48 protein-coding genes, 1 tRNA gene and 2 pseudogenes (2 of these 51 cut by a window edge) are annotated in these 57671 nt (G+C 67.3%); 28 read left to right on the plus strand and 23 right to left on the minus strand.

The window, feature by feature from the left end; all coding sequences use genetic code 11:
- The 5 genes from ACFVIV_RS02030 to ACFVIV_RS02050 form a co-directional block, all read left to right on the plus strand.
- A protein-coding gene (locus tag ACFVIV_RS02030; protein ID WP_379192893.1) for an acyl-CoA dehydrogenase family protein crosses the window boundary here: on the plus strand, positions 1-1137 show its 3' portion. 24 nt of this gene lie to the left of the window's left edge; the window shows 1137 of its 1161 coding nt (coding positions 25-1161); its start codon lies beyond the left edge, outside the window; the stop codon is at positions 1135-1137.
- Positions 1138-1230: 93 nt separating this feature from the next.
- The gene (locus tag ACFVIV_RS02035) at positions 1231-2445 is read left to right on the plus strand and encodes an acetyl-CoA C-acetyltransferase (protein WP_379192894.1); all 1215 of its coding nucleotides are present in this window, start codon (positions 1231-1233) and stop codon (positions 2443-2445) included.
- A gap of 6 nt (positions 2446-2451) precedes the next feature.
- A complete protein-coding gene (locus tag ACFVIV_RS02040) occupies positions 2452-4608 on the plus strand; it encodes a 3-hydroxyacyl-CoA dehydrogenase NAD-binding domain-containing protein (protein WP_379192895.1) in 2157 nt (718 codons plus the stop codon).
- A 98-nt stretch (positions 4609-4706) separates the two neighbouring features.
- Positions 4707-6488, plus strand: a complete 1782-nt coding sequence (locus ACFVIV_RS02045) for an AMP-dependent synthetase/ligase (RefSeq protein ID WP_379192896.1) — start codon at positions 4707-4709, stop codon at positions 6486-6488.
- A 45-nt stretch (positions 6489-6533) separates the two neighbouring features.
- Positions 6534-7568, plus strand: coding sequence for an alpha/beta fold hydrolase (locus ACFVIV_RS02050; protein WP_379192897.1), 1035 nt, complete (start codon positions 6534-6536; stop codon positions 7566-7568).
- Positions 7569-7607: 39 nt separating this feature from the next.
- On the opposite strand, the gene ACFVIV_RS02055 is transcribed toward ACFVIV_RS02050, so the two are convergent.
- A complete protein-coding gene (locus tag ACFVIV_RS02055) occupies positions 7608-7955 on the minus strand; it encodes a YbaB/EbfC family nucleoid-associated protein (RefSeq protein ID WP_379192898.1) in 348 nt (115 codons plus the stop codon).
- Positions 7956-8134: 179 nt separating this feature from the next.
- Here ACFVIV_RS02055 and ACFVIV_RS02060 point away from each other — a divergent pair, with 179 nt between their 5' ends.
- The 3 genes from ACFVIV_RS02060 (at position 8135) to ACFVIV_RS02070 (ending at position 10170) form a co-directional block, all read left to right on the plus strand.
- Positions 8135-8428: a hypothetical protein gene (locus ACFVIV_RS02060; protein WP_379192899.1), complete on the plus strand. Its 294-nt coding sequence runs from the start codon at positions 8135-8137 to the stop codon at positions 8426-8428.
- A complete protein-coding gene (locus ACFVIV_RS02065) occupies positions 8425-9522 on the plus strand; it encodes a DUF6973 domain-containing protein (RefSeq protein WP_379192900.1) in 1098 nt (365 codons plus the stop codon). The genes ACFVIV_RS02060 and ACFVIV_RS02065 overlap by 4 nt, the downstream gene beginning before the upstream one ends.
- A gap of 141 nt (positions 9523-9663) precedes the next feature.
- Positions 9664-10170 carry a hypothetical protein gene (locus ACFVIV_RS02070; protein ID WP_379192901.1) on the plus strand — a complete coding sequence of 169 codons (507 nt, stop codon included), beginning with the start codon at positions 9664-9666 and terminating at the stop codon, positions 10168-10170.
- 100 nt (positions 10171-10270) lie between these two features.
- Here ACFVIV_RS02070 and ACFVIV_RS02075 read toward each other — a convergent pair whose 3' ends face one another.
- A complete protein-coding gene (locus ACFVIV_RS02075; RefSeq protein ID WP_379192902.1) occupies positions 10271-11314 on the minus strand; it encodes an AraC family transcriptional regulator ligand-binding domain-containing protein in 1044 nt (347 codons plus the stop codon).
- Positions 11315-11557: 243 nt separating this feature from the next.
- Here ACFVIV_RS02075 and ACFVIV_RS02080 point away from each other — a divergent pair, with 243 nt between their 5' ends.
- Positions 11558-12103 carry a carboxymuconolactone decarboxylase family protein gene (locus tag ACFVIV_RS02080; protein ID WP_379192903.1) on the plus strand — a complete coding sequence of 182 codons (546 nt, stop codon included), beginning with the start codon at positions 11558-11560 and terminating at the stop codon, positions 12101-12103.
- A gap of 89 nt (positions 12104-12192) precedes the next feature.
- On the opposite strand, the gene ACFVIV_RS02085 is transcribed toward ACFVIV_RS02080, so the two are convergent.
- On the minus strand, positions 12193-13029 hold the full coding sequence (locus ACFVIV_RS02085) for an NAD(P)H-binding protein (RefSeq protein ID WP_379192904.1): 837 nt from the start codon (positions 13027-13029) through the stop codon (positions 12193-12195).
- A gap of 174 nt (positions 13030-13203) precedes the next feature.
- Between ACFVIV_RS02085 and ACFVIV_RS02090 the strand changes: the two genes are divergently transcribed.
- The gene (locus ACFVIV_RS02090) at positions 13204-14667 is read left to right on the plus strand and encodes an MFS transporter (RefSeq protein WP_379192905.1); all 1464 of its coding nucleotides are present in this window, start codon (positions 13204-13206) and stop codon (positions 14665-14667) included.
- Between the two features lie 72 nt (positions 14668-14739).
- Here ACFVIV_RS02090 and ACFVIV_RS02095 read toward each other — a convergent pair whose 3' ends face one another.
- The 5 genes from ACFVIV_RS02095 to ACFVIV_RS02115 all read right to left on the minus strand — a co-directional run bounded on the left by ACFVIV_RS02095 (position 14740) and on the right by ACFVIV_RS02115 (position 18909).
- The gene (locus ACFVIV_RS02095) at positions 14740-15126 is read right to left on the minus strand and encodes a VOC family protein (protein WP_379192906.1); all 387 of its coding nucleotides are present in this window, start codon (positions 15124-15126) and stop codon (positions 14740-14742) included.
- Between the two features lie 222 nt (positions 15127-15348).
- On the minus strand, positions 15349-16251 hold the full coding sequence (locus ACFVIV_RS02100; RefSeq protein WP_379192907.1) for a VOC family protein: 903 nt from the start codon (positions 16249-16251) through the stop codon (positions 15349-15351).
- 81 nt (positions 16252-16332) lie between these two features.
- Positions 16333-16716 (minus strand): VOC family protein, encoded by a 384-nt coding sequence (locus ACFVIV_RS02105; RefSeq protein WP_379192908.1) that lies wholly within the window; start codon positions 16714-16716, stop codon positions 16333-16335.
- 145 nt (positions 16717-16861) lie between these two features.
- A complete protein-coding gene (locus ACFVIV_RS02110; RefSeq protein WP_379192909.1) occupies positions 16862-17449 on the minus strand; it encodes a TetR/AcrR family transcriptional regulator in 588 nt (195 codons plus the stop codon).
- Between the two features lie 89 nt (positions 17450-17538).
- A complete protein-coding gene (locus tag ACFVIV_RS02115; protein WP_379192910.1) occupies positions 17539-18909 on the minus strand; it encodes a lipase family protein in 1371 nt (456 codons plus the stop codon).
- A gap of 157 nt (positions 18910-19066) precedes the next feature.
- Between ACFVIV_RS02115 and ACFVIV_RS02120 the strand changes: the two genes are divergently transcribed.
- Both ACFVIV_RS02120 and ACFVIV_RS02125 read left to right on the plus strand, forming a co-directional pair.
- Positions 19067-20077, plus strand: a complete 1011-nt coding sequence (locus tag ACFVIV_RS02120; protein WP_379192911.1) for an AraC family transcriptional regulator ligand-binding domain-containing protein — start codon at positions 19067-19069, stop codon at positions 20075-20077.
- Positions 20074-20211 (plus strand): annotated as a pseudogene (locus ACFVIV_RS02125) (MlaD family protein); the annotation flags it as partial. The gene ACFVIV_RS02120 and the pseudogene ACFVIV_RS02125, both read left to right, overlap by 4 nt.
- Before the next feature lie 60 nt (positions 20212-20271).
- Here the strand turns inward: ACFVIV_RS02125 and ACFVIV_RS02130 are convergent.
- Positions 20272-21273 (minus strand): helix-turn-helix transcriptional regulator, encoded by a 1002-nt coding sequence (locus ACFVIV_RS02130; protein WP_379192912.1) that lies wholly within the window; start codon positions 21271-21273, stop codon positions 20272-20274.
- Between the two features lie 97 nt (positions 21274-21370).
- Between ACFVIV_RS02130 and ACFVIV_RS02135 the strand changes: the two genes are divergently transcribed.
- Both ACFVIV_RS02135 and ACFVIV_RS02140 read left to right on the plus strand, forming a co-directional pair.
- The gene (locus ACFVIV_RS02135) at positions 21371-21730 is read left to right on the plus strand and encodes a TfoX/Sxy family protein (RefSeq protein WP_379192913.1); all 360 of its coding nucleotides are present in this window, start codon (positions 21371-21373) and stop codon (positions 21728-21730) included.
- Positions 21731-21767: 37 nt separating this feature from the next.
- A complete protein-coding gene (locus ACFVIV_RS02140; RefSeq protein WP_379192914.1) occupies positions 21768-22178 on the plus strand; it encodes a VOC family protein in 411 nt (136 codons plus the stop codon).
- 155 nt (positions 22179-22333) lie between these two features.
- On the opposite strand, the gene ACFVIV_RS02145 is transcribed toward ACFVIV_RS02140, so the two are convergent.
- Positions 22334-23224, minus strand: a complete 891-nt coding sequence (locus ACFVIV_RS02145; protein ID WP_379192915.1) for a LysR family transcriptional regulator — start codon at positions 23222-23224, stop codon at positions 22334-22336.
- Positions 23225-23349: 125 nt separating this feature from the next.
- Between ACFVIV_RS02145 and ACFVIV_RS02150 the strand changes: the two genes are divergently transcribed.
- The 6 genes from ACFVIV_RS02150 to ACFVIV_RS02175 all read left to right on the plus strand — a co-directional run bounded on the left by ACFVIV_RS02150 (position 23350) and on the right by ACFVIV_RS02175 (position 28833).
- Positions 23350-24537 carry an NAD(P)/FAD-dependent oxidoreductase gene (locus tag ACFVIV_RS02150; protein WP_379192916.1) on the plus strand — a complete coding sequence of 396 codons (1188 nt, stop codon included), beginning with the start codon at positions 23350-23352 and terminating at the stop codon, positions 24535-24537.
- A 23-nt stretch (positions 24538-24560) separates the two neighbouring features.
- Positions 24561-25478, plus strand: coding sequence for an RNA polymerase sigma factor SigJ (gene sigJ / locus ACFVIV_RS02155; RefSeq protein WP_379192917.1), 918 nt, complete (start codon positions 24561-24563; stop codon positions 25476-25478).
- A gap of 154 nt (positions 25479-25632) precedes the next feature.
- Positions 25633-26814 (plus strand): NAD(P)/FAD-dependent oxidoreductase, encoded by a 1182-nt coding sequence (locus tag ACFVIV_RS02160; RefSeq protein ID WP_379192918.1) that lies wholly within the window; start codon positions 25633-25635, stop codon positions 26812-26814.
- Positions 26815-26904: 90 nt separating this feature from the next.
- Positions 26905-27906 carry a hypothetical protein gene (locus ACFVIV_RS02165; RefSeq protein ID WP_379192919.1) on the plus strand — a complete coding sequence of 334 codons (1002 nt, stop codon included), beginning with the start codon at positions 26905-26907 and terminating at the stop codon, positions 27904-27906.
- 14 nt (positions 27907-27920) lie between these two features.
- Complete coding sequence (locus ACFVIV_RS02170; protein WP_379192920.1) at positions 27921-28079, plus strand: hypothetical protein; 159 nt, start codon at positions 27921-27923, stop codon at positions 28077-28079.
- 208 nt (positions 28080-28287) lie between these two features.
- A complete protein-coding gene (locus ACFVIV_RS02175; RefSeq protein WP_379192921.1) occupies positions 28288-28833 on the plus strand; it encodes a carboxymuconolactone decarboxylase family protein in 546 nt (181 codons plus the stop codon).
- A gap of 221 nt (positions 28834-29054) precedes the next feature.
- Here the strand turns inward: ACFVIV_RS02175 and ACFVIV_RS02180 are convergent, their stop codons facing one another.
- The 7 genes from ACFVIV_RS02180 to ACFVIV_RS02210 all read right to left on the minus strand — a co-directional run bounded on the left by ACFVIV_RS02180 (position 29055) and on the right by ACFVIV_RS02210 (position 37640).
- Entirely contained in the window at positions 29055-30452 is a 1398-nt protein-coding gene (locus tag ACFVIV_RS02180; RefSeq protein WP_379192922.1) for a PQQ-binding-like beta-propeller repeat protein, read from the minus strand.
- Positions 30449-31771, minus strand: coding sequence for a hypothetical protein (locus ACFVIV_RS02185; RefSeq protein ID WP_379192923.1), 1323 nt, complete (start codon positions 31769-31771; stop codon positions 30449-30451). The genes ACFVIV_RS02180 and ACFVIV_RS02185 overlap by 4 nt, the downstream gene beginning before the upstream one ends.
- Positions 31772-32275: 504 nt before the next feature.
- Entirely contained in the window at positions 32276-32647 is a 372-nt protein-coding gene (locus ACFVIV_RS02190) for a hypothetical protein (protein WP_379192924.1), read from the minus strand.
- 287 nt (positions 32648-32934) lie between these two features.
- Positions 32935-34566, minus strand: coding sequence for a hypothetical protein (locus ACFVIV_RS02195; RefSeq protein WP_379192925.1), 1632 nt, complete (start codon positions 34564-34566; stop codon positions 32935-32937).
- Positions 34567-35033: 467 nt separating this feature from the next.
- Positions 35034-35106: transfer RNA gene (locus ACFVIV_RS02200), tRNA-Arg, on the minus strand.
- 101 nt (positions 35107-35207) lie between these two features.
- Positions 35208-36041 (minus strand): SAM-dependent methyltransferase, encoded by an 834-nt coding sequence (locus ACFVIV_RS02205; RefSeq protein WP_379192926.1) that lies wholly within the window; start codon positions 36039-36041, stop codon positions 35208-35210.
- A 132-nt stretch (positions 36042-36173) separates the two neighbouring features.
- Entirely contained in the window at positions 36174-37640 is a 1467-nt protein-coding gene (locus tag ACFVIV_RS02210; protein ID WP_379192927.1) for a flavin-containing monooxygenase, read from the minus strand.
- A gap of 460 nt (positions 37641-38100) precedes the next feature.
- Here ACFVIV_RS02210 and ACFVIV_RS02215 point away from each other — a divergent pair, with 460 nt between their 5' ends.
- From ACFVIV_RS02215 to ACFVIV_RS02225, 3 genes are all read left to right on the plus strand, one after another.
- The gene (locus tag ACFVIV_RS02215) at positions 38101-39738 is read left to right on the plus strand and encodes a long-chain fatty acid--CoA ligase (RefSeq protein WP_379192928.1); all 1638 of its coding nucleotides are present in this window, start codon (positions 38101-38103) and stop codon (positions 39736-39738) included.
- A gap of 135 nt (positions 39739-39873) precedes the next feature.
- The gene (locus ACFVIV_RS02220; protein ID WP_379192929.1) at positions 39874-41496 is read left to right on the plus strand and encodes an acyl-CoA synthetase; all 1623 of its coding nucleotides are present in this window, start codon (positions 39874-39876) and stop codon (positions 41494-41496) included.
- A gap of 64 nt (positions 41497-41560) precedes the next feature.
- A complete protein-coding gene (locus ACFVIV_RS02225) occupies positions 41561-42208 on the plus strand; it encodes a GNAT family N-acetyltransferase (protein ID WP_379192930.1) in 648 nt (215 codons plus the stop codon).
- A 9-nt stretch (positions 42209-42217) separates the two neighbouring features.
- Here ACFVIV_RS02225 and ACFVIV_RS02230 read toward each other — a convergent pair whose 3' ends face one another.
- From ACFVIV_RS02230 to ACFVIV_RS02240, 3 genes are read right to left on the minus strand one after another with little or no spacing between them, the layout of a single operon-like run.
- The gene (locus ACFVIV_RS02230; protein ID WP_379192931.1) at positions 42218-42634 is read right to left on the minus strand and encodes a Dabb family protein; all 417 of its coding nucleotides are present in this window, start codon (positions 42632-42634) and stop codon (positions 42218-42220) included.
- Complete coding sequence (locus tag ACFVIV_RS02235; protein ID WP_379192932.1) at positions 42631-43197, minus strand: MFS transporter; 567 nt, start codon at positions 43195-43197, stop codon at positions 42631-42633. The genes ACFVIV_RS02230 and ACFVIV_RS02235 overlap by 4 nt, the downstream gene beginning before the upstream one ends.
- Positions 43194-43640, minus strand: coding sequence for an SRPBCC family protein (locus tag ACFVIV_RS02240; RefSeq protein ID WP_379192933.1), 447 nt, complete (start codon positions 43638-43640; stop codon positions 43194-43196). Before ACFVIV_RS02240 ends, ACFVIV_RS02235 begins: the two co-directional genes overlap by 4 nt.
- A gap of 108 nt (positions 43641-43748) precedes the next feature.
- On the opposite strand from ACFVIV_RS02240, the gene ACFVIV_RS02245 reads away from it, so the two are divergent.
- The gene (locus tag ACFVIV_RS02245; RefSeq protein WP_379192934.1) at positions 43749-44963 is read left to right on the plus strand and encodes an AAA family ATPase; all 1215 of its coding nucleotides are present in this window, start codon (positions 43749-43751) and stop codon (positions 44961-44963) included.
- Between the two features lie 931 nt (positions 44964-45894).
- Entirely contained in the window at positions 45895-46083 is a 189-nt protein-coding gene (locus ACFVIV_RS02250) for a helix-turn-helix transcriptional regulator (protein WP_379193109.1), read from the plus strand.
- A 5-nt stretch (positions 46084-46088) separates the two neighbouring features.
- On the opposite strand, the gene ACFVIV_RS02255 is transcribed toward ACFVIV_RS02250, so the two are convergent.
- From ACFVIV_RS02255 to ACFVIV_RS02265, 3 genes are all read right to left on the minus strand, one after another.
- Positions 46089-46511 (minus strand): EF-hand domain-containing protein, encoded by a 423-nt coding sequence (locus ACFVIV_RS02255; RefSeq protein ID WP_379192935.1) that lies wholly within the window; start codon positions 46509-46511, stop codon positions 46089-46091.
- 135 nt (positions 46512-46646) lie between these two features.
- Complete coding sequence (locus ACFVIV_RS02260; protein WP_379192936.1) at positions 46647-47039, minus strand: SCO5389 family protein; 393 nt, start codon at positions 47037-47039, stop codon at positions 46647-46649.
- 57 nt (positions 47040-47096) lie between these two features.
- On the minus strand, positions 47097-48140 hold the full coding sequence (locus tag ACFVIV_RS02265; protein WP_379192937.1) for an NAD(P)H-dependent flavin oxidoreductase: 1044 nt from the start codon (positions 48138-48140) through the stop codon (positions 47097-47099).
- Between the two features lie 206 nt (positions 48141-48346).
- Between ACFVIV_RS02265 and ACFVIV_RS02270 the strand changes: the two genes are divergently transcribed.
- The 3 genes and pseudogenes from ACFVIV_RS02270 to ACFVIV_RS02280 all read left to right on the plus strand — a co-directional run.
- A complete protein-coding gene (locus tag ACFVIV_RS02270; protein ID WP_379192938.1) occupies positions 48347-49186 on the plus strand; it encodes a M23 family metallopeptidase in 840 nt (279 codons plus the stop codon).
- Between the two features lie 59 nt (positions 49187-49245).
- Positions 49246-50226, plus strand: coding sequence for a LuxR C-terminal-related transcriptional regulator (locus ACFVIV_RS02275; protein WP_379192939.1), 981 nt, complete (start codon positions 49246-49248; stop codon positions 50224-50226).
- 309 nt (positions 50227-50535) lie between these two features.
- A pseudogene (locus ACFVIV_RS02280) lies at positions 50536-57671 on the plus strand (non-ribosomal peptide synthase/polyketide synthase); its annotated part runs 13465 nt beyond the window's last position; the annotation flags it as partial.

Here is a 57671-nt window from a genome sequence, read left to right on the forward strand (position 1 = left end):
CGCCCCACCTGGGAGACCGAGCAGCATCGCGAGCTGCGCAGACACGCCGCCGAATTCTTCAAGAAGGAAGCCGTGCCCAATCGCGAGCGCTGGACCCACGCGCACCAGGTGGACCGCGAGTTCTGGAACAAGGCCGGCGACGCGGGCCTGCTCGGCCTGGATCTGCCCGAGGAATTCGGCGGCGCCGGAGGCGATTTCGGCATGCAGGCGGTCGTGCAGGAAGAGCTGGTCTACGCGCACGACAATGGTTTCGGGTTCTCCGTGCACTCGCCGATCGTGTCGCACTACGTGTACAACTACGGCAATGCCGAGCAGCGCGAGAAGTGGCTGCCGGGCATTATCAGCGGTGAGCTGGTGCTGGCCATCGCCATGACGGAGCCGGGCACCGGATCGGATCTGCAATCGGTGCGCACCACCGCCGTTCGCGAGGGCGACCATTACGTCATCAACGGCTCGAAGACGTTCATCTCCAATGGAACCCACTGCGATCTGCTGGTGATCGTCGCGAAGACCGATCCGAGCAAGGGCGCCGCCGGGGTCTCGCTCATCGTGGCCGAGACCAAGGATCTGCCCGGGTTCGAGCGCGGGCGGGTGCTGGAGAAGATGGGGCAGCATGCGCAGGACACCCGCGAGCTGTTCTTCTCGGACATGCGGGTGCCGGTGGCGAATCTGCTCGGCGAGCAGGAGGGGCTGGGCTTCTACCAGCTCATGGAACAGCTGGCCCGCGAGCGGCTGATCATTGCGAGCCTGTGCTCGGCGCTGGCGGAAGCCGCCGTGCTGGAGGCGCTGCGGTACTCGCGCGAGCGCGAGGCGTTCGGCCGGCCGATCGGCAAGTTCCAGCACAATGCCTTCACCCTCGCCGAGGTCAAGACCGAGGCGCTGGCCATCAAAACCCTTGTCGACCATGCGATCCAGCAGTACATCGACGGCAAGAACGACCCGTCGACGGCCTCGATGGCCAAGCTGTTCGCCGCCGAGACCTGCGACAAGGTCGTGGACAAGTGCCTGCAGCTGTTCGGCGGCTACGGCTACATGATGGAGTACCCGATCGCGAACATGTACACGGGCTCCCGGGTGAACCGCATCTACGGCGGCACCAGCGAAATCATGAAGGAAATCATCTCGCGCTCGCTGTGAGCGGAACCAACTCTCGGGACTCTCAGGTGCTTCGCCCCGAACCCCCTCGTACGAGGCGCGGCGCGGGCTCCTATCCCAGAAGGGATTCTCGGAATGACAACCGAGGCATACATTTTCGAGGCTATCCGGACGCCGCGCGGTAAGGGCAAGAAGACCGGTGCGCTGCACGGGGTGAAGCCGATCTCGCTGGTGGTGGGGCTCATCGAGGAACTGCGGGTGCGGTTTCCGGATCTGGACGAGGACCGCATCTCGGATGTGGTGCTGGGCTGCGTGACCCCGGTGGGGGATCAGGGCATGGATATCGCCCGGACGGCAGTGAATCTGGCGGGGCTGCCGGACACGGTGGGCGGGGTGCAGATCAACCGGTTCTGCGGTTCCGGGCTGTCGGCGGTCGGCATGGCCGCATCCAGTGTGCGCGGCGGGTTCGAGGAACTCGTCATCGCGGGTGGCGTGGAGTCCATGTCGCGCGTCGAAATGGGCAGTGACGGTGGGGCGATGGCCTACGACGCGGCCACGGCCTACGACAACTACTTCATCCCCCAGGGTGTCGCGTGCGACCTGCTCGCCACGATCGAGGGGTACACCCGGGAGGATGCGGACGCCTACGCGGTGCGCTCACAGCAGCGCGCGGCGGCGGCGTGGGACGGCGGCTACTTCGCCAAATCCGTTGTGCCGGTGAAGGATGTCAATGGCGTCACGATCCTCGACCATGACGAGCACATTCGGCGGAACACCGGCGTCGCGGATCTGGGCAAGCTGCAGCCGGCGTTCGCCATGGTCGGCGAGTTCGGCGGTTTCGACGCCGTCGCCACGCAGAAGTACACCTTCGTGGAGAAGGTGAATCACGTGCACACCGGCGGCAACAGCTCCGGGATCGTGGACGGCGCGGCCCTGGTCCTCGTCGGCAGCAGGGAGGCCGGCGAGGCCAGCGGCCTGGTGCCGCGGGCACGCATCGTCTCCTGCGCCACCAGCGGCTCGGATCCGGTGCTCATGTTCGAGGGGCCGATTCCGGCCGTGGACAAGGCTTTGGCGCTCGCGGGTCTGACCGTCGACCGGATCGACGTGTTCGAGATGAGTGAGGCGTTCGCCGCCGTCGCGCTGAAAGTCCAGGCGCACTTCGGGATTCCCGACGAGAAGTACAACGTGAACGGCGGCGCCATCGCCATGGGGCATCCGCTCGGGGCGACCGGCTCGATTCTGGTCGGCACCGTGCTCGACGAGCTCGAGCGCACCGGCGGCCGCTACGGGCTGATCACGCTCTGCGTCGCAGGCGGCATGGGCGTCGCCGCCATCATCGAGAGGGTCTAAAACGCAATGACCGACAACACTATTCGCTGGGACCGCGACGCCGACGGCATTGTCACGCTGACGCTGGACGATCCGAACCAGTCCGCCAACACCATTACCGAGGCGTTCCAGGCGTCGCTGACCGCCGTGCTGGATCGCATCGAGGCCGAGCGGGACGAGATCACCGGAGTCGTCCTCACCTCGGCCAAGAAGACCTTCTTTGCGGGCATGGACCTGAATGTGCTGCTGGAACAGCTGGTTCCGGCGGCGTCGGAGGAGATCCTCGCGGTCACCACTGCCTTCAATGCGCAGCTGCGCCGCCTGGAGACCATCGGCAAGCCCGTCGTGGCCGCCATCAACGGCGCCGCGCTGGGCGGGGGTCTCGAGCTCGCGTTCGCCACCCATCACCGCATTGCCGCCGATGTGCGCGGCGCCCAGATCGGCCTGCCCGAAGTGCTGCTCGGCGTGCTGCCGGGCGGTGGCGGCATCGGTCGCGCGGTGCGGCTGATCGGCATCCAGGGCGCGCTCATGCAGGTGCTGCTCACCGGCGCCCGGATGAGCCCGGCCAAGGCGCTGAAGGTCGGCGTCATCGATGAAATCGTGGGCAGCGTCGAGGAATTGGTGCCCGCCGCCAAGGCGTGGATCAAGGCCAATCCGGACAAGAACGCCCAGCCGTGGGATGTACAGGGTTACAAGATCCCCGGCGGCTCGCCGTCCACCCCGGCCTTCGCGGCCAATCTGCCCGCCTTCCCGGCGAACCTGCACAAGCAGCTCAAAGGCAATGACCACATGCCCGCGCCGCGCGCCATCATGGCCGCCGCGCTGGAGGGCGCGCAGGTCGATTTCGACACCGCGCAGCAGATCGAGGCGCGCTACTTCGTGTCCCTGGTCAAGAGCCAGGTGGCGCGCAACATGATCCAGGCGTTCTTCTTCGACCTCCAGCAGGTCGAGGGCGGCGCGGCGCGGCCCGAGGGCATCGAGAAGAAGCCGATCAAGAAGGTCGGCATTCTGGGCGCGGGAATGATGGGCGCGGGCATCGCCTACGTCACCGCCAAGGCGGGCATCGATGTTGTGCTGAAGGACATTTCGCTCGAGAGCGCACAGAAGGGCAAGGCGTACTCGGAGAACCTCGAGGCCAGGGCCCTCGCGAAGGGCCGCACCACCGAGGAGAAGTCCAAGGCGCTGCTGGACCGCATCCATCCGACCGCCGACCCAGCCGATTTCGCGGGCGTGGACTTCGTCATCGAGGCCGTCTTCGAGAACACCGAGTTGAAGAACAAGGTCTTCCAGGAGATCGAGGGTCTCGTCGAGCCTGGCGCGGTGCTCGGCTCCAACACCTCCTCGCTGCCCATCACCGGGCTGGCGCAGGGTGTGCGGCAGCCGCAGGACTTCATCGGCATCCACTTCTTCTCGCCCGTCGAGGCCATGCAGCCCATCGAAATCATCAGGGGCGAAAAGACTTCGGACGAGACCCTGGCCCGGGTCATCGACTACACCCTCGCCATCAAGAAATACCCGATCGTCGTCAATGACGGCCGCGGCTTCTACACCACCCGCGTGTTCTCCCTGTGGCTGCTGGAAGCCATGACCATGCTCACCGAGGGCATCGACCCGGCCACCATCGAACAGGCGGGCTTCCAGGCCGGATACCCCGCCGCGCCGCTGCAGGTCGCCGACGAGCTGTCCTTCGGGACCATCCGCAAGATCATGGACGAGACCATCGCGGCCGCGGAGACCGAGGGAGTCCAACTCGCGGAATCGATTCCGGTCGCGCACGAGGTGGTCGTGACCCTTATGGACCGCTTCGACCGCACCGGCAAGCTCGGCGGCGCGGGCTTCTACGAGTACGCCGACGGCAAGCGCGCCGGTCTCTGGGACATCCTGCGCGAGGAGTACAAGACCAGCCGTGAATCGGCAGTTCCCTTCGAGGACTTGCAGGACCGCCTGATGTTCATCCAGGTCCTCGAAACCCAGAAGTGCTTCGACGAAGGCGTCATCGCTTCGGACGCCGACGCCAATATCGGCTCCATCTTCGGCATCGGATTCCCGGCCTGGACGGGCGGCGTGCGCCAGTTCATCGCCGGATATCCGGGCGGCCGCGCGGCCTTCCTGGCCCGCGCCGAGGAACTGGCCGAGCGCTACGGCGCGCGCTTCCGCGTGCCCGCGAGCCTGCGCGCCGAGTAGGGCGCAGCGGTGGCGGGCAGCCGTGACCACGCGCCGCGTCGCGGCTCCCCGCTTTTACTCCGGCCTCCCGCGAGGCCGCACGAAAGGTCTGCGAAACCATGAATCGACCCGGATCCGAGCCCGAAACCCTGTGCGCGGCATTCCAGAAGACCGTGGCGGCCCACGCCTCCGAGGTCGCATTGCGCACCGTCGGCGACGGTGTGGTCATCACATGGGGTGAGTACGGGGACCGGGTTCGGTCCATCGCCTCCGGGCTGGCGCGGTTGGGCGTCCGCCCGGGGGACACCGTGGCCTTGATGATGACGAATCGTCCCGAGTTCCATCTGTGCGACACCGCGGTCCTGCACACGGGCGCCACGCCGTTCTCGGTCTACAACACCAATCCGCCGGAGGTGCTCGGCTACCAGTTCGACAATGCCGATGCCAAGATCGTCATCTGCGAGGAGCAGTTTCTGCCGCAGGTGCGCGCGGGTATGGAGCTCGGCGGCAAGGTCGAGCAGATCATCTGCATCGGCGACGCGCCCGGGGTGCTCACCCTCGCCGACGTGCAGGCCGCTCCCGCACCGGAATTCGACTTCGAGGCCAGCTGGCGTGCGGTGCGCCCGGAGGATCTGCTGACCATCGTCTACACCTCCGGCACCACCGGCATGCCCAAGGGCGTGGAGATCACGCACGCCAATCAATGGGCCAGCGCCAAGCTCATCGATGAACTCATGGCGGCGGTGGGGGGATTGAGCGCCGAGGACGGCGTGATCTCCTACCTGCCGGACGCACACATGGCCAATCGCTGGGTGGCGCACTACAACTCGTTGAAGACCGGCGTCCGCATCACCACCGTGGCCGACCCGAAGCAGGTCATCACGGCGCTCACCGAGGTGCGTCCCGCGCTGTTCCTGGGTGTTCCACGGATCTGGGTGAAGGTCAAAGCCGGTCTCGAAGCCAAGATCGCCGCAGAAGAGGCGCCCAAGCGCGCACTACTGGAGTGGGCATTGGCGTCGGGTCGCCGAATCGCGCACGCCAACACCGAGGGCCGCGGCCCCGGACTGCTCGACCGGCTCCAATATCGCGCCGCCTCTCCGATTCTCGCGAAGGTGCGCGAGCAGCTCGGCGTGGACAATCTTCGGATCGCGGTGTCGGCCGCGGCGCCGATTCCGGTGGAGGTCCTCGAATTCATGGTCGGGCTGGGTATTCCCGTCTGTGAAGCGTGGGGCCTGACCGAGGGCACCTGTGCGCTGACCATCAACCGCCCCGATGCCACCCGTATCGGCACCGTCGGCACTCCGGTGCCCGATGCCGAGATCGCGCTGGGCGAGGACGGTGAAGTCCTGGCCCGCGGACCCATGATCATGCGCGGCTACCGCAAATTCTCCGAGAAGACCACCGAGGCAATCGATTCCGATGGCTGGCTGCACACCGGCGATATCGGTGAGATCGACGCGGCCGGCTACCTGCGGATCGTCGACCGCAAGAAGGAACTCATCATCAACGCGGCGGGGAAGAACATGTCCCCGGCCAATATCGAGAACGCGCTGACCGCCAACCTCCCCTTCGCGGGACCCGTGGTTGTGATCGGCGACGCGCGGCAATACAACACCGCGCTGATCACCCTCGACCCGGAAGCGGTCCTGAAATTCGCCGAGCAGCACGGTATTTCGGGTTCGATGGCCGACCTCGCGGCGAATCCGGCCGTGCACGCGGCGGTCCAGTCCGGCGTCGACGCCGCCAACAAGACGCTGTCGCGAGTCGAACAAATCAAGAAGTTCACGATCCTCCCCGATACCTGGGAACCAGGCGGCGACTATCTCACCCCCACAACGAAATTGAAGCGCAAGCCGATCGCGGCCGGATACGCCGACCGCATCGACGAAATGTACGTGTAGCGCAGTTCACCGCCGGTGACGAGATACGCAAAGGAGCGTAATCCCATGATCTGGACCCAACTCGGAGCCCAGTTCGGAGTAGACGGCCGCCCCGCCCGCTATCTCCGCGCCTTCCGCCCCCCGAACACCGGCACGGACGAAGTCTTCGCCCCCGGCGAAACGGCCCCCGGGCTCCTGCGCAACCCGAGGATCCCCTACGACATCACGACCGTCGAAACCCCCGACGGCGCCCGCATCCACGTCCGCGAATACGGCCCGCGCACCGCCCCCCGCATCCTGCTCATCCACGGCTACGCCTGCCGAATCGAATACTGGAACCCGCAAATCAACCAACTAGCCGACCGCTACCGCGTCATGGTCTACGACCAGCGCGGCTTCGCCCGCAGCACCCAAGGCCACCGCCCATTCAGCGTCGACGCCCTCGGCGACGACCTGTCCCAGCTCCTCGCGGCCCTGTTGTCCCCAGGCGAGCAGGTGACCATCGCCGGCCACAGCCTCGGCGGCATCGCCATCATGTCCTGGGCGGCCCGCCATCCTCAGGAAGTCACCCGCTACGCCCGCTCGGTCCTGCTCATCGACACCATCGCCGACCGCTTCGCGGCCCACACCCTGATCCTGCCTTTCCCCGGCCTCGACCGCCCCCACCGCGAGCGCCTCCTGGCCTACGCCCTCGGCAAATTCCCGGTCCCGAACCCGGCCCTGCTGGGCGCGTTCTTCCGCCTCACGGTCCTCACCACCCGCACGAAGCCCGCCGAAACCGCCTTCACCGAAGCCTTGATCACCTCCTGCCCCAACCCCTTCCGCACCCGAGCCCCCCGAGTCCTGGCCGACCTCGACGTCACCCCCGGCCTCCCGCACCTGACCATCCCCACCACAATCCTGGTCGGCTCCGCCGACCGCCTGACCCCACCCACCGCCTCCCGCCGCATCGCAGACCTGCTGCGCGCCAACGGATCCACCCCCCGCTACCGCGAACTCCCCGGCCTAGGCCACTGCACCACCCTCGAAGACCCCGCCACGGTCACCGCCGAAATCGAACGCGCCCTCCAGCCGGACGCCCAGGGCCGAGCCGCCGGCTAGCCGCCGAGGCAGGATCCGCTACCCCCGATGCTCGGTTCCTCACCGCGGGTTGGCCCACAACTTGACCGGCTGCACATCGTCCTGATCGGCCCATTCAGGTCGCGGCGCTGCCACTGCGGCGTCCCTCTTCTCGTCCCGAATGAACTGCTCATATACCTTGTGCGCCTGCGCTTCCGCGTCGGCCCGCGCCGCCTTGTACTGCTCGATTATGGTCCGTTCGAGCTGTTGGGTTCCCTCGGCGACGGCGTGCGGCGACAGCCTGATCTGGGTGATCTGCCCGTAGGCATCCACCTCGATCGCCATGGTGCGGTCATCGGCGCGAGCCTGGGCTCGCACCTCCCCGATGACCCTGTCGATCTTTTCGGCCCGCGCGCGACGCTGGTCCACCTGCTTCGCTCCCCTTCATCCGGATCGTCCATGCCGGGTCGTCTCCCCCCGACTGCTCGACACTGTAGCGAAGATCTGCGTCGGGTTGTTCACTGTTCATACCGGCCGCTACTATCCAGCAGCATTGTGGTCGGTGATGGGGGACTCGTGAAACGAAAACTATTGGTGGGGTTGTCGACATGGTTGCATTTGATCCCGAAAAGATTCGTGCGCTTGCGACCGATACGCGTACCCATTGCGGTGCGATCGGCAAACTGGCCCCGATCGGGGTGGCCGACCGTAACGCCGCTCTTCCTGCGATGCCATTCTCGGCCTTCGCGGACCGCATCAAGGAGGTGCTCGAGGCGATGGACCGGGTGGTCACCCTCCATCAAGGCAGGCTTACCCAGTTCGCGGACCAAACCGATGCTGCGGCGGGCGCTGTCGATGTGATGGAAGAGACGAATGTAGCCGGATTCCAGGGGATAAAGTGAGTGACGAGAAGATCACAATCTCCACGGTACTCGGGTGGAAGCTCGATTCGGCGCGCTTCGCCGGTGCGCAGGCGATGAACGCCGGCATTACCCTAGAGGCTGAATCCATCAATGCTGACAAGGCTATTCAGGGGTCCGAATCCTACTTCGGTGAGGCCGCCGGTGCTGCCGCCCGCACCATGTCGACCAAGTTGAAGAACGAGGCGGTTACGTCCGGTGATGTCCTCGATGCCATTCATCGGCAGATCGACACCACGGCCACCGATTTGCAATCCGATATCGAGAGTTTGCAGTCGGTTGTCGACGAGATCAAAGAATCGGAGTGGAATCTCTTCTACGATGACGAGAACGGTGACGTGCAGTCATACGACTCGAACTGGGAGACAATAAAAAACAATTGGGGGAACCCGGCTTCTGTTGCCTGGAAGACCGCTGAGTGCCTCCGATTGAGTGCGGATCTCAAACAGGCGTTCTGGGATGTGCAGGAAACCGACAAGATCGGTGCGCGCAACCTGGCCACGCAGCTCGAGAACGTATCCCAGGATGTCAAGCTGGTGCTGGCCGGCATACCGGACAATGCCGCACTCAAGGATATTCTCCTGAACTACCAGGTGGATACGACGAAGTCCGAGATCGTTGTCTGGCCCGACTCGACTCTGCTGGAACTGATCAGGTTGAAGTATCCTGACATTCAGGCGGTGGAGATGACGGTCGAAGAAAAGGCCGCGATGGATGAACTCTGTAACCCACTCTACGGCGGCAATCCGCTCAACTATCAGACGTTCAACGAAATCAAGAACGAAGCAGAGGCGTTCGGAAAGACCAACAAGTACACCGCAGTATTTGACGGCTCGAAGGATGACGGTCATGCGGACGCGGCTCGGCACGCCTACTGGAATGCGCGTATGACTCAGGAGTTCGGCGCCGAATGGGCAGAGCAGTACGCCAGCGCCCATGAAATGGTCGGCGGAAACGGTCCGCAACGTGAGGCGATGGACCTCAAGAACAATGAGGTTGGCCGCCAGATCGGCCTTGGCGAATATGAACGCATCACCGGAAGATCTGCAATCAGCGGTCATCGCTGCGGTCGATAGGGGCGACACTATCGTCATCCACAGACCCAATGGGTCCGACGCTCCCGCTCAGATTGCCTTCAGTAATACCGTTGGTTGGGACCAGACCAGAAGTCCTGCGGGCGTGGATATCCCACTTCCCGGAAAGTGAGTGTGAGGTAAGTGAAAGTAGCCACGATCGTTGTCGGCGTCCTGATGGTGCCGCTGCTGGCCGGATGTGCGGCCAAACACGAAAAGCCTGCCGCGAAAACGTGTCTATCCGAAATCCGCCTCGATAGCGAGCCGCAGCCGCTCGGTTCGAGCCAGGCGCTGACGGCGGCGATCAAAACCGCCGGGCGCGGGCAGCAACCCGTCAGTCTCGGTGAGGTAACGCGCGCCGCCGGTTGGTCCGATGAATGGGACACGGTGATCGACGCTTCTGCGGCTAGGGACGATGAGCGGATGAACGCGAGCGCCCAGATCCCGACGGGTACTTGCTGGAAGGGGCTACCACCCCGGATCGGTTCCGACCCGGTGCCTTCCGGGTACTACGTCTTCCTCAAAGACCGGCAGGTGGTGCAGTCCGTGATGTGGGATACCGGCCATGAATTCCTGGTGTTCGGTTCCGTTGAACGCCTGACTCACGAATCCATGCTGAATCCCAAAGGCGGAGAACTCAGAACATACTGAGTTGGGTGGGTCAACAGGCGGCGTGCAGGCGCGAAACCTATTGTGGCCGTGACAGCCTCAACAGCGATCAGTTCCCCGTCCGCGCTGCTGTGCAGCGCGATCACCCCTCGCAATGCCGGTCGGCATCAGCATTGCGGAAGTGCTCGGTGGCTTCCCGGCGGTAGGCGTCGGGGGTCTGTCCGGTCCAGCGGTGGAAGGCGCGGCGCAGCGCGCGGGCGTCGGTGTAGCCAAGGCGGGCGGCGACCGATCGCACGGGAAGTTCGGTGCCGCGCAACAGATCCAGGGCCTGCTGGTGGCGCATGTCGTCGACTTCCGCGCGCCAGGTGGTGCCCTGTTCGCGCAGTCGGCGCTGCAGGGTGCGCGAGCTGATCGCCAGTCGGCACGCGAGTGTGTCCAGGTCCAGCTCGCCGCGCGCCGCCGCCTCGGCCATCGCCGACCGGAGCCTGTCGCGCCAGCTCGGTGCGGGCCGGCCCGAGGCGAGGATGAGTTCGGCGTAATGGTGGACCACCGCACCCAGGTGCGGATCGGTCCCGGTCGGCAGCGGGCCGGCGTCGAGGAAGGTGATCTCCGAGCGCGGTGCACCGAAATAGATTCGGGTGGTGTCGAATTCGTCGTACAGGACCGAGGATCGGCGCGTGGCGCGATGAGTGAAGGCGACCCGGACGGGAGTGATGCGCTGCCGGGTGGCCGCGCGGATTCGGCGCAGCAGACTCGCGAGCACGAATTCCTCGACCGGTGCCAGAACCCGGTCGGGTTCCAAGGGCATGGTGCGGATGGTGAGCAGGCGGCCGTCCTCCACCAGCTCCCAGTCGCCGGTGGGGTCGGTGGCCACCGCCCGCAGTTCGATCACGGTGCGCAGGCTCTCGGCGAGGGTGGCCCGGCAGAAGAACAGGTAGTCCCATGCGCGCAGGTCGCCGTGGTCCGCGGCGTCGGCGGCGCACAACCCGGATCCCGGTCCGGCGAGGTCGTCGATCAGTTCCCATATGCGCCAAACCGATTCGGTGGGCACGCGCAGCAGGGCGTCATCGAGTGCGGCCGGGGCCAGGCCCGCGATGGTGTGCAGGTGCGCGGGGGGCACTCCCACGCGTACGGCGGCCGTCCGGATTACGGCGGCGGTGCGTGCGGGGATGGTGCCGTCGATCATCGGCGCAGCATAACGGCCAAAGAATCCTTCCGACCGGTCCATTTGGCGTATGAAGTCCTCCTACCGGCACTTCGAGTCCCCGAGTCGCCGTCCTCGCCGACCCTAGATTCGAAGACGCACACCGGGCAGCGGACCGGCGACATCGCGAGTTCGCTGCCATCGCGACCGAGTCGGTCGCGCCGTGTGGCACTGTTCGCGGGGCGCTCGCCGCTCCGAACACTCTGCACCAGAAGAGGTTTCATCATGTCCCGCCTGCCCCTGATCCAGCCCGACGCCGCCACCGGCAAGGCCGCCGACCTGCTCGCCGGTGTCCAGAAGGCCCTGGGCGTCACTCCGAATATGACCAAGGCCATGGTCAACAGCCCCGCCGTACTCGAGGCCTACCTCGGGTTCTCCGGCGCACTTGCCGGCGGTGCGCTGTCGGCCGCCACCCGCGAGCGGATCGCGCTGCTGGTCGCCGAGGAAAACGGGTGCGACTACTGCCTGTCCGCGCACTCCTACATTGGTGCGAACATCGCCGAACTCGACGCCGCCGAGATCGAGGCCAACCGCCACGCTCGCTCGGCCGACCCGAAGGCCGAGGCCGTCCTGACCTTCGCTGCCGCCGTGGTCCGCTCGCGCGGTGGCGTCGCCGAAACCGAGGTGAAGGCCGCTCGAGCTGCCGGCCTGTCCGACGGCGAGATCGTCGAGACCATCGCCGGTGTCGCACTCAATGTGTTCACCAACTACCTGAACAAGGCCGTCGAGACCGACATCGACTGGCCCGTTGTCCGCCACCACCAGCACTGACAATTCGTTCGTGATCGGGTCCGGACTCCACCCGCAGCGATGGGGTCCCGGGCCCGGCCACGGATATCGGTACTGAATCTCCCGCTCGCTCAGGAGAAGTCGGCGAGGTGGTCGCGGACCCATTCGGTGTAGGTCCGGGGCGCGTGTCCGGTGAGTGCTTCGACCACGGTGTTGACCTCGGCGGGCTTGCCGACGGTCGCGGCCATCAGGTCGAAGAGCGCGTTGATGAACGCCGGGTCCATGAACTGTGCCATCTGCGCCCGCACCGGGGCATCGTCGAGCTCCTCGAAGGTGAGCGGGCGATTCAGCGCCGCGCCCAGGATCTCGACCTGTTCCACCTGGGTCAGCGATTGCGGGCCGGTGAGGTCGTAGATCTTCCCGGCGTGCCCGCCCGCCAGCACCGCCGCGGCCACGTCGGCCACGTCGTTCTCGTGCACGACGGAGGCGGCGGCCTGCCCGTACGCGGCGCGGATGACATCGCCGCCGGCCAGCTGCATGGCGAAGGTCAGCGAGTTGATGGCCGGGAACAGCAGACGCAGGAACGTCCATTCGATCCCGGAGGCTTCGACCGCCGCTTCCACCTCGCGGTGGTACTGCGCGATCACATCGGGCTGAGTCTCCGCGCCGTCGACCACCGCGCCCGAGGACAGGAAGACGATGCGCTTCACCTCGGCGCGCCGGGCCGCGGCCAGCAGCGGTGCGACCTCCATGCCGTAGGGCAGCACCAGGAAGATGGCTTCGACGCCCGAAACCGCCTCGGCCAGCGCGGTTTCGGAGGTGAGGTCCCCCGCGGCGACCTGCACGCCGGCCGGGAATCCAGCGGTTTCGGGGCGGCGGGTCAGGGCGCGTACCGGCTGGTCCGCGGCGAGCAGGGCATCCACGGTCTGACGGCCGAAGTGAGCGGTGGCGCCGACGACGAGGTACATGGTTACTTCCCTTCGAATCAGCGACCCTGGTCGGTCGCATGCTTCGAACCGTATCAGAACGGAATGATCTATTCCAAATCAGATTTCCGGGTTGACCGGAATGATTCATTCTGTTTCACTAAAAGGGAACAAAGCATTCCGTTCTGGTTCGCCAGCCGGCCTCAGGAGACAGCAGTGACCATCGCAGTCGAACATCCGACGATCGAAACCCCAGCCACCACAACAGAGTCCACCGGGCCGCTGCCGCGACGCTGGTGGGGGCTGGCCGCGATTCTGGCCGCGACCCTGCTGAACCTGCTCGACGCCACCATCGTGAACGTGGCCGCGCCGGCCATTCGCGGTGAGCTGGGCGGGTCGGTGGCGACCGTGCAGTGGCTCAGTGCCGGATACACCCTGGCCATGGCCATCGGGCTGCTGACCGGCGGGCGGCTCGGCGATATGTACGGCCGCAAGCGGGTGCTCATGATCGGGCTCACCGGATTCCTCATCGCGTCGCTGCTGTGCGGAGCGGCCGGGTCCATCGAGCTGCTGCTGGCCGGGCGCGTGGTGCAGGGGCTGTTCGCGGCGATCATGGTGCCGCAGTGCTTCGGGCTCATCCGCGATCTGTTCGGGCGCGAATTCGGTAAGGCCTACGCCGCTTTCGGCCCGCTGATCGGCGTCGCCACCATTGCCGGGCCGATCGTGGCCGGGCTGCTCATCGACGCCGACCTGCTCGGCAGCGGCTGGCGCTCCATCTTCCTGATGAACCTGCCGCTGGGCGTTGTGGCGCTGGCACTGGGCGCGTGGATTCTGCCCGCCGCCGCGCCGCTGCCGGGTCTGAGCCTGGATCTGCGCGGCGCGGTCGTCGCCGGAGCCGGGCTGGGAATGCTGCTGTACCCGCTGGTCGAGGGCCGGGAAGCCGGGTGGCCGAGCTGGATGATCGCCATGCTGATCGCCTCGATTCCGGTGCTCGGGCTGTTCACCCGCGATCAGGTGCGGCGGTCCCGGACCGGGCGAGTCGCGCTCATCGAGACCAGCATGTTCGCCAAGCGCTCGTACACCTCCGGCATCGGCTTCGTCACCGTGTTCTTCGGCGGGGTCGGCGGGTTCTCGCTGGCGGTCGGGCTGTTCCTGCAGCTGGGTCTGGGTTACGGCGCGCTGCGGGCCAGCCTGACCATGGCGCCCTGGGCGATCGGCGCGTTCCTCGGTTCCGGGGTGAGCGCGGGCCTGGCACCCAAACTCGGCCGCAAGGTGCTGCACCTCGGGCTGGCGGGCATGCTGCTCGGCCTGATCGCGCTGTTCTTCCAGTTCGGCGGATCGACCGCGCCCGGGCCGCTCGCCTTGGCCCCGGCCTTGCTGGGATACGGGCTCGGCATGGGCATGATCTTCGTACCACTGTTCGGAATCATCGTCGGTGAGCTCGACAACCACGAAATCGGTTCGGCCTCAGGGCTGTTGGAGTCGTTCCAGCAGGGCGCGGCGGCACTCGGCGTGGCCGTTCTGGGCACGGTGTTCTTCAGTGGTTTCGCACTCGGCGACGGCCCGGCTGTCGCATTGAACGCCATGCGGACCGTCACCGGGGTGGCGATCGCACTGACTGTGGCCTCTTTCGCGGTGGTGTACGGACTGCCGAAACAGAGTGCTGCACAACCGCACTGACCATGACCCACATCCAGGTCCGCCCCGGCCCAATCCGGCCGGGGCGGACCTGCGCGGCATGGCATCGGATCGTCACTGGGTTCGGGGGTTGAGGCAGATGGGTGTGCCCTCAGGGTCGAGGACGATGGTCCAGGGTTGGTGGCCTTGCCAGTCGGGATTGGCGCCGGGCTGGTGTTCGGGCAGGGTGGCGCCCAGTTCGACCGCGCGTGCGGTCGCGGTGGCGACATCGTCGACGGTGAGGTCGAGGTGGACGCGTTTGGGGTGGTCGGGATCGTCCGGCCAGCGCGGTGGGGTGTGCGCGGCGACGGCGCCGAAGCACAGCGTGGTGTGACCGTCGCCGACGAGGGCGTAGTCGGCGCTGGTTTCGTAGATCTGCCAGCCCAGGAGTTGGCTGTAGAAGGTGGCCAGTGTGGGCGGGTGTGCGGCGTCGATGGTGACGCAGGCGAAGTCGATGGCCATGAATGCTCCTATCAATTTGGTCGCCCGGCGTATCCGAGGGCGATGCCGACACCCAGACCGCGAGATGATCGCCGTCGCGCGCGACCCAGATCGGAATGCCGACGGGCGTACCGTCTTTGCGGAAGTGGGTGAGATAGATATAGGGACCTTCGCCGAGTTGGAGGAATTCATCGCACAAGACCGTCTCCTCGACGTTGTGACGGCGGGTGTGGTCCACCCGGTTCACGGGCGTTCCAGCAGGCCGAGTGTGTTGCCGCTGGGATCGGTGAAAAACGCGTACGCGCCGCCGGAGGGGAGGGGAACCTCGGTCTGGAAGGTGGTGCCGCCGGTTCGGTCGATTGTCGCCAGCGTGGTGCCGATGTCGGGGGTTTGCAGCAAGGCCACCGGTTGGCCGACTCGGTAGAGCGGTTCGGCAGGCCCGGCGGCGGGGTCGTCGGCACGTGCGATGCCGATGTCGGGTCCGGCGCCGCTGGTGAGGATGGGGTAGCCGGGTGACTGCTCCTTCAGGTGCAGTCCGAACAGCTGCTCGTAGAACGCGCGGGTCGCGGGCACGTCGGGAGTCGAAATGGCAACCAGCGTCACGGGATTGGGGGTGGACGCGGTCGGCGGTACCGAGGTTTGCTCGGCAGGTTCGGTCAATCCGATCGTATTGCCGACCGGGTCGGTGATCATCGCGAACGACCCTCCGGCCGAGATGGGCGTCAACGGTTGTGTCACCTTGCCGCCCAAGGCTTCCGCACGCCGCAGCGTCGCCGGGATATCCGGGATGGCGAAGAATACGATGAGCTTGCCGATCCGGTACAACGGTTCCAGCGCACCGGCTTCGGGATTGCCGAGCATCGCGATGCCGATATCGGGACCTTCTCCGGCGGCCAGGATCGGGTAGTTCGGGTAGTCGGCTTTCAGTGTCCAGCCGAGGGATTGCTCGTAGAAGGCGCGGTCGCGTGGGATGTCGGCGGAGGTGATGTCGATCAAGCTCACGTGGGCCGGCACCGAGGCTGCGGGATCGGCGCACCCGTCCCGGCGGTCGGGCAGCACGAAGAGCAGTGTCGCGGCCAGCGCGGTCACGACCGTCACGGCGACGATGACAGGTCGCGCGGACCAGCGGAATGCGGTGCGGTTCATGGAATCCTCCTGACATCGCGACCCTGGCGCGCCGGGCTCGTCCGCAACGGGATCGGCCCGGCGCGCCGATGTGGTCGAAGGTCAGCTCAGTGGCTGGATCTGGTTGACGCCGATGGTGTAGCCGTTGAGGTCTTTGAAGTACAGGACCCGGCCGAATTCGAACTTCTCGTCCTTGACGACCTCGACGCGGTCGATGATCGAGTCGATGAAGGCGGCGGCGTCGTCGAGGTTGAGATAGAACCAGCCCGACATGGTGCCGATCGGGACATCGGATTTGGCGGGCATGAACGCATACGCTTCTCCCGCGCCCATGACCTGCGCGAACCCCTCGCCGTCCTTGACCAGCAGATGCAGATCATCGGGTGCGATATCGCGCACCACATCGAATCCGCGCTCGGCATACCAATCCAGGGTGGCGGCGGCATCGGGCACGATCATCAGCGGACAGACTCGACGCATTTCCATGACGTTCTCCTTGGTCGCAGGGTGAAGCATCCGGACAACAAAACCATTTGCTGATCGATTGCCAAGTTACAGTACATATGTACAAGTACACAAGTACAAAATCTTGAAGAAGAGAAGATGCCGAGGTGGCGAGGGGTGAATCGGGTTACGCGGAGTCCGGCAATGCCGGGTTTGGGGTGATGACGCGGCGGAGGATGGCGACGATCTCGGGGCGGGTCAGGGGGGTGCTGCGGGCTACGCCTTGCAGGCTGATGCCGCTCATCGCGGCGGCCGCCGCGGCGGCGGTGTCCGCGTCGACGTAGTGGCGCAGGGTGTCGTAGCTGACCGCGGTGTAGCGGTCGGCGAGCGGCCGCAGTGCCGGGCGGCGCAGGGCGGCGAGGTAAAGCTCGGATTCCAGCACGTACTGGTCGTGCTCGTCGTCGATGCTGTGCAGCAGGGAGTCTGCGAGGCGTTCGATCAGTTCCTCGGCATCCATGCGCGGGTGGGCGGCGCGCCAATCCTTGAGGTACTGCGCGAACCGGTCGACCGCTCGCTTCAGGGCTGCCGCGATCAGATCGTCCTTGGTGGCGAAGTGGTATGTCGTTGCGCCGAGCGGCATTCCGGCTTCGTTGGCGACCGCGCGATGGGTGAGCCCTTCGACCCCTTTGGTTGCGATGACCCGCTCGGTCGCCGCGGCCAGCGCCTCGATACGCGCCGCGGGATCACGCCGTCGCCGTGCGGGCTTGTCGGTCATCTCCGCTCCTGTCCATCCGTACCGCCGACACCCTACAGTACGAATGTACAAATACTCGGGAGTGCGGCCCGCCGGCATCGAGGCCCGCATTATCGGTCGGCGCCGATGGCCTGCCCGATGACCGCTCGGAGCGCGACGGGTACCAGTTCGAGCACCGCCTCCAGCATCTGCGGTTCGGTCAGCACGCTGACGGGGTTGCTGATCGAGCAGCCGGGCGTGGCGGGGATTCCGTCCAGCCGGTCCCGCACCCAGTAGAAAATGCCCGGAATCGAGGTGATCGCTCCGGAGATGTGCTCGGCGACCAGCTCGCGGACGTAGGTGACGCTCGGCGCGTTCTGCTCTCGGTACCACTGCACGACGCGATCGGTTCCCACGTTCGGGATGATCTCGTCGTACTGGGCGTGACAGAGGTAGACGGGCATGGACGGAACCTGTTGTCCCAGAGCGACATCGGCCAGCACGCGCTGAATATCGGGGTGCTGGAGGGGATCGCCGCGGAAGTGGGCGAGGTAGTCGAAGAACGGCAGGATCACCGTGTTGACCGACTGGCAGAAAAGCTTCTTGGTGCCGAGCATCACTCGGCCGAGCGGATCGAGGTTCTCCTCGAGAACCCTGCGCACCTCGGGATATTCGTTGGCGAGCCCTTCGATGGCGGCGGTGATGAGGCCGGAGTAGACCCCGCCGTTGTTGTGCCGCAAGCCTTCCGGCAGGCTGCCACCGGCCACACCCCCGGCGGCCACCCCGACGATGTTCAGTTCGGGCGCATAGCTGCCGGCGATCTCGGCGGCGAAGGCGGTGGGCACCGTGCCGCCGGAGTATCCCCACAACGCGGTCGGCGTCTGCGGACCGGAAAGCTGTGCGGGCGCGAAGCTTTCGACCGCGCGTATGCCGTCGAGGGTGGCCTGGGCATTGAGCCGTGCGGCGGCGAACGCGGAGTTGGGACCCTGGTAGTCCGGCAGGGCCACCGTCCAGCCCTGCCCGACTCCCGCGGCGAGCGGAATGAACGCTTCGATACCGCCCACATAGTTCGCGGGCAGCGCGCCGGACTGCATGAGATAGGACGGGGCGCAGTACTGCGGCAGGCTGTCCTGCGCGATCTGATACGACAGCAGGTTGCGGCCGCCCTCGGGGGCGGCGCCGCGCGGCACCAGCACGGTGGTGACGGTCGCGACCGGCCGGCCGTGACTGTCGGTGGTGCGGTAGAGCAGTTGCCACGCATCGATATTCAGGTGCACGAACCCGAACAGCGCCGGTGCGATGGAGCGGATGCGCAGCACCTGACCGGGTTCGGCGGCGGCCACCACTCCGGCGGCGGGCCGGTAGAAGTCGTCGAATTCCGGCGGCACGGTGAGCGTGGGTACCGGTTCGATCGGGACGGCCGGTTGCGCCGATACGGTGGCGAAGGGCAGGACCGCGATCGCTGCGGCGACCGCGCACGCGCTCAGGTGAGGTCTCGTCATCGACTGTGCTCCCCGGGTTCGATCTGTGCACTGTGTACAGGCGATCACGCTAGGTGCCTGCGGAAACGGATTCGATGACCAAACAAATCGGATTCCTTGACCGAGGCGATCACCGCGCCGCTACCTTCTGGTGCGGCAGGTTCCCGGAGGTGATGGCATGCACGACAATCAGATCCCCACGGCACTCGCTGAGGCGTGTCTCGCGCTCGCGTCGCGCAAGGGCTGGCCGCTGCCGGATATCCCCGACCCTGCCCGGTCATCGCGGCACGACGTCTGCGATACGCATCGGACCACGCTGCTGTTCCGCCACCTGTGGCAGGTGACCGGTGACGAAATGTTCGGTCTCGGATCGCATCCGGTGCCGCGCGGGGCATTCCGGGTGCTCTGCCTGGCGGTGAGTTCGGCGCCCGATCTCGGGTCGGCCATGCTTCGCTTCGCCGAGGCCGCGACGGTCTTTCCTGGGCTGCCGAGGTTTTCGGTGGAAACCGGACCGGCGGAGACCCGGTGGGTGGCGGATGTCCGGCTGGTGGACGATGTCGAGCATCTCATCGCCGATGCCGCCGTGGTGTTCGCGCACCGGCTGTTCGGTTGGATGACCGGTAGCCCGCTGCGGCCGCGGCGTGTCGAATTCTGCTATCCGCAGCCCGAAGGCTCCGGGGCATACGAACGAAACTTCCAGGCCCCGTTGATGTTCGGTTGCGATACCGCGGCGCTGGTCATGGACAGCTCACAGCTGGGCACGCCGATCGTGCAGACCGAGCAAACCCTCGCCGCCCTGCTGGGTGCCGCGCCCACGGGCTTCCTGGGCGCGAGCGATCACGCTGTCCCGCTCGGCGATCGAGTCCGTCACATGCTCAGCGCCGGGGGAGCGGACCCCTGGCAGACGGTCGACGAGCTCGCTCGGCGCCTGAGCATGAGCGCCCCGACCCTGCGCCGGAAACTGCGCGCCGAGCACACGACGGTGTCCGGGCTGCGGGAGGAAGTGCTGCGCGAGACCGCCATCGCGGGCCTGGCTCACGGACGGGAGACAATCGCCGAACTGGCCGAGCGCCTGGGATTTTCGGAGCCGAGCGCGTTCACCCGAGCATTTCGCCGCTGGACCGGCAGCACTCCGCACGACTACCGCACAGCCATCCGGCAAGGGGAGATGATCACCACCGTCGCATGACCACGGTCATCTGGAATACCCTGGCCCGCACCGTGGAAGGCTCCACCAACACCTACTCGGCCACCTTCTCCGATGTGCCCGGCCTGCGTGAGGGCGATGGCGTCCGCATGGCCGGCGTGCGCGTCGGCAAGGTCGCGCTCTACGGTGTCCTCTTCCCGCGCGGTCTGTTCAGTCGGATCGGCGGCACCGCGCACTCAGTCGTCTGCCGACCCTGAAGGGTCGGTTGCGGCGAGGGCGTGGGCGGCGTGCAGCAGGAATGTGCCGAGTCGTTCGAAATGCGGTGCGAGATCCGGGGATCCGGTGATGGCGGCGTCGGGGGCGAGGCCGAGAAGTTGGGCGGCGAGGTCGCGGGGGTTGTCGGAGGACAGGTCGAGGCGGGTGGTGTGGGCGTCGATGGGGTGGGCGCGGTCGGGGAGGGCGAAGGCGCGGGCGGTGGCGGTGGCGGCGTCGAGTGGGACCGTGGCCTGGAGCTGGTAGCGGGTGGGGCTCGCGGACAGGCGTTCGGCGACATAGGCGGCCGGGTCGGCCGCGGGGAGTTCCCGTGGGGTGATGCGGTGGCCGGTGGGGGTGGGGTGGGTGATGCGGTCGGCGCGGTAGACGCGCCAGTCGCCGTGGTGGGTGTCGAAGCCGAGCAGGTACCAGAGGTTGGTCACGAACACCACGCCGTAGGGTTCGGCGCGCCGCCGGTGCGTCGACCCGCCGCGGGTGCGGTAGTCGAAGCCGATGATCTCGTGGTCCCGGCTGGCGGCGGCCAGCGTCGCGAGCACCGTGGGATCGGTGCGAGGGCCCGGGGTCCAGGGCAGCGGACCCAGGGGTGCGGTGGCGGCGAGTGCGGTCACCCGGTGCTTCAAGCGCGCGGGCAGGACCTGCTCGAGTTTGGCCAATGTGCGCAGTGCGGTCTCCTCCATGCCGGCCACACCGCCGGACGCGGTGCGCAACGCGAGCACCAGGGCGACGGCCTCCTCGTCGTCGAGCAGCAGCGGCGGCATATCGGTGCCGGAGGCGAGCCGGTAGCCGCCCGCGTGGCCGGTGGTGGCTTGGACCGGATAGCCCATCTCGCGCAGGCGCTCTATGTCGCGGCGCACCGTGCGTAGAGTGACCCCGAGGCGTTCGGCCAGTTCGTTTCCGACCCAAGTGCGCCGTGTTTGCAGCAATGACAGCAGTCGCAGCATGCGTGCGGGCAGGTCGTGGGTCATTTTGTCAGCCTGCCAGACATTGGTGACATCTTCTGTCCTAAAAGGCTTCTACCGTCGATTTCGGCTCATTCGATCGGCAACAGAAGGCGAGGGCGCTATGGCATACGACGAGGTACTCGCCGACCGCATCACCGAGCGGCTGGCCCCGCGCGGGGTGACCGCGAAACCGATGTTCGCGGGCCTGACCTTCCTGTGGCAGGGCAACGCGCTGGCCAATCTCTACGACGAGGGCCTGATGGTCCGGGTCGGCCCCGACGGCATGGACGAGGCGCTGGCCCGTCCCGGCGCGAAGCCTCTGCTGTTCCGTGACAAACCGCAGAACGGCTGGGTCCTGCTCGAAGAAAAATCCCTCGACGACGACGTCCTGGATTCCTGGCTGGACTGGGCCTGGGAGGTCACCGCCGAACTGCCGCCGAAGAAGCCGAAGGCCAAGAAGAAGCCGGCCACGACGAAATAGGCCACACCGCAGCCACATTCACGAACGGAGACAGACCATGATCACCGGAATCAATACCGCCGTCGCCTGGGTGCTCGAGCAGGACGCGGCCAAGAAATTCTTCACCGACACCCTCGGTCTGGATGTCCGCACCGATGTCGAAATGGCCCCCGGCCTGCGCTGGCTGACCGTCGGCGCCCCCGACCAACCGGAGGTGCAACTGACACTGATGACTCCGGGACCGCCGACCATGGACCCCGAATCGGCCGAGCAGCTGAAATCGCTGATCGCCAAGGGCATCTTGGTCGGCTGCACCTTCACGGTCCCCGACTGCGAGGCCGCCTACACCGAACTCGCCGCCCGCGGTGTGACTTTCGTCCAGCCGCCGCAGCCGCGCCCCTGGGGCCTGTCGGCCATCCTCCTCGACGACGCCGGCAGCCAATTCGAAATCCTGCAACCCGCACAATAGGACCAACGTGTACAACAGGATCCGGCCCGAGACTCCGTTCTGCGGGCCGGATCCCCGAGGTCGTTTCGAAGGAACAGTCGGCTGGTCATCGAAACATGCACTGGCCGAGATCATCTCGGCTCAGCTCCTTCCCGTGACCTACGTTGAGCACGTCTTCACAGGTGGATTGGACCGAACTCGGCGGCGGTGCGTGCCATCGCACGGATAGCGGCATTGTCGGCGGTCGTGCGCCAGGTGAGTGCCCACTGCAATTCCGGGGCGTCGGGCATGGGCAGGAAGACAATGCCGGGCGGGGTGTTGTAGCGTGCGGCGATCTCGCCGAGAGGGTGGACGCACTGCCCGGACGCCACCAAGGAGACGATCTCGTGGAACGTCCTGGCTATCGGGCCGCGTGGGATGCGGCGTCCCCGCGGCGTGCGGGTCGGCACCATCGCCGAGACCCAGTACTCGGGAGCGTCTTGACCGAAATCGGCAACGCGGTAGTCGGCGAGGTCTTCGAGGGAAGCACTGCCACGTTCGGCCAGCGGGTGGTCGGCGGCCACAGCGAGCACGCGGCGGCCGGTGAGCACGGGCGGGCCGACCGTGATGTCGGGTTCGAGCACGGGCAGCCACAGCACGTTGATGTCGTGCCTGCCGTCTCTCAGTGCGGTGAACGGGTCTACGCCGTTGATCTCGCCGAAGGTGATGCCGCACCCTGGGTAACGCGTGTGGAACGCGTCGATCAGCGGCCGCAGTTCGTGTCCGGCGTGCCCGAAGACACCGATACGTAGCGACTGGTCCGCGCTCAATCCGGCGGCTTCGGCGCGGGCGAGCGCGGCTTGGAGCAGATCGTGGACTTGCTTGAGGTCTTCGCGCAGTCGCCGCCCGACCGGAGTCAATCGCACACTGCGGCTTGTCCGTTCGAAAAGCGCGGTGCCGATGCGGCGTTCCTGTTTGCGGATGGCCTGACTCACTCGGGCCTGGGACACGTGCAGCCGTTCCGCGGTATGGCCGAAGTGCAACTCTTCGGCCAGGGTCAGGAAGATTTCGATGTCGCGTAACTCCACGCATAACTCCAGTGTTATCAATTGGTGCACGAAGCTTACGTTGTTCGGTTGCCGCCTTCGCGCGAAGGTTGATGCGTCACCGAGAGATCAACCCGGCGGCAGATCGACAACAAGGAGCCGTGAACATGAACGCCAAGTACGAAATCGTCGTCATCGGTGGGGGTTACGCCGGTGTGATGGCGGCCAACCGCCTGACCAAGAACGCCGAGGCGCGTATCACGCTGATCAATCCGCGTCGGGTCTTCGTACCTCGGTTGCGTATGCACCAGGTCGCCGGTGGCACCCACGAGGGCGTAGTCGAATACCCCGACGTCCTCTCCGAGAAGGTCGAGCTGGTGATCGGCAGCGTGACGCGCATCGACGCCCCCGCGCGCAAAGTGCTGCTCGCCGACGGTGATTCGATCGCCTACGACTACCTGGTCTACGCGGTCGGCAGCGGCAACGCCGCGCCCTCGGTGCCGGGCGCCGCCGAATTCACCCACCCTGTCGCGACTTTGGAGGCGGCGCAACGGCTGCGGTCGCTCCTGCGGGACACGCCGACCTCGGCCCCGGTGACCGTGATCGGTGGCGGGCCGGCCGGAGTCGAGACCGCTGCCGAGCTGGCCGAGCAGGGCCGCGTGGTCACTCTCGTCTGCGGCGGCGCGCTGGTGCCCTACCTACACCCCAAGGCGCGCCGGACCGCCCACAAATACCTGGCCAAGCTGGGCGTCACCGTCCTCGAAGGCGCCGATGCCGTCGTGACCGCGGTGTCGGCCGATGCTGTCGAGCTGGCTGACGGTCGAATCCTGGACAGCGCGGTCACCATCTGGTCGGCTGGGTTCAGCATCCCCGACCTGGCTGTGCGGAGCGGACTCAGCACTGACGCGGCCGGTCGAATGCTCACCGACGAGACACTGACCAGCATCGATGACGAGCGCATCGTCGCGGCCGGGGATTCCTCGGCGCCCTCGGAGCTGCCGTTCCGGATGAGCGCCTACACCGCGTACAGCCTCGGCGCGCACGCCGCCGACACCCTGCTGCGCCGGATTGCCGGCGAATCGGCGACGCCGATCGACATGTCCTTCCCCGCGATGTGCCTGAGCTTCGGCCGCAACGCCGGGATCTACCAGATCGGCCGCAAGAACGAGACGGCAACCCGTGTCTACGCCAGCGGGTCGATCGGTCGCAAGCTCAAGGAATTCGCCTGCTCGGCCGGGGTCACACACCTGTCGACCGAGGCGGACAAGCCCGGCTCGCACCACTGGTTCAAGGACGGCAAGTACCGCCCGTCCTTGCTGGCCGACCAGGCGAATACAGCGATTCCGGTCGCCTAGACATCGTCCGCTGGTAACTCCACATGAGCCTCACGTCCGAGCCTGGCGGGCCGAGGTGTCAGCCTGCCGACGCTCGCGAGGCGACCGCAACGTTCCTTGCACACCGCAGACTGTTGTTCACCGTCGCCTACGAAATGCTCGGATCCGCTGCCGACTCCGAGGACATGCTGCAGAAGACGTGGCTGCGCTGGCACACAGTCGACCTCGACCAGGTCACCGACGCACGCGCCTACCTGGTGCGGACAGTCACCCGGCTCTCCCTCGATCACTTGCGGTCGAGCAATCGCCGCAGCGAAGCCTATGTCGGCCCGTGGCTGCCCGAGCCACTATCGACCGCGCCGGACGCAGCCCACGATCTCGCGCTCGCGGACAGCTTGTCGATGGCGTTGATGCTATGCCTCGAGACACTCACGCCGACCGAGCGTGCGGTGTACGTCCTACGTGACGCGTTCGACCTCGGCTACGACGAAATCGCCGACACGGTCGGCAGGCCCGCCGCGACGGTCCGTCAGATCGCGCTGCGCGCCCGCCGCCATATCGCTGTTCGCCGCCCCCACCGGACGGTGTCGGCAGAGGTGGCCCGCACGGTCACCGAATCGGTGCGGCGCGCTCTCGAAACCGGCGACTCGCAAGCGCTGCTCGCTGTCCTTGCCCCCGATGCGGTCCTCATCAGCGACGGCGGCGGGTTCAAACGAGCCGCGGTCCGGCCGATCACCAGCGCCGCCAAGGTGGTGCGCTTCATCACCGGCGGACTCGGCAAGAGGGCCGTCGCGCTGACCTGCGAACCAGTGACCATCAATGGAAACGCGGCGCTGGCTGTCCACGTCGATGGCGAGTTCGACGGCATCCTCGCCCTCGGCATCGACGGCGAGCACGTCACCGGTCTCTATTTCGTCCGCAATCCAGCCAAATCGACCCACACCAATCCGAGAACCCGCTGACCCTCCGGTGAACGCTACGCCGGTTACGAGGAGCGGGAAGTTACCAGATAGCCAGGGCAGCGCTGGAGGCAGTGATCCACGTCATTGGCCGGTGCTGTCAGGAATTCAGAGGCTGCCTCGTTCAAGGGGCACGCGAACCAGATAGGAGCGAATCATGAAGCACCGCATCGTCGTCCTCGGGGCCGGATACGCCGGGGCCTTCTCCGCGGCATACCTGGCACGCCAGCTTCACGCCGACGACTTCGAGATCACCGTCGTCAACGCCGAATCCGATTTCGTCGAGCGGCTGCGCAACCATCAACTCGCCGCCGGGCAGGATCTTCGCCACCTGCCATTGACGGAGGTGTTCGCGGGCACCGGTATTCGGCTTCGGGTGGCGCGGGTGAGCGACGTCGACGTCGAGCATCGGACTGTCACGGTGGTCGACGGCGAGGGCATCGACCGGCTCGGGTACGACACCCTGCTGTACGCGCTCGGCAGCACCGCGGCCGACCCGGGCGTCGCGGGTGTGGCCGAGTACGCACACCATGTGGCAGCGCGGCCCGCCGCGCTGCGCCTGCGCGCACGCCTGGATGAGCTGGGCGAGGGCGGGCAGGCTCTGGTTGTCGGCGGCAACCTGACCGCGATCGAGGTGGCTACCGAGCTCGCCGAATCCCGTCCAGGGCTTCGAATCACCCTCGTCACCCGGGGCGAACTGGGAGGTTGGTTGGGTCCGAAGGCCCGCGCTCACCTGCTGCGCACGTTCGACCGGTTGGGTATCACCGTCCACGAGCACACCCCTATCGAGCGGGTCGAGGCGACATCGGCGGTCGCCACCGACGGCACGGTGTTCGCCTCCGACGCGACGGTGTGGGCCGCCGGTTTCGCCGTGCATCCGATCGCCGCCGCCAGCGGTCTCGCGGTGGAACCCAACGGCCAGATCACAGTCGACAATCAGATGCGGTCGGTCTCGCACCCCGATGTCTACGTCGCCGGTGACAGCGCCTTCGTCATCGGCGATAACGGGCACCCGTTGCCGATGTCCTGCGCTACCGCGGGATCGACCAGCAGGCAGGCGGCGGCCGCGATCGTCGGGGACCGGACCGGTCGCAAGATCGCGATGTCCAAGCAGTCCTATATCGGCAACCACATCAGCCTCGGCCGCAAGGACGCGCTGTTCCAGTTGGTCGACGGGGAGGCACGCTCGAAGCCGGGTGCATTGACTGGTCGGGCGGCCGTGCGCGTCAAATCGGCAACCCTCTGGATGTCCGTGTGGGGCCTTTTCCACCCAACCTTCGGAACGCTGAATCACAAGTACCGCTTGGCCACCCGAGAGCACGACGCGGTGCCCGCGTAGGGGCCCGCCCATCGACGCTGCCGCCGCGGCGCGTTTCGAGGCCGGCCGAAATCGGCCGGCCTCACTCACCCACCGTCTCGAGGAGTAGACATGACCACGCTGACGCCGAGCATCACCGATGCGCTTCCCACCCGATGGCCGACGGTGGCCCGAGCGGTCGCCCTGCTCACGGCGATCACCGGTGTACTACTGGTCGCCTTCGCGTGGCCCTCGGTGCGGTCATCGGTGCATGATGTGCCGATCGCCGTCGCCGGGCCCGCTTCTGCGGTCGCGCAGATCCGCACCGCGCTCGAGCAGCGTCTGCCGGGAGGGTTCGAGATCACCGAAGTAGACGACACCGTCGCCGCTGAAAAGCTCATCCGCGATCGGCAGGTGTACGGGGCGATCGACCTCAGCGGCGGCACGTCACAGGTCATTCTCGCCTCTGCCGCCAGCACTGCGGTCGCCCAGACCTTGCAGAGTATGGCCATCGGCCTCGGCCAAGCGGGCAGCACCGGTGCCCCGGTCGCTATACGCGATCTTGCCGCCCTGCCCGCCGAGGACCCGCGCGGCGCGGGCCTGGCCGCAGGCGCCCTGCCGCTGGTCATGGGAGGACTGCTGGCCGCGGTGCTGTTGATCAGGCTCGTCCACGGCACCGGCCGCCGAGTCACCGGGGCACTGGCCTTCGCGGTCACCGGTGGCCTGACCGTGACAGCGATCCTGCAATTCTGGTTCGGCTCACTGAGCGGGTCCTACCCGGCCAACGTCGGCGCTGTCGCGCTGACCATCGCGGCCACCTCCCTGACCGTCCTCGGGCTCGAATCCCTGCTCGGCATCGCCGGAATCGGGATCGGCGCTGTCACCATGATGCTCATCGGCAACCCACTCTCGGGCACCGCGACCGCCCCCGAAATGCTGCCCGGCTGGTCCGGCGCACTCGGCCAGCTGCTACCCCCGGGCGCCGGTGGGCGACTGCTGCGCTCGACCGCCTTCTTCGACGGCCGCGGAGCCACCCACGCCGTCACCGTCCTGGTCGCCTGGATCGCGCTCGGCGCGGTGCTCTGCCTGGTCGGTGGCCTTCGCGCGAGCCGAACCGCCAACTCTTCTGCATAAGCCCATGCCCGGCCATGCTCGGTCAGGAACTTCAGGCGGTCGTCGGTTTGGCCCACACCGGGTTCGATGCTGCCGACGAGGAGAACTGCGTCGTTGTCGAATCCGCGTTGGATCCCTTGCTGGTGGGCGGCGATGTGCCGGCCTCGGCCTTGTTGGCGGAGAACTCGAGCTGAACTACGAGCATTTCGGCGTGAACGGATAGCCCATATTCCGTCCGCCGGTCGGCGGTCGACTCGGCAGTAGGTTTCAACCAGTGGTGCGAGGGGGCGAAAAATTCTTCGCGATCCGGGAATGCCCGAGCGTGGTCTAACCTTCTATGTGTAGATGATCGGTTAGATAATCTCCGGTCATGGAACACGCTCTACAAGAACAGGATTCGTCATGTCCCGTCTGCCTTTGATTCAGCCCGACACCGCCACCGGCAAGGCCGCCGACCTGCTCGCCGGCGTACAGAAGGCGCTCGGTGTCACCCCGAACATGACCAAGGCCATGGTCAACAGCCCCGCCGTGCTCGAGGCCTACCTGGGCTTCTCCGGCGCGCTCGGCGGTGGCGCGCTGTCCGCACCGATCCGGGAGCGGATCGCGCTGCTGGTCGCCGAGGAAAACGGTTGTGACTACTGCCTTTCCGCGCACTCCTACATCGGCGCGAACATCGCCAAGCTGAGCGCCGAGGAGATCGAGGCCAGTCGCCACGGTGAGTCGGCCGACGCGAAAGCCGCTGCCGCACTGGTATTCGCCACCGCGCTGGTGCGTGCCCGCGGTGGCGTCGAGGAGGCCGACATCAAGTCCGCCCGAGCCGCGGGCCTGAGCGATGGCGAGATCACCGAGGTGATCGCCAATGTCGCGCTGAATGTGTTCACCAACTACCTGAACAAGGCCGTGGAGACCGATATCGACTGGCCGGTCGTGCGCCACCGCGAGCACTGATCGGTGCCTCCATCGAGGCGTTGGCCACCGGCCTGCCCATGGTCGCCGAGGCGCTGGAACAAGCAGCTCTGCCGCCCGCCCATTATGTCGACGCTGGAATCAGGTCGACGACCTACCGTCATGTTCCATCCTGATGGGTCCGGAGTTCCATTTCCGGCTGTGTGATCCAATCCGTTCCACTGCCTCTCGTTTCCCGCCGACGTACCCTGTGCGGCCGTCGGTCACGAGAACGGGCGTAGCCCGAGCAGGGTGCGGTCGGAGGCGAGGGCGAATCGGTCGGTGCCCGTCGAGATGATCATGCTGGGGTCGGTGAGGGCGGCGGGGTCGCTGTTGATGGCGAGATAGGGGATGTCCCAGCGGGTCTCGCCGGTACGCAGGTCCAGCGACCACAGGCCGGTGGCGTCGGAGAATACGGCGTGGCCTGCGCCGTGGGCTCGGAGGGTGCCGTCGCGAGCGGCTACTTTCCGCCACAAGGTTTCGCCGGTGCGCAGGTCGAGGCCGGAGGTGGTTCGGGTGAACGGGTCGCGCAGGATCGCGGTGTCGTCGAGAACAGCGATCGCGGCGCCTCGAACAATGGTCGATCCGTCTGCTTCCGGTTCGGAGTACAGCAGGTCGGGATTGGTCCAGCGGATGGCCCCGTCGCGTCGGTCGCGCGCGGTATCGGCCAGCAGCAGTGGGATCGCGTCGTCGGTGGGTTCGTCGAGGGTCAGGGTGTGGGTGGCGGTGTGATCGGTGGTGGCGATAATCCGGCCGGTGCGGTCGAAGACATCGGTGCCGGTCACGTGGTAGTCCGGGCAGGTGATGTTCACCCGTTCGGTGAGCCCCGGCTCGGTGACAACGAAGCGGGAACAACCGTCGAGGCCGGTGGTCCATGTGGTTGCCCCGCTGGTGAGATCGAATCCGGCGATGTCGGCGCCGAGCGCGAAAAGCCCCTGCCCGTGTGTCACGTCGAGCGCGTCGAAGGGGAGATCTTCCCATCCGGCACCCATGGCGAACTGGTGGGACCAGTACCGGTCCGGGTCGGCCCGGGTTCCGGAATGCACTCGGACGTCATCGGATTCGACGTCGCCTTCGGCGATGAAGAGCCGCCCGTCGGTCACGGCCAGCGCGAAGGGATACCAGTCGAGCCGAGTGCGGGCGACGATGCCGGTGTCGAGGTCGTAACCGACCAGCTCGAGTGAGTCGGAGGGCGAATTGGCGAAGCAGACGAGTTCGCCGTCGAGCGGGACCGCCGCACAGCCACCGAGATTGGCGGCGGGTGCTCGCCAGCGGGTCCGGCCGGTGTCGGCGTCGATACCGAACATGGTGGCATCGCGTAGCGACGAGTCCTCGTCGGCGATGCCGGCTACGGTCACCAAGGTCGCTCCGGCGCGGATGAGTCCGGGATCGCCGAAGTCGAATTCGGTGCCGTGCAGTGGAGACCGGAATTCGGCGGCCGCGGCACCGAGCAGGGCGGTGGCGTCGACCGACCATGCCAATCCTGGTGCGGCGTCGTTGGTCCCGGTGATCTTGCGTAGTGGGTCGGCAGGCTGCATCAATACGGCTACGGCGCCCGCGCTGGTGAGTACGGCGGCGATCGCGGCGAATACCAGCCCGCGCAGTCCCGGTGTCGTGGTCATGGATTCACGTCCAAGCCGGGGGTGAGGGCGATCGACTCGAGTTCGGCGATGGTGAGCGGCTCGGCCGGAGCGGCGGCCGAGGACTCGAGTTCGACTCGTGTGCCGGACCGGTGCGTGACCGAGACCGTGCGGGAGACGGTGATCGAAGCCGCGGTGGCGTATTCGGATTCTCGAGTCGCGACCACGGCGCCGTCGGGCAGAGTTCGGGTCGTTTCACCATGTGCTCGAGGTGGCGTGGTAGGCAATGGAATTCCGGTGCGGATCGACAATTCCAGGCGCGAGGTGCGGTCACCGGCGGTGAGCTGAATGCTCAGGCACAGCCCGCCCCCGTCGTATTCGCCCGGCCGCAAACCGGTCAGTGGCCGGTCCGTGATGTAGCCGTCGAGGCGAATTCCGGCCAGGACGGCATCCAGCCGCCTCGCGGTCGATTCGGGAATCGGGTCGGAGTCGTCGAAGAAGGCGACCGAACATGCGCCGGTCGAGGTCGATGTCCCGGGTGGGATCGGCGCGGTGACCCGCACATCGTCGAGGGTGGCCAAGGTGGCCAGTTCGTCACGACTGAACGGGACGGTGCCCGATGGCTTGCCGTCGTACTCGTTCGCATCCGTGGCACGGACGCTGACCACGCTGCCATCGGGCCGGTACGCCGTGGCGGTGCGTTCCTCTGTGCGGACCCCGTCGATCTCCGACCAGGTGTCGCGCAGATCCACTGTGGTTCCGTCCGTCAGTATCCGGCGTTCGTCGAGCGAGCCTGCCACGCACGGCGGCACCGGCTCCCGGGACTGTCGAACCGAGACCCACAGCGAACCGGACCAGAAACCACGGCGCAATCCGGCCTCGGCGTGGGTGAATCCGCCGAATTCGTCTTCGCCATCGCCGAGAATCGGTTGGAAGACCAGCGAGTGGTTGATCGACGCCCAGTCCAGCACCACACCGTCGGGCAGCGCGGACCGAAGGGCATTCGACATCGCGACCGCCTTGTGTTCGGAGAACCACGGGTAGGCCGGATTGTCGTAACCCGGTAACCCGCCGACCATTCCGTACCGGCCCTCGCCGGGTGGCTCGACCGTCGCGCACCCGGGGATCTGCACCGGGTAAGAGACGTCGGGAGTGCGATAGATATGCGTGGTTTCCGGCGATGTCGTCGTCGGCCGACTGGTTGGGACAGCGGTGGTGAGCTCGGGCTCGGGTGTGTGTATCAGCCCGGCCACGATGACGCCGCTGGCGACGGCGGAAACGCACAGCAAACCCACCGTCCACGCTTTCACCCGGGGGGACGGTGCTCGCTTCTGGTCGTCAACGGTCTCGCTGTCGGGCATGGCTGGATCCTTCGCTCGCTCGGCTACGCGAGGTGTCAGACGGCCTGCGTGCGCCCCCACCAGCGGTCCCGGCGGACAATTTGTGACGGTATGTCACGGGCAACACGATCGGCAACGGTGTGAAGCCCCCCAAAACCAGGGTTGAGCGCCCGGCCATCGGTGAAAGCTATCTCGCGGGCCACGCACTCTTCGGGAGTCAGCAGTACGCGGCCGTCGCGGACTGCAACACCCTTGATCGCAACCGAATACCTGTGCGGTACCTAATCGGATGCAGCCGATCTGGTGGCCTCCGACGCCCTGGACGCTCTAAGTCGCTCGCGCACAGCCCTTTTCGGTGGCGCTCGTGGTCATTGCGGCTCGATCTTCGAGCCCCCAGTGAATCGGTGTGAAGCGCCCCATGTCACCGCATCGAACTGAGCACAGTGTGCGACAAGCGGCGGGAGCAGTATTCTCCGATAACTGCCACCCACCCAGATTGTGCTCAATACATCGACCCATTGTTGGTCACAGTGACAGCAGTTGGGCAGATCGCCCGATGGCGACGAACAGCGCGAATGCGGCACTGAGGAGCCCAACCAACTCGGCTGCCGGATTCGGTGGTCTGACCGCGAGGTCGATCAAGAAAGCGAACAAAGCCGCGACCGGTGTGAGAACGGGCCAGGCCCATGCGTGCCATGGCAGGAGGAGTCCGATGACGACCAACTGGTCGGCGATCAGTAGGGGTATGCCCCACCGTCGCTGCCACTGGATGCTGCGGGCCTCTGCGGGCGAGATCTCATAGTCGGGTATTGCCGGTCGTCCACCAGAGTTGAGAAGAATGCCAGGCAGACGCAGAGCAACCACAACCCAAGTCGCTATCCAGAGCAAGATATCCATGTGCGGTTTCCTAAGTGGTCGGACCGGTAATGTCGTGCGTTGCCACTAGGGAGAACGCGGGCCAGAACTCGGCGATCGAGTGGCCATACCTACCTCGGAGCGTGATCACGATATGAAGGTGCTCCACAGAGTCCGCCTGCGCCGTTGTGGTGTCCAGTTCAATCGCAATATTTCGGCGACAAGCGAAACAGCAACCACGCCAACGCTGATCCTGTGCCCCGCCTCCAATAAGTAGGAGTAGGCCAGCTGCCGAATTGGGGCTCGACGGATCGGTCGACCTGCGCGAGCTACCGGATGCGCGGAATGCCTTCATGGGTGACGAACTCCTTCAGCACCGCTACGTAGAGCGCATTATTCGGCCCGTATCTGCTCGAATACTGTTGCATCCACGGCCCACGCCTGCCCTTTTTGAATACCCTGGCCGAAACACACCCGCGACTTTCATGAAAGGTTATCCGATCGACATCGGACCAAGGCAGTTCCACGAATTCAGTGCTTTCCCGCCGGAATAAGGACGTGCGCGGATACCGGAGCCCGGCACGACTGATTCGAATCCGATTCTGGCCGAATTCAGCCTCCTTTCCCATCGCGAGATTCGCCATTGTCGCGGGCAGTTGTTCTGCCGCAATGTATCCGTCTATCGTCGGGCCGAACATCCTCATGCCCTCATGTTGCGCAGGACCCACTATCCCGCCGCGAAGGTTGACACCGAACCCCAATTCATCCCCATTGGTCAGCTTCAACCGAGCGCCGTAGAACGTGGACGTCATACCTCCGCTGCCCGAATAAAAATCGTCATACTGACATTCGGCCACCGCCGCCCACGGCAGGACCAGACAAAACGGCGGGTCCACGTTCTCGACGACCATCCCACGTTCATAGACGAACATGCGACGTTCCAATGTTGGCTTGCCTGCGAGTCTTTCCTTGTCCTGGAAGAACTCTCGGACCGGTTTGCCCAGGTGATGACGATCGGCCAGTTGGCGCACCGGCAGATAATCGGTCGGGTAGACGTCTGGTTTGCTGGCGTTGTCCGTCGCGGCGAGGCCGCGCTCTGGCTCCGCGGCCCGCTGTCTGGTCGATGCGCCATCCCCCGGGAGCAGCCCCGCTGCGGTGAAAACGTCATCAGCGAGTGGGACGTCGTGGCGATATCCGCGACTGCGGGCCTCAGCGGCGAGTTGCGCTTCGTAGGATTCCTTACCGTTCAGCATCCAAGTGGCGCCCGTCGCTTTCGCTGTAACCACCGGTCCCGCATGGGGAATCGAATCAGGTATGGATCGCCTCTGGTACCAGGTGCGAGTGCACCAAGGAAACACGTACGCCCAACCGATATCAACGACATGGTCCGGCGGACCGAGAGTGAAGGGGTCGTTTCGGTCGTTCTGTGTGTCGTAGTTCTTCACCAAACCAAGGGCATTCGAGCGGAGCACGGGAAGGGCCAGCGGGCCTTCGGTGACGTCCAGAAACGGCATGTCCTCGACCGGAGTACCCAATATTCGCCGCGCAGCCCGCGGCTCGAGCCGCATTGAGCCGCTGAAGGTTACGGCCACCATGCCCGAATCGCTCGACCAGTCCACGCGAACGTCTTCGTCGGCGTCACGTCCGATCAAGGTCTGTACCCGAGATTGGTTCGTCTCGTATCGAACTCCGGTGAAGCCCAGCGCGTTCAGCGCGGTTCGTGCCGTTTCCATCACGTCGGCCGATGCGGTCTGATCGGCTCGGATCTCGATCCGTGCGCGCAGACTCAAACCGTCCTCCAGTCGCCAGAGGCGGGTGACGAACCCCGGGTATGGAAGTCCTCCGGTGACTTGTGACCACCAATGCGACATCTGCACCCGCAGTACCGCCTCCCAATCAGCAGCGAGCCCGAGCGTCGCCTCCGGGTGCTCCGATAGAGGTTCGGACACGCTGTTCGACATCACTCTCTCCCAGAGGTTGGGGACAGAAGGTGAACGTACCGCCTGGTTGCGGCAGCCGAATACCTTTCGGCGAGAGCCGAATCCACCTCATTCCCTGGACATATCCGGGAAGAAGGCGGTCAGCACACTCGCATTCGTCGCCGGTTTCCAGGTGCGTGGCCGTCTCATCGGCACACGGCGTTGACCAGCACGCCGGTACCGGCGGGGGACATGAGCCAGTTTGACGGTCAGCGCGTCGAGGGCGCTCTTCGGCAGCGAATAGGCCGGGATCAGGGTGCGAAAACATTACGGGCGCGCCATGGTCCGAAGAAGCTATCCCATTTGACAGAGGCGCTCTGAGCTGGGTGCTAGCTGTCGGCAACCCGTAGGGTATGAACCTGCGACACGCGACCTGCGGTTTCTTGGTCGCAGAAATCTACCTGCGACACAGACCATCACCTGACCTGGGCGAATGATGGTCTCGGCTGTGCCCTCGGCAGGATTCGAACCTGCGACACCCGCTTTAGGAGAGCGGTGCTCTATCCCCTGAGCTACGAGGGCTGAATTGGTGGCGTGGAGGGCCGGCCAACCCGGACGCGGGGGAGTCTACCTGGTTGGGGGCCGGGGGACAGCATCCATTATCGGAGGGGATGGCGTGGCGGTCAGGGTTTGGTGGCGGTGGCGATGATGTAGTCGGCCCAGGGGGACCAGACGGTGAGGCCGGGGCGGCTGAAGGTGGCGCGGAGGAGGGGGTTGACTCGGCGCATGTCGGGTTCGCGGAGGCGCTTGCCCAGGTAGTGGGCCAGGGGGGAATAGACGTCTTTGCGGATGGAGTAGGCGGTGATGTTGTGGAAACCGGCTGAGCGCAGGAGGTTTCGGTAGTGGGGGAGGGCGCCGCGGGGGGTGATGTCGGCGGTGACGAGTTTGCCGCCGGGGGCGAGGACGCGGTGGGCTTCGGTGAAGAAGCGGTGGTAGGAGGGGAAGTGGAAGGCCGATTCGAGGGCGGTGACCTTGGTGCAGGAGGCGGCGGGGCGGGGGAGGTCGACGGCGGAGCCGTACTCGAAGTGAATGCGGTGGGACAGGCCCAGGTCGGCGGCGCGGCGGGTGGCGATGTCGATCTGCTCGCGGGCGATGTTCATGCCGATGATTTCTTTGGGGGCGAACTCGCGGGCCCAGAGGAAGTCCTGGTCGCCGTAGCCGAAGCCGACGTCGAGCTGGATGTCGTCGGGGCCCAGGTCGGCTTCGCGGGCTACCAGGCGGGCCAGATCGCGGCTGGCCTCGTCGAGGGTGGCGGGGGCGTTGCGCCAGTAGCCGAGGTTGATGAACAGGGAGTTTTCGCCGAAGAGGTTGTGGGGGCCGACGATGTCGTAGACGCGGCCGATGCGGCGGTGGGGCGGGAGGAAGGGGACCTTGGCCCATTCGCGGCATTCGCGGGCCCAGCGGGCGGTGCGCTCGGGCAGGGTTTCGGCCGGGAGGCCGGCGGTGGTCAGCGACATTGGGACCCTCCGAAATCGGATTATCCCCGGCGGCCGTCTATGTCTCAGGCGATCTAGCGTCGGATTGATGTCAGTCTCAGACAGTTCGGCCGGGGAGTCAAGGGGCGGTCCCGCCCCGGCCGAATCGCTCCGCTACCGCGCGACCTGCTGCTCGTCGTAGTCGGAGGGCTTGAATGTGCTTGTCTTCCAACGGAACAGCGCCGTCATACCGGGCCAGTTGTTGGTGATCCGGCCGGAGGCGTTGCGGTACCAGCTGGAGCAGAAATTCCAGGGGGTGTCCTTCAGCCGATGCTGCAGCCAGTCGTCCCAGGACTGCTCGACCTCGGCCCTCGCGGAGATGAACCGCCCGGGATGCGCGCCCAGGTACTGCGCCGCCTGCCGGATGTAGCGGGCCTGCGATTCCAGCATGTAGATGATGGAACCCGCGCCCACATTGGTATTCGGGCCGTACATCATGAACAGATTCGGGAAGCCGGGCACCGACATGCCCAGATACGCCCGCGCGCCTTCGGCCGACCATTCGTCGGCGAGCTTGCGCCCGCCCTGCCCGTAGATGTGCATGGGCGCGAGGAATTCGGTGCCCTTGAATCCGGTGCCGTAGATGATCACGTCCACCGCGTGCTCCACGCCGTCGGCGGTGCGAATCCCGTGGGGCGTGACCTCGGTGATGGCGTTGGTCTCGACGTGCACATTGTCCTGCGCCAGCGCCGGGAAGTACTCATTGGAGAACAGCCCGCGCTTGCATCCCGCCGCGTAATCGGGAGTCAGCTTGGCGCGCAACTCCGCATCGGGCACCTGCGTGCGCCGATGCCGATCGGCCAGCGCGATCACCGGCACCTTGATCGGCGGAATATCGGTGAGCGCCAACGCCATCACCTCGAAATAGGTCCAGATGGCGAACCGCTCGGCCAGCCGCGTGACCGGCACGTGCTTGAACAACGCGTGATGCAGCGCGCTGTACTCGGTGTCCCACTTCGGCAGCACCCAGGCCGCCGAGCGCTGGAACAGCGTCAGGTGTGCGACCTTCGGCTGAATCCGCGGAATGTATTGAATGGCACTGGCTCCCGTGCCGATGCACGCCACCCGCTTGCCGGTCAGCTCCACCGAGTGATCCCATTCGGCCGAGTGGAACGCCGCCCCGGTGAAGCTGTCGATCCCGGGCAGATTCGGCATGGCCGGCCGCGACAGCTGTCCCACCGCCGGAATCAGGATGTCGGCGATATGGGTGACCCCGTCGGTCGTGCGCACCCGCCAAACACCGGCCCGCTCATCGAATTCCGCATCGGTGACCTCGGTGCCGAACTCGATCCGCTGCGGCAGCCCGTGCTTGTCCGCGACCGCGCGCATGTACTCGTGGATATCGCGCTGCTGCGAGAACCGCCGCGGCCAATCGGATTTCGGCTCGAACGACCACGAGTACAACGGCGAGGGCACATCGCAGGCCGCGCCCGGATAGGTGTTCTCGCGCCAGACGCCGCCCAGATCCGCGGCCTTCTCCAGAATGGTGAAGTTGGTCAGCCCGTGGCGCTGCAATTCCAGCGCCATGCCGAGTCCCGCGAACCCGGCGCCGATGATGAGAATGGACGGCTCACGTTGCATGACTCGACGGTAGAGGCTATCGCGCCTGGTCACGCAGACATCCCCGGTCAGTGAATCCGTATTTTCGGCCATCTCCGCACGCCCGCGCGCCCTGGCGCCCACGATCGCCGCTCACAAGCGAGTGTCCGAGTCAGTGAGCAGTCCTGACCTGCGACAGCGCGCCCCGACTGGACAGTGTCACGTCAATGTACCTATATTCACGGAAGATCTTGCTCCAATTTACTTGTCCTGGTTGGTGATTGGCAGTCTGCTGCGCCGCAGGGGGCGTCGTCGCGTGCCGACCCGGCCCAGGACTACGGAGCCGGCTGGTCATCGTGTTGGGCGGTGGCGGGTCGGCAGCAGGCTGCGGGACGGCGAAGGTGGGGTTCGCCGTCCCGCCGCCTTGTCTCCCGGTGGGCTATTCTCGCCGACAGTGACTCAGTTCACTCGCCAGTAGGGACATGCAAGGAGCGGTTGGGAAATGTTGAGCACCATGCAGGACGAGCAGCTCTCGCTCGCCTCACTACTGCGGTACGCGGCCACCTTCCAGGGCGACAGCACCGTATCGACCTGGACCGGAGACGGCGTCCGCACCCAGACTTTCCGCGAGCTCGGCGCCGATGCCGCCCGCCTCGCCAATGCCCTGCGTGACCTGGGCATCGGCGAAGGCGACCGGGTCGGCACCTTCATGTGGAACAACAACGAGCACATGGTCGTCTACACCGCGGTGCCCGCCATGGGCGCGGTGCTGCACGCGCTCAACATCCGCCTGTTCCCGGAGCAGCTGGTCTACGTGGCCAACCACGCCGAGGATCGGGTCGTCATCGTCGACGGCACCCTGCTGCCGCTGTTCGCCCAGTACCTGCCCAACCTGAAGACGGTCCGGCACGTCATCGTCGCCAATGGCGATGCCGCCGCGCTCACCGCGCCCGAGGGCGTGCAGGTGCACTCCTACGCCGAACTGCTTGCCGCCCAGCCCGATACCTACGATTTCCCGATCGTGGACGAGCGTTCCGCCGCCGGCATGTGCTACACCTCCGGCACCACCGGCGATCCCAAGGGCGTCGTCTACTCGCACCGCTCCAATGTGCTGCACGCCATGCAGGTCTGCCAGCCCAATGGCATGGGCTTCAATGGCGCCGACACCGTGCTGGCCATCGTGCCGCTGTTCCACGCCAATGCCTGGGGCCTGCCCTATGCCGCGCTCATGTCGGGCGCGAATCTGCTCATGCCCGACCGCTTCCTGCAGCCGCAGCCGCTGCTGGAGATGATGGCCGCGGTCAAGCCGACCTTCGCCGCCGCGGTGCCCACCATCTGGGGCGGCGTGCTGGCCGGATTGCAGGCCGCGCCGCAGGACATCTCGCATCTGCGCACCTGTGTGGTGGGTGGCGCCGCGGTGCCGCCGTCGATGATGCGCGCCTTCCAGGAGCGGCACGGCGTGAAGCTGCTGCACGCCTGGGGCATGACCGAGACCTCCCCGCTGGGTTCGGTGGCGCACCCGCCCGCCGAGGCGGAGGGCGAGGAGCAGTGGACCTACCGCTATACCCAGGGCCGCTTCCCGGCGCTGGTGCAGGCGCGGCTGGTCGCCGACGACGGGTCGGTGCTGCCCAATGACGGCGAAGCCCTGGGCGAGCTGGAGGTCAAGGGGCCGTGGATCACCGGCGCGTACTACTCGCCGAGCGGTGAGGCGGTCGACCCCGACAAGTTCGATGACGGCTGGCTGCGCACCGGCGATGTCGGCAAGATCAGCCCCAATGGCTATCTGACCCTGGTGGACCGCTCCAAGGACGTCATCAAGTCCGGCGGCGAGTGGATCTCCTCGGTCGATCTGGAGAACGCGGTCATGGGCCATCCGGCCGTGGCCGAGGCCGCGGTCATCGGCATTCCGGACGAGAAGTGGGACGAGCGGCCGCTGGTGGCCATCGTGCTGGCCGCCGGCGCGGAGGCCAAACCCGAAGAGCTGCGCGACTTCCTGGCCGACAAGTTCGCCAAGTGGCAGCTGCCCGAGCACTGGACCTTCATCGAGGAGGTGCCCAAGACCAGCGTCGGAAAGTTCGACAAGAAGCGGCTGCGGGCGCAGTACGCCGAAGGGGCGCTGACGGTCACGACCTTGTCCTGATCGGTTCCGCTCGCGCCTCCTCGTCCGTACCGTTAGTTTGAGGGCGGTTGCCACCAAAGTGGGGATGGACGAGGAGGTCCGGGTGAAAGCGCTGCGCGCTCAGGGAGATTCGGCGTTCGAGCAGGGGGTTCGGGCATGACCATCGGTTTGCTTCGCGCGGTCGGGGCCCGGTTGTGGACCGAGGCCGAATCGGCGCGACTGGTCGTGCAATCCGGCCTGGTCGGCATCGAATCGCCGGCCACCATGGTGTCGGCGGCCACCGCCATGCTGCGCTACGGGACCCTCGGGGCCTCGCTCGCCCTGTCGGCGGCGCGGCATCCGAATCGCACCGCGCTCATCGACGACCTCGGCTCGCTGACCTTCGCGGAGCTGGAGGAACGGTCCAACCGGCTGGCCAATGCCTGGCGGGCGCGCGGACTGCGCGGCGGCGAGGGGGTGGCAATCCTGGCGCGCAATCACCGGGGCCTGCTCGACGCGGTCTTCGCCGCGGCCAAGTGCGGCGCCCGGATCATCCTGCTGAACACCGATTTCGCCGGACCGCAGATCCGGGACGTGGCCGCCCGCGAGGGCACCGATCTGCTCGTCTACGACGAGGAATACGCCTCGATGCTCGGCGAGGTGAGCCCGCGCCGCGGCAGCTTCCGCGCCTGGACCGATACCGAGCGCCCCGACAGCCTGGAAGCGCTGATCGCAGCGGGCGATTCGAAGGCGCCGCCCGCGCCCGGCGTCTCGCCCAAGCTGATCCTGCTGACCAGCGGCACCACCGGCACGCCCAAGGGCGCGCCCCGCCCGGAGCCGAGATCCCTCGCCCCGCTGGGCGCCCTGCTCTCGAAGGTGCCCTTCCGCGCCGGCGAGGTCACCGAATGCCCCGCGCCCATCTTCCACACCCTCGGATTCGCCTGCGCCATGCTGACTCTCGGCTTCGGCTCCACCCTGGTGATCCGCCGCCGCTTCGACCCGCAGGCCACCATCGACAGCCTCGCCGCCCATCGCGTCACCACCATGTGGGCGGTGCCGGTCATGCTGCAGCGCATGGTGGATCTGGGCCCGCAGGCCTTCACCGCCCACGATCTGACGGCCCTGCGCATCATCTTCGTCGGCGGTTCCCAGCTGGGCGCGCAGCTGGCCAAGGAGGTCATCACCACCTTCGGGCCGGTGCTCTACAACCTGTACGGCTCCACCGAGGTCGCCTACGCCACCATCGCCACGCCCGCGGATCTGGCGCTCGAACCCGGTTGCGTCGGCAGCCCGGTGCTCGGCTGCCGCGTGGAAATCCTCGACGAGAATGGCCGCCGCGTCGAGGAACCCGGCGTCACCGGCCGCATCTTCGTCGGCAACACCATCCAGTTCGAGGGCTACACCGGCGGCGGCCACAAAGAGCGGCTGCACGGCCTCATGTCCTCCGGCGACGTCGGCCATTTCGACGCCGAGGGCCGCCTCTACATCGACGGCCGCGATGACGACATGATCGTCTCCGGCGGCGAGAACGTCTTCCCCGCCGAGGTCGAAGAGCTCCTGCACACCCACCCGCACGTCCAGGAAGCCGCGGTCCTCGGCGTCCCCGACGAAAAATTCGGCGCCCGCCTGAAGGCCTTCGTGGTCGTCCACGAGCAGCGCACCCTGACCGAGGACGAGGTCAAGGACTTCGTGAAATCCAACCTGGCCCGCTACAAGGTGCCGCGCGACGTGGTCTTCATCGACGAGCTGCCCCGCAACCCCACGGGCAAGGTCCTCAAACGCAAACTCCTGGAGGTCTGAGCGCGCCCATGCCGCCCCCACCTTGTCGTGCTGCTCGGCGTCGTAGTCGGATAGGAAGGTGGGCATGGAGATTCGTGGGTTCGTGGCGGGGGATTCGGCGGGACTGCGGGAGTTGTATGGCCGGGCGGGGGCTGGGTCGCCCGTTGCCTCGTTGTGGGGGGATCCAGAGTCGGAGGCGGCGATCTATCTCGACCCCTATGTGGAGCTGGAACCCGAATCCTTGCTCGTGGCGGTCGTGGACGGGAAGCTGACCGGATATCTGGCCGGGTGCTTGGACGGCGCGAAATTCCCGAGCGAGGAGGAGCGGATCGGCCGAGCCATTCGGGAGCACCGGTTGTTCCTGCGCAGGAAGTCCGCCGCCTTCTTCGGGCGCGCCATGATCGACACCGTTGCGGCCAGGATCCGCTGGGAACCGACCGCGGGTGATTTCACGGACCCGCGCTGGCCCGCGCACCTGCACATCGCGGTGGCGGCCGAGGCGCGCGGCACCGGAGCCGCCGCCGGACTCATGACCCGATGGTTCGAACGGCTCGATGAGCATGGTTCGCCCGGCTGCCATTTGCAGACGCAGGTCGAGAACACCCGAGCCGTCCGGTTTTTCACTCGAATGGGGTTCACACCGCTGGACCCGGCCCCGCCGATCGCCGGCATGCGCTACCGGGGCGAGCGGGTGCACCAGTTGACCATGGTGCGCCCGGCGGAGCCGAGCTAGCGGGGGTCATCACCGGCCGTGCGGGCCGGGGGCGGCGCTGCCGCTGTACTCGCCGAGGTCGGAGACCAGCTTGGTCAGCTCGGGATCGCTGCTGTAGCGGCGCTGGTGCAGTTCGGCGATCTTCTGGCCCAGCTCCGGATCCGGGTCGTCGGTGATGTCGAAGGAGGCGAACTTGTCGACCAGGGGCAGGCCCACACGGTCGGTATTGCGGTGGGCCGGGTGCATCAGGTACTCCCAGTAGCCGTCGAGGTCCTCGATGACGAAGACTGCGCCCCATTCGAATTCGCCGCCGAAATCGGGGCCGACGACGAAGGACTTGACCGAGGGGATGACCCGGCCCTGGTTGCGCAGGCTTTCGAGGGCTTCCTCGATGGCTTCGGGGGAGGCGTCGGCGCGGAGGGTGAAGCGGTTGCCGTGGTAGATCATTTCCTTGTTCCTTTGCTGTGGATGGGTCGGGACAGGGCGGCGAGCGCCGCCCCGAGGGTCATGGCGATGCCGGTCCAGCCGAACGCGCCGCCGATGCCGGTGGCCTCGACGATCGGCTGCACGATCAATGGGGAGAGGAACTGGCCGAGGAAGATTCCGGTGACCAGGCCGCTGAGCACGCGCCCGCGGCCGGCGGCGGGCGCGAGGTCGCTCAGTCTCAGATTCAGGTTGGGTACGGCGAAACCGAGTCCGAACCCGCCGGCGAGCAGTCCGGCCGTCACCTGGGCGACGGTGCTCGCGGTACCGATGAGGATCCAGCCGATGCCCAGCAGGCCGATGCCTGCCGCGGTGAGGGTGTTCGGGCTCCAGCGGGCCCGCAGTCTCGGAAAGGCCAGGGCGCCACCGACACTGCTGAGGGTGGTCGCGGCGATCACCGCGCCGACCACGGCCGGACCGGTGTGCGCGATGACGGCCGGGGCCATGATGGTCAGCATGGCGGCGGCCAGCACGGTCGCACGGGCGGCGTGCGCTGGGGCGGCGTGCGCCTGCGTGGCGGTCTTCATCGGCGCGGGTTCTCGGCTGTCCGCTTCAGATGGCCCAGCCACGAGGTCAGCGCGCCGTCGAGTGCGGTGCGCATCCCGTCGACGTCCGCGCGAATGGGTGCGCCGTCCCAGGATTCCTCGGTGCGGATGCGTACGCCGCCGTCCTCCTCGGTGAATTCCCATACGTGGATGCCGGTGATGCCGTGCGCCGGACCGCCCCACACGATGCGGTGCGGGTCGTCCACCGCGTAGATGGTGGATTCGATATCGGGTCCGAAGGTGCTCCAGCGGAATACGGTGCCCGGCTGGATCGGACCGTCGATCGCGGCGGCGGTGATGTCCGGCTGCCAGCCGGTCCATGCGGCGATATCGGTGTGCAGCTCCCACACTCGGCGCAGGGGCGCCGCGACGTGTATGTCGTGAATGGCGACAATGGCTGCGGCGGTGTCGATTTCGGTGATCACGGTGTGCCTCCTGTTCGGTGGTACACAGCGTCACATCGCGAGATCGGTGCTCGCGTCGGCGGAAATCGCCTATCCGGGTGAATGCGGCCTTTGCCTAGAATCCGGCCAATGACGGCGGATATCGGTCTGGTGGGTCGGCGGGAGCCGATTCGCCGCCTTACGGAACTGCTCGCCTCCACCCGCGAGGGCGCCGGAGCTGCGCTGGTGCTTCGGGGTGAGCCCGGTATCGGCAAGTCGGCCCTGTTGGCGGAGGCAGGGCGCCTCGCCACCGGTTTCCGCGTACTCCACGCCACCGGTTCGGAGTTCGAGGTCGAGATGCCGTTCGCCGTGCTGCACCAGATGTGCCGGCCGGTCCTCTCCTATCTGGATGGCCTGCCGCCACCGCACCGCCGGGCGCTCGAGGCCGCGTTCGGTCTCACCGATGCCGCCCCGGACCTGTTCGGCATCGGGGTCGGTCTGCTGGAGCTGCTGACCGCGGCCGGTCGGGAGCAGCCGGTGCTGTGTGTGATCGACGATGCCCAGTGGATCGATGACGCCTCCGCGGTGGTCCTGTCGTTTCTGGGACGGCGTATCGGATCCGAGTCCGTCGCGGTGCTGCTCGCCTCCCGGATCCCGGTTCGCACAACGGCATTGGACGCACTGCCCGGCGTCGATCTCACCGGACTGCCGGAGGCGGAGGCGCGGGCCCTGCTGGCCGCGGGGATCAGGGTCCCGCTGGATGCCCGTGTGCGCGAGCGCATTCTCGCCGAATCGCGGGGAAACCCGCTCGCGCTCTTGGAATTGCCGCGCAGCGCGGGCCTGGCGGGCGGTTTCGCGCGCCCGGACGAGTATCCGGTGGCCGCCGCCATCGAGCACAGTTTCCGTTCCAGGCTGGCGGCCCTGCCCGAGCCCAACCGGCTGTTGCTGATCATCGCCAGTGCCGAGCCCACCGGTGATCCCGGATTGCTGTGGGCGGCCGTCGAGCGTTCCGGAATCGAGGTTCCGGCTGCCACGGACACCGGGGGCCTGGCGGAATTCGGTGCACGCGTGCGCTTCTGCCATCCGCTGGCCCGCTCCGCGGTGTACCGCGCTCTCCTTCCTGCGCCAGACCGATGGCGACGGCCCCGGCTTCATGTTGCGCGCCGCCCGCCGCCTGGCCGCCATCGACCCGCGGCTGTCGCGGGACTGCTACTTGGAGGCGTTCGAGATGGCGTTGAACGTCGGCCGGTCCAGCGGTGTCATGGACATGGTGGCGGACGCGGCGCGCTCCGCCCCGCCCGCACCACGACCGCCGAGCGGAGCGGATGCGCTGCTCGACGCCATGGTGCTGCTGGCCGCCCGTGATCATCGCGGCGCCGCGGCGGTCCTGCGGCCCATCCTGGCCGACAGTGACAGCGCACTGTGGACCCGGCATCCCGCGCTGGGGGTGATCCTGGCGGGGGAGATGTGGGATCTGGACACGCACGCCCGCATTACCGACCGGCTCGTGACGGTGGGCCGCGAATCCGGCTCACCCCTCCTGCTGCGGCTCGGCCTGGCCCAGCTCGCGACCTCCGGCGTGCACGCCGGCGATTTCGCCGCCGCGGCCGCGGCCATTGCCGAGGAGGAGGCGATCGCCGATGCCTTCGGAACCGAACCGCAGGTCTATCCGAGACTGCATCTGGCCGCCATGCGCGGCCGCCGCGCCGAACTGGACGAACTGGCGGAGCAGATCCTGATCGCGGCCAGAACCCGCGGCGAGGAGCAGGTGATCGCCAATGTCCATTGGGCGCAGGCGGTGTCGAGCATGGCCGTCGGCGACTACGCCGCGGCGCTGGCCTCGGCCCTGCGGGTCACCGAACACCGGGCACTGTTCCTCACCGCTGTCGCGCTTCCGGAGGTGGTGGAGGCCGCCGTCCGCACCGGCGAGCGCGCCATCGCCGCCATCGCCGCCGAAGAGCTGACCGATCGGGCCGAAGCCGCCGAAACCCCGTGGGCCCTGGGCGTTGCCGCTGCCGCGCGGGCGCTGCTGTCGGACAGCGAGGACGACTATCGCGAATCCCTCGACCACCTGGACCGCGCGGCCGTGCTCCCCGCCCGCGCGCGAGCACACCTGCGCTACGGCGAATGGCTGCGCCGCCAGGGCCGCCGCCGCGAATCCCGCGATCGGTTGCGCCTCGCCCACGAATCGCTGTCCGCCATCGGCATGGAAGCCTTCGCCCGCCGCGCCGCCGAACTGCGTGCCACCGGCGAACAGGCCCGCAGCCGCACCCGGCCGGTCTACGAGCAGCTCACCATGCAGGAACTCAACATCGCTCGCCTGGTGGCCACCGGCGCCACCTCCAAAGAGGTTGCGGCACAACTATTTCTGAGTCCACGCACCGTCGACGCCCACCTGCGCAACATCTTCCGCAAGCTGGGCGTCACCTCCCGCAGGCAGCTGCGCACGCTGCCGAACGTAGGCGGCCGATTGCTGGACGGCTAGCCGGTCTATTCGGCGAGTTTGGCCAGCAGCGCGGTGAATTCGGCGCGGGAGAGGTGGCCGTCGCCGTCGTGATCCGCGGCGGACAGGAGGGACTCCGCGGATTCCTCGCTGAGGGTCGGGCAGGTGCGCAGAAGCGACTCGAGTTCGTCCACCTCGATCAGGTTGTTCTTGTTGGCGTCGAAAGTGTCGAATGCGGCGTCGGCGTTGGTGATCTCCGGATCGCGGCCCAATCGCGCGGCGTCGAATTCCGCACGGGAGATCAAGAAGTCGCCGTTGGTGTCGGCGGCCGCGACGAGACGGTGGACGTCGTCGATATCGATCTCGAGTCCCAGTGCGGTGATGCCCGCGAGGATGTCGTCGGCGGAAATGAGGCCGTCGCCGTCCTGGTCCCAGAGGTCGAAGGTGTCGGCTGCCTGCTCGCTGGGCACGGATACTCCTCGAAGGCTGAATTCTGTAGTGCTGCCTGCAGGATAGTGGCCTCTCGCCACGCGCGCCCGATGCGGTTTTCGCCGCGTACAGCTCGGCGCGACCGGATTGCCGGTCGCGCCGAACGGATTCGCGTCTCAGCAGTTGCGGAGCTCGGGGCTCTGATTCAGCAGCTGGGCGCGGGTGGAGATGAAGGTGCTGTAGGTGTCTCCGCCGACCGCGGTGAGCGGGAAGGCGGCGACGCGGTGGCAGTTCTGGAAGGCGAGTTTCACGCCGAAGTGGCGTTCCAGGCCGCCGCGGATGGCATCGGAGGCCATGGCGCGCAGCAGCTGGCCGCGGGCGGTCTCGTCCGGCGGCGGGATGATGTTGTCGGCGAATTCATCGGTGCCGGAGTGCAGATCGGCGGCCACTCGGCTGACTACCTCGTAGGCGTATGGCAGTGAGTTACGGACACATTCGACGAACTCGTCGTCGCTGACTTCACCGCGTTCAGCGCGTTCGAGCAGTGCGGTGGGTACGTCGAGTGACATATCGCTCTCCTCATGGGATGGCGGATGGTGTCAGCCGAGTCTAAACGAAAAACGTTGTCAACAACCCTGGATTCGCCGTGAAAGTGCCCGCTGTAGAGCGGTTTTCGCCTCCTCGGACAGCTTGCGGACCAGCTCGCCGGCCGGTAGCTCGGGGGTGAGCGAATGCGCCTGACCAGCCCAGAGATTCACCGCGTCGGCATTGCCCTCGGCGCGCGCGGCGGCGCGCAGCGGGCCGGTGGCGTAATGGATCTCGGGATAGGCGGCTGGAGCGTTCGGGTGCTCGAGCATGAACCGGTTGCGCAGCCCGCGGGCCAGGCGGCCGGTGAAGGCGCGGGTGAGCATGGTGGGAGTGTCGAGCACCACGGCATCGCGCACCAGCGGCGCGGTGCCGGCCTCGGGGCAGCGCAGGAACACGGTGCCCAATTGCGCCGCGGCGGCCCCCGCGGACAGCGCGGCGGCGACGCCGGCGCCGGTGGCGATGCCGCCCGCCGCGACCACCGGCCGGTCGGTATCGGCAAGGAGCAATTGCAGCAGCGCCAGCAGCCCCAGCGGATCGGTCACATCGTCCTCGGGCCGATCCGCGAAGGTGCCGCGATGCCCGCCCGCCTCCGCGCCCTGGGCAATGAGCACATCGGCGCCGGCCGCGCTCGCGTGCCGGGCCTCGGCCACCGACGTGACCGTCACCCACACCTCCGATCCCGCCGCGCGCAGCCGCTCGATCTCGGCGGCCGACGGGCAGCCGAAGGTGCACGAGACCACCGCCACCGGTTCGGCGGTCAGCAGATCGAGCTTGGCCGCCCAGTCGTCGGTGTCGTAGCGCGGCTCGCCGACCGGGAATTCGCGCGCCAGCGCCTCCACATAAGAAGAGAACAGTTCGGGCGAAGCGGGCGCGGACGGATAGAAGAGGTTCACGCCGAACGGCGCGGAGGTCAAGGCGCGCGTGCTCTTGACTCGCTCACCCAGCGCCGCCGCGCTGAGATATCCGGCGGCGATGAATCCCAATCCACCCGCATCGGAGACGGCTGCCGCCAGCTCCGGGGTGGACGGCCCGCCGGCCATCGGCGCCAAAACGATCGGGGTACCCAGGTCCTCGAGAATCACACACACAGTGTGCCTCCTCGTTACCGTTCGTGATCAAGTGTTCAGTTCTGTGACCTGCGTTTTCGCTGGTGTTACGGCTCAGAAGGTTGCGGAATGGTCACGAGCGAGTACAGTTTCCGTCACAGCGATACCGAATCGTTACGGATCCCCGAACGCTAGGACGAGCTTTGCCGCACCACAGAGAGACCGCGAACTCCGTATCAGTTATGGACTTGCTTGGTGATTCTGGTGCCGGCCGTGCTGGCGCCGCCGCTCGCCGTCGGCACCGCGCCGAACCCACCACCGCCGACCGCGTGAAGGTCGCCGCCGGAGCCGCGGTCGCCGCGGGCGCCCTCATCGGCACCGCCTCGCAGCTGGTTCCCGCGCTGGCCAATGCCGCGCCGCTGCTGCCCAATCACGAGACCAAGACGGTCGCCGACGAGGCCGAATTGGCCGACGCCGCGCAGCCGGCCACCGAGCTGAAGGAGATCGCGGGCCAGGCCCCGGCTCCGGCGGCCCCCGTGGTCACCGACGCCCAGGCCGTCGCCGCCCCGGTGAGCGCGCCCTTCGGGCTCCAGAATCTCCCGCCGGAGATCGCCAATCCGCTGGCCCAGGCCGAGCAGACGCTGAAGGCCCTGCAGCAGCAGATCGCTCCGGCGCCCGCCGTCCGCCCCGTGGCCGGTGTGATCAGCTCCGGCTTCGGCGCCCGTTGGGGCGCCATGCATTACGGTGTCGACTTCGCCGACCAGCTCGGCGCCCCCATCCATTCCGTCATGGGCGGAACCGTGGTGGAGGCCGGTCCGGCATCGGGCTTCGGCCTCTGGGTGCGCGTCCTGCAGGACGACGGCACCACCGCTGTCTACGGCCACGTGAACGACATGTTCGTGCAGTCCGGGCAGCGGGTCAACGCCGGCGACGTCATCGCCACTGTCGGAAATCGCGGTCAGTCCACAGGGCCTCATTTGCATTTGGAGGTATGGGATGCCGCCGGAAACAAGATGGATCCGCTGCCATGGCTAGCCAGCAAGGGCGTAATCATGCAGCAGCAGTGGGGCCCGGACCAGTAGAGCGTTCACCCGCCCCTTCGAACGGAAGATTTCCGGACCGGCGTATGCCGGTGGGCGCGGTGACGACACTGGACGACCTATTCGACCCGGCCTCGCTGCACGGCCGCACTTACGCGATTCTCGTGCAACACCCCCGCTCGACGGCGCATGAAGTAGCCGAGCGATTGAATTGTCCGCCCCGCGTGGCCGAGGCGGCCCTCGAAGCCCTGTGCCATCTCGAGGCCGCCGTGCGGCTCACCGAGGCCAGCGGCATCGTGCGCTGGGACGCACACGCTCCGGAAGCCTTGTCGGAGGCCGAGACCCGGCGCCGCAATCACGACATGCTGCGTATGCAGTCGGCCGCGGCCCGGCTGGGTGAGACCTTCCGCTCGGTGCGGCGCACCACCGATGCCGACGGCGCGGTGGTGGCGGTGTACGAGCGCCGCCAGCTGCTGGCCGATTTCGAGGACCTGCAGCACACGGCACACGCTTGTGTGAAAGTCGTTGAGCGGGGCCCGTTCCTGTCGGACGTGGATACCGAGGAACGGCTCTTCGAGCTGAAATCCGCACGCATCCAAGCGGGTATCGACTACCGCACGCTGTATCAGGAGACGATCTACCAGGACGCCGAGCGGCTGCGTCACGTGCTGGCCACCAATGCCGTTGGCGCACAAGCGCGTACGCTGCCGGATCCGCCGATGAAGCTGATCGTCGCCGATGACCGGCGGGCGGTGCTGGTGCTGCACACCGACGAACGCCGCGGCGATCCCATGGGCGTGCGGGTCGGTCCATCGCCCACCTTGGATCTGCTGATCAAGACCTTCGACGCGTTGTGGTCCATGGCCACACCGATTTCGGTGAATCCGTCGGAGGCGCTCGACGAACGCGATCGCGCCATCCTGACGCTCATGAGCATGGGCGCCACCGATGACACCATTGCGCGCCGGCTCGGGCTGTCGCGGCGAACCGTGGTGCGGCGCACCGCGAGTCTGCTGGAACGGCTGGGCGCGAGTACGCGTTTCCAGGCCGGCGTCCAGGCGACCCGTCGCGGTTGGCTGTAGCCTAAATTCGAAACACTTCCATTTGGATGTGAGTTGCCGCACAGGGCGCCGCATATAGCGGCGTCTCTGAATGCGGTCCTGCCTGCAGATTCGCGGCGGTGCCCCAATTTTCGGGGGCAGCATGCTTCGGCGTGCGTGATTCGCGCGTGAATATCGCGGGAACAAATCAACCTACGATTCGAGATTGCTCGAGAGTGGCCCGGACAAATGGGGCCTACTTGTGTTGGAGGGAATGGATCACCAGTGGATACCGGGCGTCGTTCTGCACGCGGAAATCGCCGGCGCCGGAACGGCGGTCAGCTGTTTCCCCAATTGCTCACCGCGGCGGTGGATTCCGCCTCGGATCGGGTGGCGATCCGGTTCGAGGACCGGCAGCTGACCTATCACGAACTGGATGAGGCCTCCTCGCGAGTGGCGCGCGAGCTGATCGACCGCGGCGTCGGTCCCGGCGATGTGGTGGCCATCGGCCTCACCCGGTCCCTCGAGTCGGTGCTCTGCATCTGGGCGGTGGCGAAAACCGGTGCGGCGTACGTCCCCGTCGATCCCACCTACCCGAGCGACCGCATCGGTTATCTGCTGTCGGACTCGGGCGCGGCGCTGGGCCTGACCGTCGGCCGCCATCGCGCCGCGCTGGGTGAGTCCGTGCCGTGGCTGGAACTCGACGATCCGGAGCAGCGCGACCGCATCGAGGCGCGGCCCGGACATCCGGTGTCCTATGCCGATCGGATCCGCACGCTCACCGAGCAGCATCCGGCCTATGTCATCTACACCTCCGGCTCCACCGGCCGCCCCAAGGGCGTCGCGGTCACCCACGGCGGTCTGAGCGCCCTCACCGTCTTCGAGCGCGAGCATTGCGGCATCACCGCGGACTCGCGCGTATTGCATGTCTGCTCGCCGAATTTCGATGTGTCGGTGCTCGAACTGCTGCTGGCGTTCAGCGCCGGCGCGACGCTGGTGATCGCCCCGCCGACCGCGTTCGGCGGTTTCGAACTGGCGGAACTGCTGCGCCGCGAACGGGTCACGCACATGCTGATCACCCCGGGCGCGCTGGAATCGGTCGATCCCACCGGTCTGGACGACCTGCGCACCGTCATGGTCGCCGGTGATCGCTTCGGCCCGGATCTGCTGCGCCGCTGGGCGATACCCGGCCGTTCCTTCCTCAATGGTTACGGCCCGACCGAGGCCACCATTCTGGTGACCAGCAGCGCCGCACTGCAACCGGATCAGGACATCACCATCGGCAATGCCACCCCGGGTGTGGGCGCGTTCGTGCTCGACAGCGGGCTGCGCCCGGTGCCGGACGGCGTGGTCGGCGAGCTGTACGTCTCGGGCCCGGCTCTGGCCCAGGGCTACCTGGGCCGTCCCGCACTCACCGCGGATCGGTTCGTGGCCAATCCCTTCGGTGAGCTGGCGGGCGCCCCCGGCTCGCGGTTGTACCGCACCGGCGATCTGGCGCGCCGCCGCGAAGACGGCACCGGCCTCGAGATTCTCGGCCGCTCCGACTTCCAGGTGAAGATCCGCGGCTTCCGCATCGAGCTCGGCGAGATCGACGACGCGCTCACCGCCCACCCGGATCTCGACTTCGCGGCGACCATGGGCCGCACGCTGCCCTCGGGCGCGACGGCGCTGGTGGCCTATGTACTGCCGACGCCGGGCCGGGCCGTGGACACCGCGGAGCTGGCCGAGCACGTCGGGGCCACCCTGCCCGCGCACATGGTGCCGTCGGCGATCGTGGTGCTGGATCGGATTCCGTTGACCCCGAACGGCAAACTGGATCGCGCCGCGCTGCCGGAGCCGGTCTTCGAAACTCTCGTCTCCCGCGACCCGGCCGGTCCGGTGGAGACGCGCATCGCGCAATTGTTCGCCGAGCTGCTGCGCGTGGATCGCGTCGGCGCCGACGATTCGTTCTTCGCGATCGGCGGCGACAGCATCATGTCGATGCAGCTGGTCTCCCGGGCGCGGTCGGCCGGGATCGTCTTCACGCCCCAGGATGTGTTCGAGCATCGCACCGTGGCGCGGCTGGCCAAGGTCGCGATCGTCGGCGAGACGGCCGCGGCCGCGATGCTCGCCGAACTGCCCGGCGGCGGCGTGGGCGAGATCCCGCTGACGCCGGTGCTGGCCCGCCAGCTCGCGCACGGGCTGTCGCAACGGTACTTCCAGAGCATGGTGCTGGCGCTGCCGGAGGGTGTGCAGCGCGCCGCGCTGGCGGCGACCGTGAGCGCGGTGCTGGACCACCACGATGTGCTGCGCGTGCGGATCGCCGCGGACGCGGCCGCCGCGGGCGGGTGGCGGTTCGAGGTGCCGCCGCCGGGAGCCTTCGATATCGAGGCGGCGATCGCCGAACTGGATGTGCCCGCGGGTATCGATGACGCCGAGCTGGCCCGAATCGGCAGTGCCGCATTGGATTCCACCGCCGAAATGCTGAATCCGGTTGCGGGGCGGATGATCGCGTTCACCTGGCTGCGCCGCCCCGATGCCGCGGACGCGCTCATCGTGGTCGCGCATCACTATGTGATCGACGGCGTGTCGTGGCGAATCCTGATTCCGGACTTCATGACCGCCTGGGCGCAGCTGGCGGCGGGGCAGCAGCCCGCCCTGACGGCCATCGGCACCTCGTTCCGGCGCTGGGCGCACGGACTCGCGGAGGCGGCCGGATCGGCCGGACGGCTCGGCGAGCTGGAGCACTGGCGGCGCGTGCTGGCGTATCCGGATCCGCCGCTCGGTGACCGGGCGCTGGACGCCGCGGTGGACACCCATGCGACGATGCGGCGCTTCAGCGTCGAGGTGCCGGTGCACGTCACCGAGGCCCTGCTGACGGAGGTGCCCGCCCGCTATCGGGGTGGGGTGAACGACGGCCTGCTCGCCGCGCTGGCGGTGGCGGCGCGCTCGTGGCGGGCGCGCCGCGGCGTGGCCGCGCCGGTCACGCGGGTGCGGCTGGAAGGGCATGGGCGCGAGGAGGATACGGTCCCCGGCGCCGATCTCACCCGGACCGTCGGCTGGTTCACCAGCGTCTATCCGGTGGCCCTGGATCTGTCCGGCATCGCGGCCGACGGGACCGCGGCAGCGACCGCGGCCGCCCTGCGCGCGGTGAAGGAACAGCTACTGGCGGTGCCCGCCAAGGGCATCGGCTTCGGCCTGCTGCGGCACCTGAATCCCGAGACCGCCGCCGAACTCGGCGGCGACCTGGGCCAGATCGGGTTCAACTACCTCGGCCGGATCTCCACCGGCGGTATGCCCGAGGGCGTCGAGGCGGCCGGCTGGCTGCCGACCGACGCGCTGGGCGAGCTGTCCGCCGAACAGGATTCGGCGCTCCCGGCCGATGTCGTCATCGATATCAATGCCATCGTGACCGACACCGAGGCCGGTCCGCGCCTGGGCGCATCGTTCCAGTACGCGGCGGAGATCCTCGACGAGGCCGCCGTGCGCGAGCTGGCGCAGGAGTGGGTGGCCGCGCTGACCGCGGTCGCCGGACACCTCGCCGACCCGGCGGCAGGCGGTCTGACGCCGTCGGATGTGCCGCTGGTCCGGGCCTCGCAGGCGGAGCTGGACGCCTGGCGCGCCGCGTATCCCGGTCTGTCCGATGTCCTTCCGCTGTCGCCGCTGCAAGCGGGCCTGCTGTTCCACACGCAGCTCACGGCGGGCGCGCCGGATATCTACGTGACCCAGTTCGTGATCGAGCTGTCCGGCGTGATCGATGTGCCCCGGTTGCGCGGCGCGGCCCAGGCGGTCCTGGACCGGCACGCCAGCCTGCGCGCCGCCTTCGTCACCGCCGCCGACGGCGCGCCGGTGCAGCTCGTGGTGGACGGCGTGGCGGCCCCGTGGCAGGAGGTGGACGGCGTCGCCGACGACGAGCTGCCCGCGCTGCTGGAGGCCGATCAGCTGCTCCGATTCGATCCGGCCGCCGCGCCCATGGTGCGTTTCACTCTGTACCGCACCGCATCCGGGCGCGTGTGCTTCACGCTGACCAGTCATCACATCCTCTTCGACGGCTGGTCCCTGCCGCTGCTCATGAAGGATCTGCTGCTGCTGTACGCGACGCACGGCGATGCCTCGCAGCTGCCGCGCGTGCGGCCCTACCGGGACCATCTGGCCTGGCTGTCGGGCCAGGACCGGGCGGCCACCGCCGCGGTGTGGCGGTCGGCGCTGTCCGGCGCCGAGCGCACCGCGCTGCTGCCCGCGTTGCCGCGGGTGCGGTGGCCGGAGGACGGATTCGGTTCCCGCGCCTTCGAATTGACCGCCGAGCAGACCGGGGCGCTGGCGAAGTTCGCCGGCGAGACCGGCGTCACCGTCAATACCGTCGTGCAGGCGGCGTGGAGCCTGCTGGTCGCCGGGTTCACCGGCCGCGACGATGTGGTCTTCGGCGCGGTGGTGTCCGGCCGCCCGCCCGAGCTGGACGGTGTCGAGGACATTGTCGGCCTGTTCGTGAACACCATTCCGGTGCGGGTCCGGATGGATCCGCGCCGGTCGGCACGAGAACTGCTGAGCCGCTTGCAGACCGAGCAGGCGGCGCTGCTCGAACACCACTACCTCGGCCTCGGCGACATCCAGGCCGCCGCCGGAGTGGACGAGCTGTTCGACACCCTGGTCGCCTTCGAGTCGTATCTGGTCGACACCGATGGGCTGCGGCAGGCCGGCGGGGCCATCGACGGGCTGCAGGTCGACGATGTGCGCGGCGTGACCAATACCCACTATCCGGTGTCGGTGGTGGTCGAGCTCGAGGAACGGCTGCGGGTGCAGGTGATGCACCGGCTCGACGCGGTCGACCCGGAAACCGCTGCGGCACTGGCCGATCGGCTCCAGCTGCTGATCGACCGGATCATGGCGGATCCGGATCGCACGCTCGCCGCGACGCATCTGCTGACCGAGGCGGAATACGCACGGCTCACCCACGTGAGCGACGGCGGGTCCGCGGCGGAGGAATTGCTGCCGGATCTGCTGACCCGGGGCGTGCTCGCCGGACCGCAGCGGATCGCGGTGCGTGACGGCGATCGGTCGATAGATTATCGCGAGCTGGACGAGGCCTCATCGCGCCTGGCGCGGGAGTTGATCGCGCACGGGGCCGGGCCGGGGGAGCTGGTCGTCGTCGGCATTCCGCGGTCGCTGGAATCGGTGGTGGCGCTGTGGGGCGTGGCCAAGACCGGCGCCGCCTACCTGCCGCTGGACCCGAGCTACCCGGCCGAGCGGATCGCTCACATTCTCTCCGATTCGGGCGCGCGACTGGGCGTGACCATCGGCGCCGAGCAAGGCGCACTGGGCAATTCGATCGAATGGGTCGTTCTCGATGATTCCGATCGGATGCGTCGCCTGGAATCGCGGTCGGCACAACCGATCTCGAATGCGGACCGGACTCGCCCGCTCACCGGGCAGCATCCGGCCTACGTCATCTACACCTCCGGTTCCACCGGTCTGCCCAAGGGCGTCGCGGTGACGCACGCGGGCCTGGCCGCCATGACGGCGCTGCGCGACGAGTACGACGTGACCGCGGATTCGCGGGTGCTGCACGTCATCAAGCCGAGTTTCGACTTCTCGCTCGAGGAGTTGCTGTTCGCCTTCGCCGCCGGCGCCACGCTGATCATCGCGCCGCCGGAGGTCTACGCGGGCCCTGAACTCGCGGATCTGCTACGCCGCGAGCGGGTTTCGCATGTGCTCATCACGCCGGGGGCGTTGTCCTCGATCGAGCCCGACGGGTTGGCCGACCTGCGGGTGCTGGTCACCGGGGCGGACGTGCTGAGCGCGGACCTGGTCGAGCGCTGGGCGCACGGCGAACGCGCCGTGTTCAATTCGTATGGGCCGACCGAGGCGACGGTCGTGGTGACCAGCGGGCGGATGCGGCCCGCGCAGCCGGTCACCATCGGATCTCTCATTGCGGGCGTGGACGGTTTCGTGCTGGACGCGTGGTTGCGCCCGGTGCCCGCCGGGGTGACCGGCGAGCTGTACCTGTCGGGACCGGCACTGGCACAGGGCTATCTGGGCCGACCGGAACTGACCGCCGAGCGGTTCATCGCCAATCCCTTCGCAACCGGGGCGGGATCCCGGGGTGCGCGGCTGTATCGCACCGGTGATCTGGTGCGCCGCACCGAGACCGGGGAATTCGAGTTCCTGGGCCGCACCGATTTCCAGGTCAAGATTCGCGGTTTCCGCATCGAACTGGGTGAGATCGACAATGCCCTCCGCGGCCATGCCGATGTCGGCCAGGCCGTCACGGTGGGCCGGACGCTGCCCTCCGGCGTCACCGCGCTGGTCTCGTATGTGCTGGCCGCCGCGGACCGGACCGTCGATACCGCGCAGCTGCTGGAACACGCCGAACAGGTGCTGCCGGAGCACATGGTGCCCGCGGCCGTCGTGGTGCTGGACGAACTTCCGCTGACACCCAACGGCAAACTCGACCGCGAAGCCCTGCCCGCGCCCGAATTCCAGGCGCGGACCTACCGCGAACCGTCCACCCCGGCCGAACAGGTCGTCGCCCGGGTGCTGGCCGAAGTGCTCGGCCTCGAGCGGGTGGGCGCGGACGACGACTTCTTCGCACTGGGCGGCAATTCGCTGCTGGCCACCCGCGTCGTGGCGCGCATCAACGAGGCCACCGGCGGAAGCATCGGAGTACGGGAGCTCTTCGCCACCCCGGCCGTGGCGGAGCTGGCCGCCCGCATCGAGAACGGTTCGGGCGCGGCCCGTCCGGCCTTGGCGCCCATGCCGCGACCCGAACGCATTCCGCTCTCGCCCGCGCAGCAGCGGATGTGGGTGCTCAACCAGCTGGAACCGGAATCGCCGTACTACAACATGCCGCTGGCCATCCGGCTGACCGGTGCGCTCGATGTGCCCGCCCTGCGCGCGGCCGTGGCCGATGTCCTGGAACGCCACGAGACTCTGCGCACCCGGTACCCCGTGGACGGGCCCGGCGGACTGCCGTACCAGGAAATCCTTTCCGTCGCAGAGGCTTTCCCGGAACCGCTGCGCGTCGAGGAGGCCGCCGACCCGGCCGGCGTGCCCACTCGCATCGCCGAGCTGGTGACGACCGGATTCGACGTGACCGCCGCGCCGCCGGTGCGCACTCTGCTGCTCACCGGTCACGACTCCGAACATGTGCTGATCGTTGTGGCGCACCATATTTCGGCGGACGGCGTCTCCATGAGCCCGCTGGCCCGGGATCTGGTGACGGCCTATGTGGCCCGCACCGGCGGCATGGCTCCCGAGTGGGCCCCGCTGCCGGTCCAATACGCCGACTTCGCGCTCTGGCAGCGTCAGATCACCGGCGATGACGAGGACGAGAATTCGGTCGCCGGAAGGCAATTGGCGTACTGGCGGGCGCAGCTGGCGGATTCGCCGGAACTGCTCGAACTGCCCGCCGACCGGCCGCGCCCGCCGCAGCCGTCCCTGCGCGGCGCCGTCACCGGCTTCGTGGTGCCCGAGCAGGTGCACCGCGGGCTGATCGACCTCGCCCGCGAGAG

The organism is Nocardia sp. NPDC127526, assembly GCF_042672265.1.
In the GTDB taxonomy this organism is placed as follows: domain Bacteria; phylum Actinomycetota; class Actinomycetes; order Mycobacteriales; family Mycobacteriaceae; genus Nocardia.

Excerpts from the sequence above, each read along its gene's own strand:
- ACFVIV_RS02095 (WP_379192906.1), bottom strand. The coding sequence starts at position 15,126 with ATGGCCATCGACTTCGCCTGCGTCACCATCGACGCCGCACACCCGCCC.
- ACFVIV_RS02195 (WP_379192925.1), bottom strand. The coding sequence starts at position 34,566 with ATGTCGAACAGCGTGTCCGAACCTCTATCGGAGCACCCGGAGGCGACG.
- ACFVIV_RS02175 (WP_379192921.1), top strand. The coding sequence starts at position 28,288 with ATGTCCCGTCTGCCTTTGATTCAGCCCGACACCGCCACCGGCAAGGCC.
- ACFVIV_RS02135 (WP_379192913.1), top strand. The coding sequence starts at position 21,371 with ATGGCATACGACGAGGTACTCGCCGACCGCATCACCGAGCGGCTGGCC.
- ACFVIV_RS02040 (WP_379192895.1), top strand. The coding sequence starts at position 2,452 with ATGACCGACAACACTATTCGCTGGGACCGCGACGCCGACGGCATTGTC.
- ACFVIV_RS02150 (WP_379192916.1), top strand. The coding sequence starts at position 23,350 with ATGAACGCCAAGTACGAAATCGTCGTCATCGGTGGGGGTTACGCCGGT.
- ACFVIV_RS02045 (WP_379192896.1), top strand. The coding sequence starts at position 4,707 with ATGAATCGACCCGGATCCGAGCCCGAAACCCTGTGCGCGGCATTCCAG.
- ACFVIV_RS02050 (WP_379192897.1), top strand. The coding sequence starts at position 6,534 with ATGATCTGGACCCAACTCGGAGCCCAGTTCGGAGTAGACGGCCGCCCC.
- ACFVIV_RS02180 (WP_379192922.1), bottom strand. The coding sequence starts at position 30,452 with ATGACCACGACACCGGGACTGCGCGGGCTGGTATTCGCCGCGATCGCC.
- ACFVIV_RS02035 (WP_379192894.1), top strand. The coding sequence starts at position 1,231 with ATGACAACCGAGGCATACATTTTCGAGGCTATCCGGACGCCGCGCGGT.
- ACFVIV_RS02115 (WP_379192910.1), bottom strand. The coding sequence starts at position 18,909 with ATGACGAGACCTCACCTGAGCGCGTGCGCGGTCGCCGCAGCGATCGCG.
- ACFVIV_RS02250 (WP_379193109.1), top strand. The coding sequence starts at position 45,895 with ATGCAGGAACTCAACATCGCTCGCCTGGTGGCCACCGGCGCCACCTCC.
- ACFVIV_RS02235 (WP_379192932.1), bottom strand. The coding sequence starts at position 43,197 with ATGAAGACCGCCACGCAGGCGCACGCCGCCCCAGCGCACGCCGCCCGT.
- ACFVIV_RS02245 (WP_379192934.1), top strand. The coding sequence starts at position 43,749 with ATGACGGCGGATATCGGTCTGGTGGGTCGGCGGGAGCCGATTCGCCGC.
- ACFVIV_RS02210 (WP_379192927.1), bottom strand. The coding sequence starts at position 37,640 with ATGCAACGTGAGCCGTCCATTCTCATCATCGGCGCCGGGTTCGCGGGA.
- ACFVIV_RS02105 (WP_379192908.1), bottom strand. The coding sequence starts at position 16,716 with ATGGAAATGCGTCGAGTCTGTCCGCTGATGATCGTGCCCGATGCCGCC.
- ACFVIV_RS02130 (WP_379192912.1), bottom strand. The coding sequence starts at position 21,273 with ATGACCCACGACCTGCCCGCACGCATGCTGCGACTGCTGTCATTGCTG.
- ACFVIV_RS02165 (WP_379192919.1), top strand. The coding sequence starts at position 26,905 with ATGACCACGCTGACGCCGAGCATCACCGATGCGCTTCCCACCCGATGG.
- ACFVIV_RS02215 (WP_379192928.1), top strand. The coding sequence starts at position 38,101 with ATGTTGAGCACCATGCAGGACGAGCAGCTCTCGCTCGCCTCACTACTG.
- ACFVIV_RS02085 (WP_379192904.1), bottom strand. The coding sequence starts at position 13,029 with ATGTACCTCGTCGTCGGCGCCACCGCTCACTTCGGCCGTCAGACCGTG.
- ACFVIV_RS02060 (WP_379192899.1), top strand. The coding sequence starts at position 8,135 with ATGGTTGCATTTGATCCCGAAAAGATTCGTGCGCTTGCGACCGATACG.
- ACFVIV_RS02230 (WP_379192931.1), bottom strand. The coding sequence starts at position 42,634 with ATGATCTACCACGGCAACCGCTTCACCCTCCGCGCCGACGCCTCCCCC.
- ACFVIV_RS02160 (WP_379192918.1), top strand. The coding sequence starts at position 25,633 with ATGAAGCACCGCATCGTCGTCCTCGGGGCCGGATACGCCGGGGCCTTC.
- ACFVIV_RS02170 (WP_379192920.1), top strand. The coding sequence starts at position 27,921 with ATGCTCGGTCAGGAACTTCAGGCGGTCGTCGGTTTGGCCCACACCGGG.
- ACFVIV_RS02140 (WP_379192914.1), top strand. The coding sequence starts at position 21,768 with ATGATCACCGGAATCAATACCGCCGTCGCCTGGGTGCTCGAGCAGGAC.
- ACFVIV_RS02220 (WP_379192929.1), top strand. The coding sequence starts at position 39,874 with ATGACCATCGGTTTGCTTCGCGCGGTCGGGGCCCGGTTGTGGACCGAG.
- ACFVIV_RS02185 (WP_379192923.1), bottom strand. The coding sequence starts at position 31,771 with ATGCCCGACAGCGAGACCGTTGACGACCAGAAGCGAGCACCGTCCCCC.
- ACFVIV_RS02100 (WP_379192907.1), bottom strand. The coding sequence starts at position 16,251 with ATGAACCGCACCGCATTCCGCTGGTCCGCGCGACCTGTCATCGTCGCC.
- ACFVIV_RS02120 (WP_379192911.1), top strand. The coding sequence starts at position 19,067 with ATGCACGACAATCAGATCCCCACGGCACTCGCTGAGGCGTGTCTCGCG.
- ACFVIV_RS02110 (WP_379192909.1), bottom strand. The coding sequence starts at position 17,449 with ATGACCGACAAGCCCGCACGGCGACGGCGTGATCCCGCGGCGCGTATC.
- ACFVIV_RS02075 (WP_379192902.1), bottom strand. The coding sequence starts at position 11,314 with ATGATCGACGGCACCATCCCCGCACGCACCGCCGCCGTAATCCGGACG.
- ACFVIV_RS02190 (WP_379192924.1), bottom strand. The coding sequence starts at position 32,647 with ATGGATATCTTGCTCTGGATAGCGACTTGGGTTGTGGTTGCTCTGCGT.
- ACFVIV_RS02270 (WP_379192938.1), top strand. The coding sequence starts at position 48,347 with ATGGACTTGCTTGGTGATTCTGGTGCCGGCCGTGCTGGCGCCGCCGCT.
- ACFVIV_RS02260 (WP_379192936.1), bottom strand. The coding sequence starts at position 47,039 with ATGTCACTCGACGTACCCACCGCACTGCTCGAACGCGCTGAACGCGGT.
- sigJ (WP_379192917.1), top strand. The coding sequence starts at position 24,561 with ATGAGCCTCACGTCCGAGCCTGGCGGGCCGAGGTGTCAGCCTGCCGAC.
- ACFVIV_RS02205 (WP_379192926.1), bottom strand. The coding sequence starts at position 36,041 with ATGTCGCTGACCACCGCCGGCCTCCCGGCCGAAACCCTGCCCGAGCGC.
- ACFVIV_RS02225 (WP_379192930.1), top strand. The coding sequence starts at position 41,561 with ATGGAGATTCGTGGGTTCGTGGCGGGGGATTCGGCGGGACTGCGGGAG.
- ACFVIV_RS02080 (WP_379192903.1), top strand. The coding sequence starts at position 11,558 with ATGTCCCGCCTGCCCCTGATCCAGCCCGACGCCGCCACCGGCAAGGCC.